The 57,671-nt window shown below is 43.2% G+C and carries 64 protein-coding genes and 4 tRNA genes (1 of these 68 cut by a window edge); 9 read left to right on the forward strand and 59 right to left on the reverse strand.

Translation table 11 applies throughout. The features are described from left to right. From cysM to GL182_RS14285, 55 genes are all read right to left on the reverse strand, one after another. On the reverse strand, positions 1–101 hold the start of the coding sequence (gene cysM, locus GL182_RS14015; protein ID WP_163380308.1) for a cysteine synthase CysM. 778 nt of this gene lie to the left of the window's left edge; the window shows 101 of its 879 coding nt (coding positions 1–101); its start codon is at positions 99–101; its stop codon lies off the left edge, out of view. A gap of 11 nt (positions 102–112) precedes the next feature. Continuing rightward, entirely contained in the window at positions 113–949 is an 837-nt protein-coding gene (gene epsC, locus GL182_RS14020; RefSeq protein WP_163380309.1) for a serine O-acetyltransferase EpsC, read from the reverse strand. A gap of 14 nt (positions 950–963) precedes the next feature. After that, positions 964–1,542, reverse strand: a complete 579-nt coding sequence (locus GL182_RS14025; protein WP_240469840.1) for a hypothetical protein — start codon at positions 1,540–1,542, stop codon at positions 964–966. Continuing rightward, entirely contained in the window at positions 1,523–1,810 is a 288-nt protein-coding gene (locus GL182_RS14030; protein WP_163380310.1) for an FtsB family cell division protein, read from the reverse strand. Before GL182_RS14030 ends, GL182_RS14025 begins: the two co-directional genes overlap by 20 nt. 75 nt (positions 1,811–1,885) lie before the next feature. Continuing rightward, positions 1,886–3,091 carry a carboxypeptidase-like regulatory domain-containing protein gene (locus GL182_RS14035; protein ID WP_163380311.1) on the reverse strand — a complete coding sequence of 402 codons (1,206 nt, stop codon included), beginning with the start codon at positions 3,089–3,091 and terminating at the stop codon, positions 1,886–1,888. A gap of 234 nt (positions 3,092–3,325) precedes the next feature. Next, entirely contained in the window at positions 3,326–4,603 is a 1,278-nt protein-coding gene (gene eno / locus GL182_RS14040; protein WP_163380312.1) for a phosphopyruvate hydratase, read from the reverse strand. Between the two features lie 20 nt (positions 4,604–4,623). Next, the gene (carA, locus tag GL182_RS14045; RefSeq protein WP_163380313.1) at positions 4,624–5,715 is read right to left on the reverse strand and encodes a glutamine-hydrolyzing carbamoyl-phosphate synthase small subunit; all 1,092 of its coding nucleotides are present in this window, start codon (positions 5,713–5,715) and stop codon (positions 4,624–4,626) included. 123 nt (positions 5,716–5,838) lie between these two features. Beyond that, positions 5,839–6,489, reverse strand: coding sequence for a 50S ribosomal protein L17 (gene rplQ, locus GL182_RS14050; protein WP_163380314.1), 651 nt, complete (start codon positions 6,487–6,489; stop codon positions 5,839–5,841). A 5-nt stretch (positions 6,490–6,494) separates the two neighbouring features. Continuing rightward, positions 6,495–7,484: a DNA-directed RNA polymerase subunit alpha gene (locus GL182_RS14055; protein WP_163380315.1), complete on the reverse strand. Its 990-nt coding sequence runs from the start codon at positions 7,482–7,484 to the stop codon at positions 6,495–6,497. A 32-nt stretch (positions 7,485–7,516) separates the two neighbouring features. After that, the gene (rpsD, locus tag GL182_RS14060; protein WP_163380316.1) at positions 7,517–8,122 is read right to left on the reverse strand and encodes a 30S ribosomal protein S4; all 606 of its coding nucleotides are present in this window, start codon (positions 8,120–8,122) and stop codon (positions 7,517–7,519) included. A 17-nt stretch (positions 8,123–8,139) separates the two neighbouring features. Further along, complete coding sequence (rpsK, locus tag GL182_RS14065; protein ID WP_014020645.1) at positions 8,140–8,538, reverse strand: 30S ribosomal protein S11; 399 nt, start codon at positions 8,536–8,538, stop codon at positions 8,140–8,142. A 15-nt stretch (positions 8,539–8,553) separates the two neighbouring features. Continuing rightward, on the reverse strand, positions 8,554–8,931 hold the full coding sequence (gene rpsM / locus GL182_RS14070; RefSeq protein WP_163380317.1) for a 30S ribosomal protein S13: 378 nt from the start codon (positions 8,929–8,931) through the stop codon (positions 8,554–8,556). 5 nt (positions 8,932–8,936) lie between these two features. Beyond that, complete coding sequence (gene rpmJ / locus GL182_RS14075; protein ID WP_009034194.1) at positions 8,937–9,053, reverse strand: 50S ribosomal protein L36; 117 nt, start codon at positions 9,051–9,053, stop codon at positions 8,937–8,939. 51 nt (positions 9,054–9,104) lie between these two features. After that, complete coding sequence (infA, locus tag GL182_RS14080; protein ID WP_073095415.1) at positions 9,105–9,323, reverse strand: translation initiation factor IF-1; 219 nt, start codon at positions 9,321–9,323, stop codon at positions 9,105–9,107. Positions 9,324–9,325: 2 nt separating this feature from the next. Continuing rightward, positions 9,326–10,099: a type I methionyl aminopeptidase gene (map, locus tag GL182_RS14085; protein WP_163380318.1), complete on the reverse strand. Its 774-nt coding sequence runs from the start codon at positions 10,097–10,099 to the stop codon at positions 9,326–9,328. Positions 10,100–10,101: 2 nt separating this feature from the next. After that, complete coding sequence (gene secY, locus GL182_RS14090; protein WP_163380319.1) at positions 10,102–11,418, reverse strand: preprotein translocase subunit SecY; 1,317 nt, start codon at positions 11,416–11,418, stop codon at positions 10,102–10,104. A gap of 3 nt (positions 11,419–11,421) precedes the next feature. After that, on the reverse strand, positions 11,422–11,868 hold the full coding sequence (gene rplO / locus GL182_RS14095) for a 50S ribosomal protein L15 (protein WP_163380320.1): 447 nt from the start codon (positions 11,866–11,868) through the stop codon (positions 11,422–11,424). Between the two features lie 55 nt (positions 11,869–11,923). Beyond that, positions 11,924–12,103 (reverse strand): 50S ribosomal protein L30, encoded by a 180-nt coding sequence (rpmD, locus tag GL182_RS14100; RefSeq protein WP_163380321.1) that lies wholly within the window; start codon positions 12,101–12,103, stop codon positions 11,924–11,926. Positions 12,104–12,107: 4 nt separating this feature from the next. Further along, positions 12,108–12,626, reverse strand: a complete 519-nt coding sequence (rpsE, locus tag GL182_RS14105) for a 30S ribosomal protein S5 (RefSeq protein ID WP_163380322.1) — start codon at positions 12,624–12,626, stop codon at positions 12,108–12,110. A gap of 5 nt (positions 12,627–12,631) precedes the next feature. Then, positions 12,632–12,982, reverse strand: coding sequence for a 50S ribosomal protein L18 (rplR, locus tag GL182_RS14110; RefSeq protein ID WP_163380323.1), 351 nt, complete (start codon positions 12,980–12,982; stop codon positions 12,632–12,634). A 7-nt stretch (positions 12,983–12,989) separates the two neighbouring features. Continuing rightward, the gene (rplF, locus tag GL182_RS14115; protein WP_163380324.1) at positions 12,990–13,547 is read right to left on the reverse strand and encodes a 50S ribosomal protein L6; all 558 of its coding nucleotides are present in this window, start codon (positions 13,545–13,547) and stop codon (positions 12,990–12,992) included. 9 nt (positions 13,548–13,556) lie between these two features. After that, entirely contained in the window at positions 13,557–13,952 is a 396-nt protein-coding gene (rpsH, locus tag GL182_RS14120; protein ID WP_163380325.1) for a 30S ribosomal protein S8, read from the reverse strand. 83 nt (positions 13,953–14,035) lie between these two features. Continuing rightward, positions 14,036–14,305 carry a 30S ribosomal protein S14 gene (gene rpsN / locus GL182_RS14125; RefSeq protein WP_026956459.1) on the reverse strand — a complete coding sequence of 90 codons (270 nt, stop codon included), beginning with the start codon at positions 14,303–14,305 and terminating at the stop codon, positions 14,036–14,038. Between the two features lie 2 nt (positions 14,306–14,307). Beyond that, the gene (gene rplE / locus GL182_RS14130; RefSeq protein ID WP_163380326.1) at positions 14,308–14,868 is read right to left on the reverse strand and encodes a 50S ribosomal protein L5; all 561 of its coding nucleotides are present in this window, start codon (positions 14,866–14,868) and stop codon (positions 14,308–14,310) included. Further along, on the reverse strand, positions 14,861–15,205 hold the full coding sequence (gene rplX, locus GL182_RS14135) for a 50S ribosomal protein L24 (protein WP_163380327.1): 345 nt from the start codon (positions 15,203–15,205) through the stop codon (positions 14,861–14,863). Before rplX ends, rplE begins: the two co-directional genes overlap by 8 nt. A gap of 2 nt (positions 15,206–15,207) precedes the next feature. Then, entirely contained in the window at positions 15,208–15,576 is a 369-nt protein-coding gene (rplN, locus tag GL182_RS14140) for a 50S ribosomal protein L14 (RefSeq protein ID WP_163380328.1), read from the reverse strand. A gap of 3 nt (positions 15,577–15,579) precedes the next feature. After that, positions 15,580–15,843, reverse strand: coding sequence for a 30S ribosomal protein S17 (gene rpsQ, locus GL182_RS14145; RefSeq protein ID WP_163380329.1), 264 nt, complete (start codon positions 15,841–15,843; stop codon positions 15,580–15,582). An 8-nt stretch (positions 15,844–15,851) separates the two neighbouring features. Continuing rightward, complete coding sequence (gene rpmC, locus GL182_RS14150; RefSeq protein WP_163380330.1) at positions 15,852–16,046, reverse strand: 50S ribosomal protein L29; 195 nt, start codon at positions 16,044–16,046, stop codon at positions 15,852–15,854. A 4-nt stretch (positions 16,047–16,050) separates the two neighbouring features. Further along, complete coding sequence (gene rplP / locus GL182_RS14155) at positions 16,051–16,473, reverse strand: 50S ribosomal protein L16 (protein WP_073095403.1); 423 nt, start codon at positions 16,471–16,473, stop codon at positions 16,051–16,053. A 20-nt stretch (positions 16,474–16,493) separates the two neighbouring features. After that, positions 16,494–17,231: a 30S ribosomal protein S3 gene (gene rpsC, locus GL182_RS14160; RefSeq protein ID WP_163380331.1), complete on the reverse strand. Its 738-nt coding sequence runs from the start codon at positions 17,229–17,231 to the stop codon at positions 16,494–16,496. Between the two features lie 3 nt (positions 17,232–17,234). Beyond that, positions 17,235–17,624, reverse strand: a complete 390-nt coding sequence (gene rplV, locus GL182_RS14165; RefSeq protein WP_163380332.1) for a 50S ribosomal protein L22 — start codon at positions 17,622–17,624, stop codon at positions 17,235–17,237. 2 nt (positions 17,625–17,626) lie between these two features. Further along, on the reverse strand, positions 17,627–17,905 hold the full coding sequence (gene rpsS, locus GL182_RS14170; protein ID WP_073095400.1) for a 30S ribosomal protein S19: 279 nt from the start codon (positions 17,903–17,905) through the stop codon (positions 17,627–17,629). A 2-nt stretch (positions 17,906–17,907) separates the two neighbouring features. Next, on the reverse strand, positions 17,908–18,732 hold the full coding sequence (gene rplB / locus GL182_RS14175) for a 50S ribosomal protein L2 (RefSeq protein ID WP_163380333.1): 825 nt from the start codon (positions 18,730–18,732) through the stop codon (positions 17,908–17,910). Between the two features lie 13 nt (positions 18,733–18,745). Further along, positions 18,746–19,033 (reverse strand): 50S ribosomal protein L23, encoded by a 288-nt coding sequence (gene rplW / locus GL182_RS14180; RefSeq protein ID WP_163380334.1) that lies wholly within the window; start codon positions 19,031–19,033, stop codon positions 18,746–18,748. A 4-nt stretch (positions 19,034–19,037) separates the two neighbouring features. Beyond that, the gene (gene rplD, locus GL182_RS14185) at positions 19,038–19,667 is read right to left on the reverse strand and encodes a 50S ribosomal protein L4 (RefSeq protein ID WP_163380335.1); all 630 of its coding nucleotides are present in this window, start codon (positions 19,665–19,667) and stop codon (positions 19,038–19,040) included. 4 nt (positions 19,668–19,671) lie between these two features. Next, positions 19,672–20,304 (reverse strand): 50S ribosomal protein L3, encoded by a 633-nt coding sequence (gene rplC / locus GL182_RS14190; protein ID WP_163380336.1) that lies wholly within the window; start codon positions 20,302–20,304, stop codon positions 19,672–19,674. A 243-nt stretch (positions 20,305–20,547) separates the two neighbouring features. Then, positions 20,548–20,853, reverse strand: coding sequence for a 30S ribosomal protein S10 (gene rpsJ, locus GL182_RS14195; protein WP_073095396.1), 306 nt, complete (start codon positions 20,851–20,853; stop codon positions 20,548–20,550). Positions 20,854–20,864: 11 nt separating this feature from the next. Further along, complete coding sequence (gene fusA, locus GL182_RS14200) at positions 20,865–22,970, reverse strand: elongation factor G (protein ID WP_410266447.1); 2,106 nt, start codon at positions 22,968–22,970, stop codon at positions 20,865–20,867. Between the two features lie 48 nt (positions 22,971–23,018). Beyond that, positions 23,019–23,486, reverse strand: a complete 468-nt coding sequence (rpsG, locus tag GL182_RS14205; RefSeq protein ID WP_163380338.1) for a 30S ribosomal protein S7 — start codon at positions 23,484–23,486, stop codon at positions 23,019–23,021. Between the two features lie 20 nt (positions 23,487–23,506). Next, positions 23,507–23,890: a 30S ribosomal protein S12 gene (gene rpsL, locus GL182_RS14210; RefSeq protein ID WP_009053171.1), complete on the reverse strand. Its 384-nt coding sequence runs from the start codon at positions 23,888–23,890 to the stop codon at positions 23,507–23,509. 162 nt (positions 23,891–24,052) lie between these two features. After that, complete coding sequence (locus tag GL182_RS14215) at positions 24,053–24,382, reverse strand: DUF3467 domain-containing protein (RefSeq protein ID WP_163380339.1); 330 nt, start codon at positions 24,380–24,382, stop codon at positions 24,053–24,055. A gap of 67 nt (positions 24,383–24,449) precedes the next feature. Continuing rightward, positions 24,450–28,760, reverse strand: coding sequence for a DNA-directed RNA polymerase subunit beta' (gene rpoC / locus GL182_RS14220; RefSeq protein ID WP_163380340.1), 4,311 nt, complete (start codon positions 28,758–28,760; stop codon positions 24,450–24,452). A 47-nt stretch (positions 28,761–28,807) separates the two neighbouring features. Beyond that, on the reverse strand, positions 28,808–32,683 hold the full coding sequence (rpoB, locus tag GL182_RS14225) for a DNA-directed RNA polymerase subunit beta (protein ID WP_163380341.1): 3,876 nt from the start codon (positions 32,681–32,683) through the stop codon (positions 28,808–28,810). Positions 32,684–32,840: 157 nt separating this feature from the next. After that, positions 32,841–33,221 carry a 50S ribosomal protein L7/L12 gene (rplL, locus tag GL182_RS14230; protein ID WP_162341762.1) on the reverse strand — a complete coding sequence of 127 codons (381 nt, stop codon included), beginning with the start codon at positions 33,219–33,221 and terminating at the stop codon, positions 32,841–32,843. A gap of 49 nt (positions 33,222–33,270) precedes the next feature. Next, complete coding sequence (rplJ, locus tag GL182_RS14235) at positions 33,271–33,813, reverse strand: 50S ribosomal protein L10 (protein WP_163380342.1); 543 nt, start codon at positions 33,811–33,813, stop codon at positions 33,271–33,273. A 2-nt stretch (positions 33,814–33,815) separates the two neighbouring features. Further along, entirely contained in the window at positions 33,816–34,514 is a 699-nt protein-coding gene (gene rplA / locus GL182_RS14240; RefSeq protein WP_163380343.1) for a 50S ribosomal protein L1, read from the reverse strand. 10 nt (positions 34,515–34,524) lie between these two features. Further along, positions 34,525–34,968, reverse strand: a complete 444-nt coding sequence (gene rplK / locus GL182_RS14245) for a 50S ribosomal protein L11 (protein WP_163380344.1) — start codon at positions 34,966–34,968, stop codon at positions 34,525–34,527. Positions 34,969–34,971: 3 nt separating this feature from the next. Beyond that, entirely contained in the window at positions 34,972–35,529 is a 558-nt protein-coding gene (gene nusG / locus GL182_RS14250) for a transcription termination/antitermination protein NusG (protein ID WP_163380345.1), read from the reverse strand. 18 nt (positions 35,530–35,547) lie between these two features. After that, positions 35,548–35,736, reverse strand: coding sequence for a preprotein translocase subunit SecE (secE, locus tag GL182_RS14255; protein ID WP_163380346.1), 189 nt, complete (start codon positions 35,734–35,736; stop codon positions 35,548–35,550). Positions 35,737–35,868: 132 nt separating this feature from the next. Beyond that, positions 35,869–35,939: transfer RNA gene (locus GL182_RS14260), tRNA-Trp, on the reverse strand. A gap of 115 nt (positions 35,940–36,054) precedes the next feature. Next, positions 36,055–37,242, reverse strand: coding sequence for an elongation factor Tu (gene tuf, locus GL182_RS14265; RefSeq protein WP_163380347.1), 1,188 nt, complete (start codon positions 37,240–37,242; stop codon positions 36,055–36,057). Between the two features lie 59 nt (positions 37,243–37,301). Then, a tRNA-Thr gene (locus tag GL182_RS14270) sits at positions 37,302–37,373 on the reverse strand. A 37-nt stretch (positions 37,374–37,410) separates the two neighbouring features. Next, positions 37,411–37,483: transfer RNA gene (locus GL182_RS14275), tRNA-Gly, on the reverse strand. 157 nt (positions 37,484–37,640) lie between these two features. After that, positions 37,641–37,723, reverse strand: a tRNA-Tyr gene (locus tag GL182_RS14280). 157 nt (positions 37,724–37,880) lie between these two features. Next, positions 37,881–40,493 carry a M1 family metallopeptidase gene (locus tag GL182_RS14285; RefSeq protein WP_163380348.1) on the reverse strand — a complete coding sequence of 871 codons (2,613 nt, stop codon included), beginning with the start codon at positions 40,491–40,493 and terminating at the stop codon, positions 37,881–37,883. Positions 40,494–40,611: 118 nt separating this feature from the next. On the opposite strand from GL182_RS14285, the gene GL182_RS14290 reads away from it, so the two are divergent. The 8 genes from GL182_RS14290 to GL182_RS14325 all read left to right on the forward strand — a co-directional run bounded on the left by GL182_RS14290 (position 40,612) and on the right by GL182_RS14325 (position 54,556). After that, positions 40,612–41,103 carry an acetyl-CoA carboxylase biotin carboxyl carrier protein subunit gene (locus GL182_RS14290; RefSeq protein ID WP_163380349.1) on the forward strand — a complete coding sequence of 164 codons (492 nt, stop codon included), beginning with the start codon at positions 40,612–40,614 and terminating at the stop codon, positions 41,101–41,103. Positions 41,104–41,327: 224 nt separating this feature from the next. Next, on the forward strand, positions 41,328–42,041 hold the full coding sequence (gene pyrH, locus GL182_RS14295; protein WP_163380350.1) for a UMP kinase: 714 nt from the start codon (positions 41,328–41,330) through the stop codon (positions 42,039–42,041). A 6-nt stretch (positions 42,042–42,047) separates the two neighbouring features. Then, positions 42,048–42,608, forward strand: a complete 561-nt coding sequence (frr, locus tag GL182_RS14300; protein ID WP_163380351.1) for a ribosome recycling factor — start codon at positions 42,048–42,050, stop codon at positions 42,606–42,608. A 581-nt stretch (positions 42,609–43,189) separates the two neighbouring features. Continuing rightward, on the forward strand, positions 43,190–46,366 hold the full coding sequence (locus GL182_RS14305; protein WP_163380352.1) for a SusC/RagA family TonB-linked outer membrane protein: 3,177 nt from the start codon (positions 43,190–43,192) through the stop codon (positions 46,364–46,366). Between the two features lie 22 nt (positions 46,367–46,388). Further along, a complete protein-coding gene (locus tag GL182_RS14310) occupies positions 46,389–48,248 on the forward strand; it encodes a RagB/SusD family nutrient uptake outer membrane protein (protein ID WP_205603665.1) in 1,860 nt (619 codons plus the stop codon). A gap of 172 nt (positions 48,249–48,420) precedes the next feature. Then, positions 48,421–51,750: a VCBS repeat-containing protein gene (locus GL182_RS14315; RefSeq protein WP_163380354.1), complete on the forward strand. Its 3,330-nt coding sequence runs from the start codon at positions 48,421–48,423 to the stop codon at positions 51,748–51,750. A 21-nt stretch (positions 51,751–51,771) separates the two neighbouring features. Next, positions 51,772–53,154, forward strand: coding sequence for a vanadium-dependent haloperoxidase (locus tag GL182_RS14320; protein ID WP_163380355.1), 1,383 nt, complete (start codon positions 51,772–51,774; stop codon positions 53,152–53,154). A 19-nt stretch (positions 53,155–53,173) separates the two neighbouring features. Then, positions 53,174–54,556: a vanadium-dependent haloperoxidase gene (locus tag GL182_RS14325; protein WP_163380356.1), complete on the forward strand. Its 1,383-nt coding sequence runs from the start codon at positions 53,174–53,176 to the stop codon at positions 54,554–54,556. On the opposite strand, the gene nadD is transcribed toward GL182_RS14325, so the two are convergent. The 4 genes from nadD to GL182_RS14345 are packed head-to-tail and all read right to left on the reverse strand — an operon-like array spanning position 54,557 to position 56,594. Then, positions 54,557–55,123 carry a nicotinate (nicotinamide) nucleotide adenylyltransferase gene (gene nadD / locus GL182_RS14330; protein WP_163380357.1) on the reverse strand — a complete coding sequence of 189 codons (567 nt, stop codon included), beginning with the start codon at positions 55,121–55,123 and terminating at the stop codon, positions 54,557–54,559. It lies immediately after the preceding gene. Then, positions 55,120–55,701, reverse strand: coding sequence for a guanylate kinase (gene gmk, locus GL182_RS14335; RefSeq protein WP_163380358.1), 582 nt, complete (start codon positions 55,699–55,701; stop codon positions 55,120–55,122). Before gmk ends, nadD begins: the two co-directional genes overlap by 4 nt. A gap of 6 nt (positions 55,702–55,707) precedes the next feature. Then, complete coding sequence (locus GL182_RS14340) at positions 55,708–55,980, reverse strand: anti-sigma factor (RefSeq protein ID WP_163380359.1); 273 nt, start codon at positions 55,978–55,980, stop codon at positions 55,708–55,710. Between the two features lie 23 nt (positions 55,981–56,003). Next, complete coding sequence (locus GL182_RS14345) at positions 56,004–56,594, reverse strand: sigma-70 family RNA polymerase sigma factor (protein ID WP_163380361.1); 591 nt, start codon at positions 56,592–56,594, stop codon at positions 56,004–56,006. 115 nt (positions 56,595–56,709) lie between these two features. Between GL182_RS14345 and GL182_RS14350 the strand changes: the two genes are divergently transcribed. Beyond that, on the forward strand, positions 56,710–57,579 hold the full coding sequence (locus GL182_RS14350) for a lysophospholipid acyltransferase family protein (protein WP_163380362.1): 870 nt from the start codon (positions 56,710–56,712) through the stop codon (positions 57,577–57,579). Positions 57,580–57,671: the final 92 nt, after the last annotated feature.

The following is a 57,671-nucleotide window of genomic DNA, read 5'->3' on the forward strand; positions in this document are numbered from 1 at the left end:
TTTTGCCCTTCCAGCTTGCAGTAAATTTTAACTTTTGGATTTTCCGGAATCTGTTCCAGTTCAATTAAAGGGGTATTCCCAATTAGTTCAAATAATTTCATAGGTGAGAATTTCAGGCATCACTTTTCAGCACATAAAAGTCTGTCAGGTTTGAAGCGCCGTCATAAATTTTAGTCTGGTAATAAATTTTACTTTTTGGAGGAATGCTTTTGGTCAGCCATACATTTCCGCCAACTACACTTCCTTTGCCAATCACCGTATCGCCCCCTAAGATTGTGGCTCCAGCGTAGATCACCACATCATCTTCTATGGTAGGATGTCTTTTTTTATCCGCATCTTCCTTATTGACACTCAAGGCACCCAAGGTTACTCCCTGATATATTTTTACCCGGTCACCCACAACGGTGGTTTCTCCAATGACAATTCCTGTGGCATGGTCGATACAGAAATGGCGGCCGATTTTGGCTCCTGGGTGAATGTCTACTCCGGTTTTGCTATGGGCATATTCAGTAATCATTCTCGGAATCAGCCCTATACCAAGCTTGTGTAACAAATGGGCAATGCGATAGGCGGCGATGGCATAGAAGCCGGGATAACAACGAATGATCTCAGTTTTTGACTTTGCGGCAGGATCGCCTTCAAACATGGCCTGCAAATCCTCGTGTATCCGGTCAAATACCTCCTTTTCCAATCGGTCGAAAAAGGCATCCGCCAGGGCTTCCCCATCCCCTTTGTACAGAACTTCATTCTTTTTAAGTACATGCCGGAGTTGGGACCTCAATTGAAAAAAATTATTCTCCAGGTTTCTTCTATCCCTATGAATTTCATTGGCATGCTCCGGAAACAATATTCCGAGGATATCATCGAAAAATCGATTGATGACCTTTGGAGAAGGGCATTCAGGGCAATGGTTGTGGGCTTTGTGCAATCGGTCTATAAATGAATCCATGCTTTGTAGTAGCTTTAAAATACAAAACCCACTCTAATGACATATGGTTCATTATAAGGAGACCTTCTATTGTCATAGCTAAAGTTATACAAAAGCATAAAGTTCATACCTCCCCGTTCGCCGAAAGGTGTAAAGTAGCCTGCTCCCCCAAATAATCCGGGCACCCATTCTCTGGTAATGAACACATCATTGGAATTGGGTATGGGGTTGGCCACCTTCACATTGAGTGCCTCATATTCAGCATGTAAAAATATCCTGGGCAATAAATTGAACCTGTTAAAAATTCTTCCTCCATAAATATGTCCTGCAGCATCCCGATAAAATCGATTATTGAAATATTGGTAGGTCGCGCCTGCTCCCACAGAATATTTCTCAGTGATCATCACCCCGGCCAGGGGTGATACTTCTACGAAAGTGATGGTCCCAAACTGAACGCTTCCATTCCCCCCAAAGTACAGCCGATCTTTAAGAGGTGGGTTTTCTTCGGGATATATTGCCCGCTGCCCCTGCACCTGAAAACTTTGAAAAATAAAAAAGAGCAGTACCAAGGTACCGGCTGGTGTTTGCCATAAATCATTCTTCCACAATAACATACAGGTCTTCCGTTTTCCTTTTCATCAAATATCGCTCCCGCGCAAACTTTTCCAACAGCTCATAATTGCTCAGCAACTCCTCTCTTTCAGCCTGTATTTTCTCTTTTCGCTCCTGGTAGAATTCCTTTTGATTTTCCAAATCATTCAATTTGGACCGGAGTTTAAAATGGCTGATGATATCATTGCTGTCAATAAAAACCATCCATATGATGAATAAAACGGTAAATACGAAGTAGAAGTTTTTGGTGTACCTGATGTATTTGGCCATTTCTTTACTTTATGATTATCCAAATATAGGAAAACTATTACCAACCTTCCAAAAACGGCTTATCCCATATCAATTTTAATCGGGCAATTCATAATCAATGGGTAAATCATCCCCCATTCTTTGCCAGCTCCAATACCCCTCCAGATACAGGGAAAGGGGATTGGCCTCCAAACCGGTTGGGTATATCGATACAGGGGCCGTTTGCCTTAAAAATGAAACAGGATAGGGGGATCTGGGAGCTTTGCCTGGTACAAATGAATGGATAAACTCCCTGCTGACTTTCCCTCTGGTAAAGGTGATTTGCAAAAAATCATCAAACTCCAAAGTAAGTTCTCCATCAGTGACAGTGCTATATTCCGATTCTTTCAGTGGGTCGGGTTCTACTTTATCAATTATTTTTGGAAGGGACTCCTTGCTAACAATTGCCGATAAAGAGTCCCTGAAAATGCTGTAGGGTAAATCCTTGGTAATTTCAAGTTGCTGTTTTGCCTCAAGAATTGCCCTTTCTGAAGGACGTTCCGGATTTGGTACCTGCTTCATTTTCCTTACCTCGAACCCTTCCTGGTCTGTAACACCTTTTATCAGACTGCGCTTAAAATGCAACCAGGAACCCCGGTATGCCGATGACCGGTTTCTTTTCCACCTGCGTTGTTTTATTTTCCCTCCATCCATTTCGGTATACCTGGGATAGCCCAAAAAGTGAAATATTTTTTTCTCGGTATCCAACTCAAAGGAGTTCAAAAGATAATCTATGCGGTATCCGAGTGCATGATTTTCTATAATTAAAAAGTCGGTGCTGTAAACTTTCAGTAACGATTGATCAAAGTCAATGACCAAAACCTCCGGATTAATAATATTGCAGCTTGTGGCAAAACGGCTGTTACCCAAAAAATGGTATTCAAAGAGCTTCAGGTTTTCGTACCACTCACTGCTCCTTTCTCCATCCACTTGCAATTCCTTCAGGTCGATGGGCTTCTGGGCCATCTCAAAAACAAACCGAGGGAGCTCACCTGAGAAATCTGTCGAATAAACCAGGTTTTCATATCCAACCAAAGACAGGACCAGTTCATAATGGCCTGCTTCCATTTCCAGTTCAAACTTTCCATTTTCATCTGCAATGGTGCCTTCAGCAGTATTGTTTACAAATACTGTGACAAAAGGCAAGGGCAAATTTGTTTCCTCATCCACTACCCTACCTTCTACCTTAATCTTCTGGGCCATTAAAGGAATGCTGAGGAATGATCCCAGCAACAGTAAGCAGAAAGAAATGATTGCCATCATTTTCATTGTTTCCTTGTAATAATCTTAATTATTTGAAAACAAAAATATATTCTTATGTATCAGGAAATAAAGCTGATGCAATTCAAACTATAAACCGAAGATATGAAAATAAACAAATACCCTATCTTTTAAATAGAAAAACCCTTTCAAAGCTCCGGGCCTTAAAAGGGTTTTTTCAATTATGCTTTTTATTTCCCTCATCACCGAAAGAAAATAAAACAGGTTAATACTGCATTAAAACTTCAATCCGGGGAAATAGGCTGAATCGCCCAGCTGCTCTTCAATTCTCAGCAACTGGTTGTACTTGGCCATCCTATCTGAACGGGAGGCGGATCCGGTTTTGATTTGTCCTGTATTCAATGCCACTGCCAGGTCTGCGATGGTGGAATCTTCCGTTTCTCCGGAACGGTGGGACATGACCGATTTGTATTTGTTTCGGTGACACAAATCCACCGCATTGATCGTTTCGGTAAGGGATCCAATCTGGTTTACTTTTACAAGCAAGGCATTGGCAATATTCTCGTCAATTCCCTTTTGCAATCTTTCTACATTGGTCACGAAGAGGTCGTCTCCGACAATCTGGATTTTATCTCCTACAGCCTCAGTCATCATTTTCCAACCCTTCCAATCATCTTCCTGCATGCCGTCTTCGATGGATTTAATGGGATATTTATTTACCCATTCGGTCCAGTAGTTGGCCATTTGTTCGGAAGTAAGTTCATCACCAGTAGATTTCTTAAATACGTACAATCCTTTTTCTTCATCATAGAATTCAGAGGAGGCAGGATCCATGGCTATGAACACATCCTCTCCGGGTCGGAATCCTGCTTTCTCTATGGCCTGCAGGACCACTTCAATGGCTTCCACATTATTTTTGAGGTCCGGAGCAAATCCTCCTTCGTCACCCACATTGGTAGAAAGTCCTTTGCTCTTCAGCACTGCTTTCAACTCATGGAAAATCTGGGCACCCATCCTTAGGGATTCTGAAAAAGAAGAAGCTCCAGCTGGCATCACCATAAACTCCTGAAAATCAATACCATTGTCAGCATGCGAGCCACCATTCAGGATATTCATCATGGGAACAGGCAGGGTGTTGGCATTTACTCCACCGATGTACCTGTACAGGGGCTGGCCGGATTCCATGGCAGCTGCCTTGGCTACTGCCAGGGAAACACCCAATATGGCATTTGCTCCCAACTTGGATTTATTCTTGGTTCCATCAAGACTCAGCATGATCTGGTCGATTTGATTTTGCTCAAAAACATCAAATCCGATCAATTCCGGAGCTATCAGGTCATTTACATTGGCTACGGCCTTCAACACACCTTTACCCATATAAATGTTTTTATCTCCGTCCCTCAATTCTACGGCTTCGTGAACGCCTGTAGAAGCACCACTGGGTACGGCTGCCCTTCCAAAAGCTCCATTTTCGGTAAATACATCTACCTCAACTGTAGGGTTTCCCCTGGAATCTAAAATTTGTCTTGCGTGAATGGATTGTATCAATGTCATAACAATATAAGGTTAATGAATTAGTTCTGTAAGAATGAAATAAATTGTTCGAATAAATACCTGGAATCGTGGGGACCAGGCGAACTTTCCGGATGGTACTGAACCGAAAAGGCGGGCTTGTCTTTCACCCTTATACCTGCTACGGTCCCATCGTTGAGGTGCAAATGGGTAATTTCCAATTGATCGTTCAGGTCAATATCTTCCCGACTTACCACAAAACCATGGTTTTGTGAAGTGATCTCACTTTTTCCGGTAAGCAGGTTTTTAATGGGATGGTTAAGCCCGCGGTGCCCATGATGCATTTTGTAGGTAGACACACCACATGCCCTGGCTAAAAGCTGGTGCCCCAGACAAATCCCAAACAAGGGTTTGTTATTTTCCAGGATCTCTTTGGTAGTATCTACTGCATACTGCATCACAGCTGGGTCACCTGGACCATTTGAAAGAAAATAAGCATCAGGCTTCCATTGTTCCATTTCCGCAAAACTGGTCTTGGCAGGAAATACTTTACAATAAACCCCTCGTTCTTCAAAGCACCTTAAGATGTTCTTTTTAATCCCATAATCTACACAGGCCACCCTTATGGCAGCTTTTTCATCTCCGTGAAAATAGGGCGTTTTGGTAGACACCTGTGAAGACAATTCAAGGCCATTCATATCAGGGACCTTGTCCAATTCCTTTTTCAAGGCATCCAGGTCCTCTATTTCGGAACTGATAATGGCATTCATGGCGCCTTTTGATCTGATATGCCTGACCAGTTTCCGGGTATCCACATCAGCAATGCCCGTGATACCATGTCGTTCCAGGTACTCTTGCAGGGATTCTCTGGCATCCAGACGGCTGTAGATTTCCGAAAAATCATTTACGACAATGCCGGCGATTAATGGCCGATCAGATTCTTCATCCTCTTCTACCACCCCATAGTTTCCTATATGAGCTGTGGTATTTACGATGATTTGTCCTGTGTAGGACGGATCAGTATAGATTTCCTGATAACCGGTCATCCCGGTATTGAAGCAAATCTCTCCGCCATTGGTCCCGTGACTACCCACTAAACTACCGGTAAAAACAGTTCCATCTGCTAAAAGAAGGGTGGCTTTTTTCTTGTTCATGTCAATTTTTGATAGGCAAATTTAAGAAATTTATAAGTAGTAGAAAGCATTCAAAGAAAAGGATACAAAAAAAGGGATTGAACCAAAGCCCAATCCCATTCTTTTCCTACGATAAAGCATAAATCACTCAGATTTTTTATCGTCATCTTTTTTATCTGCGTCTTCATCACCAGCAGACTCCGGTGCATCTTTATCAGCAGCAGCTTCCGGTGCATCGGCTGCACTATCAGCAACATCTTCAGATTTCTCTTCAGCAGCAGGATCCTTGGCCTTTTTCTTTGCCTTGGGCGTTTCCTTCTCTTCCTTGACCTCTTCAGCCACAGGTACGTCAGATGAATCACTGCTTTTGCCGGATCCCCTTCGGCTTCTTCTTCGGCCAGACTTTTTGGTTGGCTGTTCATCTTTCAACAACAATTCGTTGTAATCGACCAGCTCAATGATACACATTTCCGCATTATCACCCAGCCTAAAACCGGTTTTAATGATTCGGGTATAGCCGCCTGGCCTGTTGCCAACTTTTTCTACTACTTCCCCAAAAAGAAGCTTGATGGCTTCTTTATTTTTCAGGTACCCGAATGCAATTCTTCTATTGTGTGTGGTATCTTCTTTGGCCTTGGTGATCAAAGGTTCGATATATTTCCTCAGCTCTTTGGCCTTGGCAAGGGTAGTACTGATCCGCTTGTGTTCCAAAAGAGACTTGGCCATATTTGAAAGCATGGCCTTTCTATGTGAGGCGGTTCTACCTAAATGGTTAAATTTCTTACCGTGTCTCATTTTAATTATTCTTCATCAAGTTTATACTTTGAAAGATCCATGCCGAAAGTCAGGCCTTTTTCCTGGATCAACTGCTCCAATTCCGCCAGGGATTTTTTACCAAAATTCCTGAATTTCATCATGTCTGAAATCTCCAATTTAGCCAGGTCCCCCAATGTCTTCACATCAGCAGCTTTCAGGCAATTGTAAGCCCTGACAGATAAATCCAGATCACTCAGGGAGGTTTTCAACAATTTCCTCATGTGCAGGTATTCCTCATCAATGGGCTCAATTGCGCCACTGCCAGGAGCATCAATGACCATGGTCTGATCTGAAAACAACATGAAATGTTGAATCAGAATTTTGGCAGACTCCTGAAGGGCTTTTTCCGGATGAATAGAACCATCAGTACTGACTTCCATGATAAGTTGCTCATAGTCGGTCTTTTGCTCCACCCGGGTATTCTCTATCCTATATTTCACATTCTTTATGGGTGTAAAAATAGCATCCATAGAGATGGTTCCATAAAGCTGTTCCTTTGGCTTAGATTCTTCTGCTGGAAGATATCCCCTTCCCTTGTCCACACTAAGTTCGATCTCAAGGGTTTTGGAATCATCCAGGTGACATATGACCAATTCAGGATTCAGAATCTCAAAAGAGGTGGTGAATTTAGCAATATCACCTGCAGTAAAAACATCCTTGTTCTTTACTTCGACAGTAATTTTATTGTCGATCGCATCATGGATCTTTTTGAACCTAACCTGCTTCAGGTTAAGAATGATGTCAGTAACGTCTTCAACCACTCCTTCTATACTGGAAAACTCATGCACCACACCGGGTAATTTTACTGCAGTGATGGCATATCCTTCCAGTGAAGACAAAAGAATCCTTCTAAGGGCGTTTCCAATGGTTACCCCGTATCCTTTCTCAAGTGGTTTGAACGTAAACAGACCATGAAAATCATCTGCTTTTTCCATTACCACCTTTTCTGGCATTTGAAATGCTAATATGGACATATCTTTAATTCTTTTTTTAGGAATGTAAATGATTACTTAGAGTACAATTCAACGATCAGTTGTTCTTTGATGTTCTCCGGAATATCCTCCCTTAATGGAACATTAACAAACTTACCGCTTAGGGAACCATTGTCCCATTCCAACCAGCTAAATCGGGTTGTTCCTCTGCCTCTAAGGCTTTCGGTAATCGCTTCCAATGACTTGGATTTTTCTCTTACTCCAACCACGTCGCCGGGTTTCAAAAGGTAAGAAGGGATATTGACAAGGTTACCATTCACAAGTATATGCTTGTGGGAAACCAATTGCCTGGCACCTCTTCTGGTAGGAGCGATACCCAAACGATACACAGTATTGTCCAACCGGGCTTCCAGCAATTGCAACAGGTTTTCACCGGTTACCCCCTTTTTCCTGGAAGCAATGTTAAACATTTTAGCAAATTGTCTTTCCAAAACGCCATAGATGTATTTGGCTTTTTGTTTTTCCATCAACTGGATGGCGAATTCAGATTGCTTTTTCCTTCTACCCCTACCGTGCATCCCAGGAGGATAATTCTTCTTCTGAAGCACTTTGCTTTGCCCTTCAATGGGCTCGCCAAATTTTCTGGCAATTTTTGCTTTTGGACCTCTATATCTAGCCATGCTTATTTTTCTTTAAATTAAACTCTTCTGCGTTTGGGAGGACGACAACCATTGTGAGGTAATGGTGTAACATCGGTAATGGTAGTTACATCCAAACCAACATTTTGGAGGGTTCTGATAGCAGATTCCCTGCCTGCTCCAGGACCTTTAACAAATACCTCGATCTTTCTCAGACCAAGGTCATATGCTACTTGTCCACAATTCTGAGCAGCCATCTGAGCAGCGTAAGGCGTATTCTTTTTAGAACCCCTGAATCCCATTTTACCAGCAGAGGCCCAGGAAATAACCTGACCCGAATTGTTGGTAATAGAGATAATGATATTATTGAATGAAGCTTTGATATGGGCTTGTCCCACCGCTTCAACTTTAACAACCCGCTTTTTAGCTTTTGTCTTTTCGTTTCTTTTCTGAGCCATAATCTATGTCAGGATTTATTTAGTCGCTTTCTTCTTATTGGCAACAGTTTTTCTCTTACCTTTTCTGGTTCTGGCGTTATTCTTTGTTTTCTGACCACGGACAGGCAAACCTTTTCTGTGCCTCAAACCCCTGTAACAGCCAATATCCATTAGCCTTTTAATACTTAACTGTACCTCAGACTTGAGAACACCTTCTGTCTTGTATTCTTCAGCAATAATGTTCCTGATAGCGGTTGATTCATCATCATCCCATTCCCCGGCTTTCTTATCCAAAGAAATACCTGCCTTATTAAGGATGGCCCTGGCCGTACTCCGACCAATACCAAAAATATAAGTAAGGCCTACTTCACCACGTTTATTGTCCGGTATATCGACACCTGCAATTCTAGCCATAGTATTTAACCTTGTCTTTGTTTAAACTTAGGATTCTTTTTGTTGATCACGTAAAGCTTTCCTTTCCTCCGGATTACCTTGCAGTCAACACTTCTCTTTTTAATAGATGCTTTAACTTTCATATCAATACTACTTTTTCTAATTACCGATACTTTTTGATTGCTCCCTTTCGCTTATTTATAGCGGTATACAATCCTTCCCTTGGAAAGGTCATAAGGAGACATTTCTAACTTTACCTTGTCTCCGGGTAAAATCTTGATGTAATTCATCCGCATTTTACCGGAAATATGAGCAATAAGTTGATGACCATTCTCCAGCTCCACTTTAAACATTGCATTGGACAATGCTTCCACAATGGTGCCGTCCTGCTCTATAGATGCCTGTTTAGCCATAATTAAAATTTAAAATTCTCTTCTATATAACGATGCGTTGTCAAGATCTCTGTTTTGTCCTCAAATATGGCAACAGTATGTTCATAATGAGCAGAGGGCTTTCGATCTGCTGTTCTGATGGTCCAACCATCCCTCTCCTGAACGACATTCCTTGTTCCGAGATTTACCATGGGTTCAATTGCCAGCACCATTCCTTCTTTCAATTTCGCTCCACTCCCCCTTTTTCCCCAATTGGGTACCTCGGGAGGTTCGTGAAGCTGTTTGCCCAGCCCATGACCGACCAGCTCTCTTACAACTGTATAACCTTTGGCCTCAACAAACTTTTGAATGCCATTTCCAATATCGCCAACACGATTGCCGAAAACAGCCTTTTCTATCCCCACATAAAGGGATTCCTTGGTAGCCTTTAAAAGCGCAATAACTTTGGGAGAAACTTCACCAACAGGGTAAGTATAAGCGGAATCGCTATGAAAACCTTGGTGAAAGACTCCACAATCTATTGAGATTATATCGCCATCTTTCAATACATACTGACTGGGAAACCCGTGAACAACTACTTCATTCACAGAAATACACAGTGATGCGGGAAACCCATTATATCCCTTGAATGAAGGAACGCCTTGGTGATCCCGGATAAATTCTTCAGCAATTTTATCTAAAGAAGCAGTCTTTACTCCTTCTTTCACATGTTTGGCTACCTCGCCGTGCGCTTTTCCGAGAATCTGCGCACTTTCTTTTATAAGTTCAATCTCTTCTTCTGACTTATACTGTATCATACTTAAGCTACAGCGTAACTAGAAGGATCATTTTTCATGTTACCACTTTTCATCATTCCTTCATAATGCCTCATCAGCAAATAACTTTCTATTTGTCGCAAGGTATCGAGGATAACACCTACCATAATCAGCAGGGACGTTCCTCCATAGAATTGGGCAAATTCACCACTCACTCCTGCTATAATGGCAAAGGCAGGCATGATCGCTACAAGGGCCAACAAAATAGAACCAGGAAGCGTGATTCTTGAAATGATATTATCAATGAATTCAGATGTAGGTGCACCAGGTTTAATACCCGGAACAAACCCCCCATTTCGTTTCATATCTTCCGCTATTTGTTCGGGATTTACGGTAATGGCCGTATAGAAAAAGGTGAATAATATGATCATCAATGCGAAAACCAAATTGTATTGCCAGGAGGTAAAGTCACTGAAAGTGGTTCCGATATAGGCAGCAATATCACTTGACTCTGCCCAAATCTGAGCAATAAGTGCAGGTAGAAACATCAGGGACTGTGCAAAGATGATAGGCATTACCCCGGAAGCATTCACTTTAATAGGAATATACTGGCGTTGACCACCATACACTTTTCCTCCAACTACCTGCTTGGCGTACTGTACCGGAATTCTTCTGACAGCTTCTGTCAAAGCTACCACGCCAACCACTACGAAAAACAAGATAACGGCTTCAAGGATCAACAAGAGGATTCCCCCTCCACCTTTTGACAAACTTTCTGAAATGATGGCACCCGGTAGCGCTGAAATAATACCAATCATAATCAACATGGATATACCATTGCCGATTCCTTTCTCGGTAATCTTTTCACCAATCCACATACAGAACATGGTCCCGGAAGTAAGCAAGATCAAGGCTGATACCATGAAGAGGGTTTTGTCAATCATGATTGCTTCATCAGGGATGGTTGCAGTTATGTATCCTATTCCCTGAGCAAATGTGATCAATATGGTCAATACCCGGGTGATTTGATTGATTCGCTTCCGCCCAGACTCGCCCTCTTTTTGCAACTTTTGAAAATACGGTACCCCAACAGTCAACAATTGCAGTACAATTGAAGCAGAAATATAGGGCATGATACCCAAGCCAAATATGGAAGCCCTACTGAAAGAACCGCCCAAAAAGGTATCTATCAATCCGAAAATACCTGTGGCAGCTTCACCAAGACGACTCGGATCCACTCCGGGAAGGACGACAAAAGATCCAATTCTGAATACAATAAGCAAGCCTATTGTATTCAATATCCGAATTCTTAAATCCTCAATCGAAAAGATGTTCTTTACTGTTGTGATAAACTTTTTCATGAATTAAATCTTATTAGCAGATCCTCCAACCTTTTCAATCGCCGCAATGGCTGTAGCGGAGAAACTGTGGGCACTTACATTTACTTTTGAGGTAAGTTCGCCCCTTCCAAGCACTTTTACAAGATCTTTTTTGGAAACTAAACCATTTTCATGCAAAACATCAAAATCAATGGTGTCTACATTCAATTTAGTGGCCAATTCCTGAATCTTATCCAAATTGACTGCCTGGTAAGCCACCCTATTGTGACTGGTAAAACCAAACTTGGGTACTCTTCGCTGTAAAGGCATTTGACCACCTTCAAAGCCAAGCTTGGTTTTATACCCGGACCTGGATTTTGCACCTTTATGACCTCTGGTCGAGGTACCACCCCTACCGGAACCCTGGCCCCGACCAATTCTCTTTCGGGTCTTGATGGAACCTTCAGCTGGTTTTAATGTATGTAATTTCATCTTCTATATATTTTCTACTGGTTTAAAACAGAGATTGCCTTATAAGCTACTGTTTTTAAACGTCTTGAACCTTAACTAAATGGCTGATTTTTCTGATCATACCTTGCATCTGTGGGGTGTTCTCCACTTCAACAGTCCTATTGATCTTCCCCAATCCGAGGGCAGCGATGGTTGCTTTCTGATTCTTAGGTCGCTTTATAATGCTCCTGATCTGCGTAACTTTAACCTTAGCCATAAATTTAACCGTTAAATACTTTAGATAATTTAACCCTTCTCTGCTGAGAGACCGCAATGGCATCTCTGAGATGAACTAGCGCATCGATGGTTGCTTTAACCACATTATGTGGGTTGGATGATCCCTTGGATTTGGCCAGGATATCGGTATATCCGGCGCTTTCCAACACCGCACGCATGGCTCCACCTGCCAATACTCCCGTACCGGGAGCTGCCGGTTTGATCAAAACCAATCCTCCTCCATATTTACCTAACTGGTCATGGGGAATGGTGCCCTTCAGCATGGGAACTTTAATCAGGTTTTTCTTGGCATCTTCAACACCCTTGGTAATGGCATCGGTTACCTCATTGGCTTTACCTAAACCGAAACCAACCACACCTTTTCCATCTCCTACCACAACAATGGCCGAAAAAGAGAACCTACGTCCACCTTTTACCACTTTAGCTACCCTGTTAATGGCAACTACTTTTTCACTCAATTCTGTATCTGTAGCCCGAATGGGTTTTTTACTTATTTGGGACATAATGATTAAAATTTAAGGCCTCCTTCTCTGGCACCGTCGGCCAAAGCTTTTACATTTCCATGATAAAGATACCCGCTTCTGTCGAAAACAACTTCATTTAAGCCGTTAGCTACCGCTTTTTCAGCAAGCTTTTTCCCAACTTCTTTGGAAACGGATACATTTATGTTTTTACTGGAACCCAATTCCTTAGAGGAAGCGGCTGCTAGCGTTTGACCCTTTAAATCGTCAACCAATTGTGCATAAATCCCGGTATTACTTTTGAATACGGAAAGTCTGGGCCTGGAATCGGTACCGGAAATCTTTCTTCGGATACCCCTTTTAATTCTCAGTCTTCTAGTTTTTTTCTTGAAAGCCATCTTCTAATTATTTTTTAGCAGCAGTTTTACCAGCTTTACGTCTAATATGCTCACCTACAAATCTCACACCTTTACCTTTGAAAGGCTCCACTTTACGCAGAGATTTGATCTTAGCGGCAACCTGACCGATTAGTTCCTTATCAATTCCCTCCAGGGAAATCAGCGGATTTTTACCTTTGGGAGTTTCTGTTTTGATAGCTATTTCCTGGGGAACCAATAAAAATATATTATGTGAGTAACCCAGTGAAAGTTCAAGAATTTGACCTTGATTGGTAGCTTTGTAACCTACACCTACCAGTTCCAGCTCTTTTTTATATCCTTCATGAACACCGATAACCATATTGTTTACCAGGGAACGGAAAAGTCCATGCAGAGATTTATGACGCTTTGAATCAGTGGGTCTTTCCAATACCACCTGATTGTCCGCAATTTTTACTGATATATCAGGATTTACTTCCTGTACCAGAGTACCTTTGGGACCTTTAACAGTTACCTGATTGTGATCAGAAACGTCTACAGTCACACCCGCCGGTATATTTATCGGTTTTTTACCTATTCTAGACATATCAATTGATTAATAAACGTAACAAAGTACTTCTCCACCCACGCCTTCAACACGGGCTTCTTTGTCAGTCATCACCCCTTTAGAGGTGGAAATAATTGCGATTCCCAAACCATTAATAACTCTGGGGAGGGTATCTTTATTTACATATTTTCTTAAACCTGGCTTACTGATACGCGAAAGGTTAACAATCGCATTTTCCTTTGTTTGGGGATTGTACTTCAGGGCAATTTTAATCGTTCCCTGAGGACCATCTTCAACAAATTTGTAATTTTGTATGTAACCTTTGTCAAAAAGAACCTTGGTCAGTTCTTTTTTCATGTTCGAAGCAGGTATTTCTACTATCCGGTGAGAAGCCTTGATGGCATTCCTCAACCTGGTTAGATAATCAGCTATTGGATCAGTCATATTTGTATTAGTCTAACTGCAAAACCCTAACGGGCCTGCAAAGTTACACAATGAAATTTAGAATAAAAACTATTATATAATTTTTACCAGCTAGACTTGGTTACACCCGGAATTTTACCTGCTGAAGCCATCTCTCTGAAAGTCACCCTGTTGATACCAAATTTTCTCATGTATCCCTTGGGCCTGCCGGTAAGTTTGCATCGGTTATGAAGTCTTACTGGAGAAGCATTCTTGGGAAGCTTATCCAAGGCTTCATAATCACCAGCAGCTTTAAGTTCAGCTCGTTTTTTAGCATATTTTGCTACCAAACGCTCCCTCTTTCTCTCGCGGGCTTTTATCGATTCTCTTGCCATTATTATTCTTCTTTATTTTTATTTACAAAAGGCATTCCCAGAGATTTGAGCAGCGCATAAGCCTCTTCATCACTATTGGTACTTGTCACCAGGGTAATGTCCATTCCGGAGATCCTGTTTACTTTATCAATACTGATTTCAGGGAATATGATTTGCTCTGTTACTCCTAGGGTGTAATTTCCGCGGCCGTCAAAACCTTTATCAGAAATCCCTTTAAAATCCCTTACCCTTGGTAAAGCAATGCTTACCAACCTGTCAAGAAATTCATACATGCGGTCTCCCCTTAAAGTTACTTTTGCTCCAATCGGCATGCCATCCCTTAACTTAAAGTTGGATATGGAATTCTTGGCCTTGGTAGCCACAGCTCTCTGCCCGGTGATCAGTGATAATTCTTCTACCCCCTGATCTACCAGTTTCTTATCTGCTACAGCAGCACCAATACCTTTGTTTAAAACAATTTTGGTAAGTTTAGGTACCTGCATCACACTTGAAAACTGAAATTTATCCTTCAGCTCTGAAGTGATTTCTTTATCGAACTTTTCTTTTAATCTAGGTTTAGCCATTGATCACCTCCCCGGTTTTCTTAGAGTACCTTACTAATTTTCCGTCTTCATTTTTCTTTCTTCCAATCCTGGTAGCTTCGCCTGTTTTAGGATCTACCAATTTCAGATTGCTGATATGAATGGGAGCTTCCTTCTTCTCAATGCCACCCTGGGGTGAATTCGCTGTTGGTTTGATATGTTTGGTTACCATATTCAAACCCTCCACGATCGCCCTTCTTTTGGCTTGATCAACAGAAAGGATTTTCCCTTTTTTGCCTTTGTCGTCACCTGAAATTACCAAAACGGTATCCCCGGATTTGATGTGCAATTTAGGTTGCTTGTTAAATTTTCTTTCCATGTTTACAATACTTCAGGGGCCAGTGATACAATTTTCATAAACTGCCGCTCCCTCAGTTCCCTGGCCACAGGGCCAAAAATACGGGTACCTCTGGGTTCGTCGTTGTTATTCAAAAGTACGGCCGCATTATCTTCAAACCGGATATAGGAGCCGTCTTTTCTACGGACTTCTTTTCTGGTCCTTACTATTACCGCTTTGGAAACAGTGCCTTTTTTCATGTTGCTGGACGAAATGGCTGATTTGACAGTCACGACAACCTTGTCTCCAATGGAGGCATACCTTCTTTTGGTTCCTCCCAAAACTCGGATTACAAGCACTTCTTTGGCGCCTGAATTGTCCGCTACGCTTAATCTGGATTCTTGCTGTATCATGATTTATAAAGCCCTCTCTATTATTTCGACCAATCTCCAACGTTTACTTTTGCTCAGCGGACGCGTTTCGCTGATTTTAACCAGGTCTCCCGGGTTACAATCATTGTTTTCGTCATGAGCCATGAATTTGGTAGTTTTACCAACAAACTTACCGTACATGGGGTGTTTTACCCTTCTTTCCACAGCTACGGTAATGGATTTATCCATTTTGTTGCTAACTACCTTACCTATTCTTTCTTTACGAAGGTTTCTTTCTATAGTAGCCATTTTATTTGTTATTTAGCTAGTTGTTTGGCTCGTAAAAAAGTATTCAACCTTGCGACCAAACGCCTTGATTCTTTGATTCTATTTGGATTCTCTATAGGAGAGATCGCATGAGCAAAACGCAGTTTTGTCAGGTTCTCCTTTTCCGCAGCTATGCGTGATATGATTTCGCTCTCCGTAAGAGCATTGATTTCAGAATTTTTCATTGCTTTATGATCCAACGTAATCTCTACGTACGACAAATTTGGTACTTACAGGAAGCTTTTGCTGAGCCAATCTCAGCGCTTCCTGGGCTACTTCTACAGGTACACCTGTAGCTTCAAAAAGGATTGTTCCCGGCTTGATCACCGCAACCCAATATTCGGGAGCTCCTTTACCTTTACCCATCCTTACCTCTGCAGGCTTTTTGGTAATGGGTTTATCTGGGAAAATCCGGATCCAAACCTGACCCTCTCTTTTCATTGCTCTTGTCATGGCAATACGGGCAGCTTCTATTTGTCTAGAGGTGATCCATCCAGGCTCAAGGGATTTGATTCCAAAATTGCCAAAGGCCAGGGTATGACCCCTTTGGGCAATTCCTTTGATCCTCCCCTTGTGCATTTTTCTAAATTTCGTTCTTCTTGGCTGTAACATGATTGCTCAGTTAAAGATGTTTAGTTGTTTCTTTTTCTTCTCTTGGGTCCACCTTCTCTCCTTCTCCTGTTTCCAGCCGGAGCATTGCCTTTGGCATCGCTTCCTGTGCTTAGATTAGGTGAAAGATCTCTCTTCCCGTAAACTTCACCCTTGAAGATCCAAACCTTAATACCAATCTTACCATATACCGTCTGTGCTTCCGACAGGGCATAGTCCACATCGGCACGGATGGTATGCAAAGGTATTCTGCCTTCCTTATACATCTCAGACCTGGCCATCTCAGCACCGCCCAGCCTTCCGGAAAGCTTTACTTTTATTCCTTCTGCACCTACCCTCATAGTAGCTGCAATGGATTGTTTCATGGCTCTTCTGAAAGATATCCTTGCTTCCAATTGCTGGGCAATAGATTCTCCCACCAATTTAGCATCCAATTCAGGTCGTTTGATCTCAAAAATATTGATCTGAACATCCTTATTGGTCAGCTTTTTTAATTCTTCCCTAAGCTTATCTACCTCGGAACCTCCTTTACCAATTACCACACCCGGACGTGCCGTCTGTATGGTTAGGGTAATTCTCTTGAGGGTTCGTTCAATGATTACCTTGGATATGCCTCCTTTAGGAATCCTGGCAAATACATACTTCCTGATATTCTGGTCTTCATAAAGCTTTTCAGCGAAATCACGTCCACCATACCAGTTAGAGTCCCAACCCTTGATGATACCAAGCCTTAAACCAATTGGGTTAACTTTTTGTCCCATATTTTAATCTTCATTTTCATTTGATTCAACAATATCAGCGGTAACGTCTCCACCCAGGGAGTCTACGATTAGCGTTACATGATTTGATCTTTTACGGATCCTATGGGCCCTGCCCTGAGGTGCAGGTCGAAGCCTTTTCAACATCCTGCCACCATCTACAGCGATGGTCTTGACATATAATTCAGCATCTTCCAGTTTCTCTTCAGGATTTTTTGCCTGCCAGTTGGCAATGGCTGATAATAACAGCTTTTCTAACCTGATCGCCCCATGATTAGGGGTGAATTTCAGGATACTCAATGCCTGACCAACTTTCTTTCCCCTTACCAGATCCGCAACCAGACGCATTTTTCTGGGAGAGGTAGGAACGTTTTTTAATTTTGCTATTGCTTCCATGATTATCTCTTTCCTTTATCTTTTTTGGCAATGTGTCCACGGAAATTTCTGGTAGGAGCAAATTCACCCAGTTTATGGCCGACCATATTGTCTGTCACAAACACAGGGATAAATTTGTTTCCATTATGCACTGCAAAGGTATGTCCCACGAAGTCCGGAGAGATCATAGACCTTCTTGACCAGGTCTTGATTACGGATTTTTTCCCGGAATCGTTCATGACATCCACTTTCTTTGCCAAATGATGTTCTATATAAGGGCCTTTTTTTAATGAACGTGCCATGTTTATTTAGATCTTCTGCTAATGATGAATTTATTGGAATACTTCTTAACGGAACGGGTTTTCTTACCTTTAGCCAATAAACCGGTTCTGGAACGTGGGTGCCCTCCGGATGAACGGCCTTCTCCACCACCCATTGGGTGATCGACAGGGTTCATGGCCACACCTCTGGTTCTGGGTCTTCTTCCCAACCATCGCTTACGGCCGGCTTTTCCAAGGACTACGTTCATGTGCTCCCCATTGGATACTGTACCAATGGTTGCTTTACAAGTCCCCAATACCATCCTCATTTCACCAGAAGGCAATTTGACGGTCACATATTTTCCTTCTCTGGCCAGCAATTGAGCATAGCCACCTGCACTACGTGCCATGGCACCACCCTTTCCAGGTTTTAACTCAATGTTGTGGATAATGGTACCCAAAGGAATGTCCTTCAAAAATAAGGTGTTGCCTACCTCAGGACTGGCATTCTCCCCACAAAGTACGGTTTGCCCAACCTGCAGCCCTTCCGGAGCCAGCATGTAAGTCTTGGTACCATCCTTGTAAAACAACAAGGCAATCCTGGCTGTCCTGTTGGGATCGTATTCTATACTTTTTACTACTGCAGGTACGCCCTCTTTAAGTCTTTTAAAGTCGACAATCCTGAGTCTTTTTTTATGTCCGCCTCCGATATACCTGGAGGTCATTTTTCCAGTATGGTTCCTGCCTCCGGTTTTTCTCAAAGGAGCCAATAGGCTCTTCTCCGGTTTGGAAGTGGTGATCTCATCAAAAGATGGAGCCACTCTAAATCGGGTACCGGGGGTTACAGGTTTTAATTTTTTAACTGCCATTGGTTTGATTCAATTAAATTTCACCGTAAAAATCAATAATTTCACCTTCCGCCACCTGTACTATCGCCTTCTTAAATGTGTTGGTATAGCCGGATACTATCTTGGCTTTGGTGTACCTGGTTTTCTTTTTTGCCGCATAACGCATGGTACGTACCCCAACCACTTTGACACCGTACATTTTCTCTACAGCTTGCTTGATCTGAGGCTTCTTTGCAGTTTTTTCTACCACAAAACCGTAGACCCCACGTTCGTTCATGGCTGAGATCTTTTCTGTAATCAAAGGTCTTTTTAATATCTCCATGATTTTATTTCGATAAAAGGGTTTCTAATTTACTCAATGCACCTTCACAAAAAACCAGGCTATCGGCATCCAAAAGCTCATACGTATTCAAATCATCTACCATTCGTACTTTTGCTTTTTGCAAATTTCTGGAAGACAAGTATACATTTGGATTGTTTTCAGCTACTACCAACAGGGTCTTTTTATCTGTAAGCGACAAATTGGAAAGCAGCTTGATGTAATCTTTTGTCCGGGGTGCATCGAAAACCAGATCTTCCAATATTACCAAACCATTGTCCTTTGCCTTGTATGACAAAGCCGACTTTCTGGCAACCTGCTTTAATTTTTTATTCAATTTAAAAGAATAATCCCTTGGCTTGGGTCCAAATACCCTACCGCCACCCCTGAAAATCGGGGATTTGATAGAGCCTGCACGAGCACCTCCGGTACCTTTTTGCTTCTTAATCTTCTTGGTAGAACCGGAAATTTCGGCCCTTTCCTTTGATTTATGTGTACCCTGTCGCCTGTTAGCCAAATATTGTTTGACATCAAGGTAAATGGCGTGATCGTTAGGCTCAACCGCGAAAATATCCTCGGAAAGCGTCACTTTTCTTCCGGTGTCTTCACCGGTCTGTTTTAATATTGCTAATTCCATCTTCTTACTTCTCTAGAATCACAAAAGAATTTTTGGCTCCCGGTATAGAACCACTTACCAGAAGCAGGTTCTTTTCAGGATAAATTTTAAGTACTTTTAAATTAAGTACTTTGACCCTGTTACCTCCGGTCCTTCCAGCCATTCTCATGCCTTTAAAGACCCTGGAAGGCCAGGAGCAAGCACCGATGGAACCAGGATGACGTTGCCTGTTGTGCTGCCCGTGGGTAGCTCCTCCGACACCACCAAAGCCATGTCGTTTTACCACGCCTTGAAAACCCTTTCCTTTGGATGTTCCGATGGCATCGACAAAGTCACCTTCAACAAAAATCTGATCAGATATGACGGTTTTACCCATGTCTACCTGTCCTTCGAATTCCACTCTGAAATCCCTGAATTCAACAACTTTCTGCTTTGGCGTTGTACCGGCCTTTTTGAAATGACCGATCAATGGCTTGGGCGTATTTTTCTCCTTACGCTCACCATAAGCCAACTGTACAGCGTTGTACCCGTCTGTTTCTACATTTTTTACTTGCGTCACTACGCAAGGACCAGCTTCTACTAACGTGCATGCGACATTACGTCCATCGGCACTAAAAATACTAGTCATTCCGATTTTCTTACCTATAATTCCAGACATCTATGGATATATAATATACAATGATTCACAAGGCTTTACACACCTGTGCCCTTTTAAAGGATTGCAAAGTTAGTAATTTAATTTCAGCTTGCAAATCGCAACCTGAATATTTTCAAACAATTAGCTACTTAAAAAGCCATTCGCAGGAGAATATTTCAAAACTACCATCCGGATCGTATTTTCTTAACCGAAAAAGCCCATGCCAAAACTGGCACGGGCTTTTAATCGTTTCAATGGAGCAGGTCAGACTTTGATCTCTACATCCACTCCGCTTGGGAGTTCAATTTTCATCAGGGCATCTACAGTTTTGGAACTACCTGAATAGATGTCCACCAGCCTTTTATAGGTGCAAAGTTGAAATTGCTCTCTGGCCTTTTTATTGACGTGGGGAGATTTCAAAACGGTAAATTTTTCCTTCTTGGTTGGCAAAGGAATAGGCCCTACCACAATGGCACCTGTAGATTTTACAGCTTTAACGATTTTCTCTGACGACTTATCCACCAGGCTATAATCGTATGACTTTAATTTTATTCTGATTTTCTGATTCATTTTCGATTTTTTTAAGCCTTTTCTCCTTTTACTTTGGCAATGATACCTTCAGCAATATTGTTAGGAACTGGGTCATAATGTGAAAAGGTTAGTGAGGCAGAAGCCCTACCTGAAGAAATTGTTCTCAGGTCAGTCACATAACCAAACAGCTCAGACAAAGGAACCGAAGCCTTAATGACTGTGGCGGCACCCTTGGTATCCATCCCTTTCATCAGACCTCTTCTACGGTTTAGGTCTCCTGTTACCGGTCCGGTGTATTCATCCGGGGAAACTACCTCTACTGCCATTATAGGCTCCAACAATTGTGGCTTACACTTTTTGGCTGCCTCCTTGAAACCAATCCTGGCTGCCATTTCAAAAGAAAGGGAATCGGAATCCACGTCATGGAAGGATCCATGAAACAACCTGACTTTCATCGCCTCAATGGGATATCCTGCCAAAGGTCCGTTTTTCATGGCATCAGCAAAACCTTTTTGAATAGCGGGGATAAATTCCTTTGGAATTACTCCACCTACAATGCCGTTCACAAAGTCCAATCCCGGCTTGATTTCATTGGTTTCCGGATCTGCTTCTCTCGGTCCGATTTCAAAGACGATGTCTGCAAATTTACCCTTACCACCGGTTTGCTTCTTGTAAACCTCTTTGTGCTCTACACTGGAAAAAAGGGCTTCTTTATAGGCAACCTGGGGAGCTCCCTGGTTGATTTCTACCTTGAATTCCCGCCTGAGGCGATCAATAATGATTTCCAGGTGAAGTTCTCCCATACCTCTTAGAATCACCTGACCAGTTTCATGGTCGGTGTTCACGTGTAGTGTAGGATCTTCTTCCACCAATTTGGAAATCGCCATCCCCAGTTTATCTACATCCGCCTGTGTTTTGGCTTCAATCGCATAACCGATTACTGGTTCAGGGAAAGTCATTTCTTCCAAAACCACTTTATGCTTCTCATCACAAAGGGTATCTCCAGTCTTAATGTCTTTAAAACCTACTCCTGCACAAATATCACCAGCTTCTACCCTGTCTATAGGGTTTTGCTTATTGGAGTGCATTTGAAGAAGTCTGGAAATACGCTCTTTTTTATCTGTCCTTGTGTTGAACACATAAGAGCCTGCTTCCAGCTTGCCAGAATAAACCCTCATGAAAGCCAGGCGGCCTACGAAGGGATCAGTGGCAATTTTAAAAGCCAGCGCAGCAAAGTGATCATCACTATCGGGATGCCTGAGCACCGCTTCCTCAGTGTCTGGATTGGTGCCTTTTACCGGTGGCAAATCCAGTGGACAAGGAAGGTAGGCTATTACCGCATCCAATAGGGCCTGTACGCCTTTGTTTTTAAAAGCAGAACCACAAAGTACAGGAGAGAAATCCATATTGATCACCGCCTTACGGATAGCAGCCATCATTTCATCTTTGGTGATGGAGTTTTCATCCTCAAAGAACTTTTCCATCAAAGCCTCATCATAAGAAGCCACTTGCTCTACCAGACTTTGTCTGTATTCTGCAACGGTTTCCTTCAGGTCTTCGGGAATATCAATTACCTTATAAGTCATCCCCTGATCCTCTTCATTCCAGACAACAGCCTGGTTGGTGATCAGGTCTACCACTCCCTTAAAGGTGTCTTCAGCACCTATCGGAATCTGAAGTGGCACAGGATTGGCTCCCAGTTTTTCTTTTATTTCAGCTACTGCATTGAAAAAATCAGCTCCTGCCCTATCCATTTTATTGACAAAACAGATTCTGGGAACGTGGTATTTATCCGCTTGTCTCCAAACGGTCTCAGATTGAGGTTCTACACCCGATACCGCACAAAACAAAGCCACTGCACCATCGAGTACCCTGAGAGACCTTTCCACTTCCACGGTAAAGTCTACGTGACCGGGAGTATCAATCAGGTTGATTTGATAATCTTTGGTATCATCATTGGCCAGCCCCTGAATAGTGGGGTACTTCCATTTTGTCGTAGTTGCAGCAGAGGTAATGGTAATACCCCTCTCCTGCTCCTGCTCCATCCAGTCCATGGTAGCTGCACCATCGTGAACTTCTCCAATTTTGTGAGAAATTCCGGTATAATACAGGATACGTTCAGAGGTGGTTGTTTTTCCGGCGTCAATATGCGCCATGATACCTATGTTTCTGAGATATTTTAAGTCTTTCTTAGCCATTATTCATTAAAATCTAAAATGCGAGAATGCTTTATTGGCTTCTGCCATTCTATGCGTGTCGTCTTTTTTCTTCACAGCAGCGCCTTCTCCTTTAGATGCGGAGATTATTTCTCCTGCCAGCCTGTCCATCATCGTCTTTTCTCCTCTTTTTCTGGCGAAAGTAATCATCCACTTGATCCCCAGGGAAATTTTACGCTCTGGTCTTACTTCCAAAGGTACCTGGAAAGTTGCTCCACCAACCCTACGACTCTTCACCTCAACAGCGGGAGTGATATTGTTCAGCGCTTTTTTCCAAACCTCAAGACCATTCTCACCTACTTTATCTTCTACCTTTTCTATGGCATCGTAGAAAATTCTGTAAGCAATACTTTTCTTACCATCCACCATCAGACAATTGACGAACCTGGTGACCAAAGTGTCATTGAATTTGGGGTCAGGAAGAATATACCTCTTTTTTGGTTTTGCTTTTCTCATTTTAATCTATATTAATTACATTATTTTTTTGCGGCCTTGGGACGCTTGGCTCCATATTTGGAACGGCCCTGCTTACGGTCCTTCACTCCGGCTGTATCCAGGGCTCCCCGGATAATGTGGTACCTCACTCCCGGCAGGTCTTTTACCCTACCACCACGGATCAACACAATAGAGTGCTCCTGGAGGTTGTGACCTTCTCCCGGAATGTAAGCATTCACTTCTTTTCCGTTGGTCAATCTAACCCTGGCCACTTTTCTCATGGCAGAGTTAGGCTTCTTTGGTGTGGTGGTGTACACCCTGGTACATACACCTCTCCTTTGGGGGCAGGCATCCAAAGCCCTTGACTTGGATTTACTCTCAAGAGTGGTTCTACCTTTTCTAACTAACTGTTGTATAGTAGGCATTAATAGATAAATTAAATATTCTGCTTTTAAACTTATAAAATTCGGATTGCAAAGGTAAACAAATCAATAAAACAAACAAAATTAAGGAGTTATATTTTATGACCTGTCTGGTGACCAACATTTAACTGTTGCTTTTTGAAACTGGGGAAGATTCATCCGCTGCTAAGCCTCTCCAGGGGTACCGCCAAAATTCAAAGGAAATTGGGGCGCTTCCATTCCTCCTTCAATCTTTCCGAATGCCTTTTCATATTTTTCAATATTGTCTTTCAATGCCAGTAGCAAGCGTTTGGCATGATCAGGAGTCATGATGATCCTGGATTTGACTTTGGCTTTCGGAATACCTGGCATCAACCGGATAAAATCAATCACAAACTCGGAATTGGAGTGAGCAATCATCGCCAAATTGGAATAGATCCCTTCAGCAATTTCATCCGAAAGCTCAACATTGATTTGTTGTTTTTGATCTTTTTCTGTCTTGTTGTCTTCTTCCATGTTGAAGTTTTTAAGAAAAAAAGGCCTGCATCAATCAGCAGGCCCTTTTTTTCATAAGAGCAATTCTCTATTTGATGGTTTCCCTTACTTTTCTGCTGCTGCTTTCCTTTTCGGCAGTCAACAATTCGTATTCTTCCTGAGAACCAACAATCAGTTTACCAAATTTACGCTGACCGGTACCGGCAGGTATCAGGTGACCTACAATCACATTTTCTTTCAGTCCCAGCAACTCATCCCGCTTTCCTCTGATAGCTGCTTCACTCAGTACCTTGGTGGTCTCCTGGAAGGAGGCAGCCGAAATAAAGCTCTCGGTTCCCAAAGAAGAGGCGGTAATTCCCTGCAGGGTAGGCTGAGAAACAGCAGTTTGTGCGTCCCGAACCTGAACCAATTTCATGTCTTTACGCTTCAGGCTGGAATTTTCATCCCTCAACCTTCTGGCGGTAATGATCATACCAGGCTTCAGGGTGGCAGAATCTCCTGCATCCATCACTACCTTCTTGTCCAGTATCACATCATTCTCCTCGCGGAAAGCCCATTTATCTACAATCTGGTTTTGCAAAAATCCTGTATCACCGGCATCTAGGATCTCAACTTTTTGCATCATCTGGCTCACAATTACCTCGATGTGCTTGTCGTTGATTTTCACCCCTTGTAGTCGGTAAACTTCCTGAATTTCGTTCACCAGGTATTCCTGAACAGCTGTCGGTCCTTTGATAGAAAGGATATCGTTGGGTGTAATGGCTCCATCTGAAAGGGGTTCTCCCGCTCGGATAAAATCATTTTCCTGAACCAGAATATGTTTGGATAGGGACACCATATAACGTTTCCTGACACCATCCCTGGACTCTATAAATATCTCCCGATTTCCTCGTTTGATTCCGCCATAAATGACTACACCGTCAATTTCTGATACTACCGCCGGATTAGATGGGTTTCTGGCTTCAAACAATTCGGTTACCCTTGGCAAACCACCGGTAATATCCCGGGTTTTACCAACAGAACGCGGTATTTTTACCAATATTTGCCCGGATTTGACCTCTTCTCCTTTTTCTACGGATAAGTGCGCCCCAACAGGAATATTGTAGGATTTTGACTCGTCTCCATGCTCAACGATTACAGCAGGGTTTTTGGTCTTATCCTTGGTATCAATGATCACCTTTTCCCTGTATCCTGTCTGATCATCTGCCACCTCTTTGTAGGTGACCCCTTCGATTATGGCTTCAAAATCAACTTTTCCATCAAACTCAGACAAAATCACGGCGTTGTATGGATCCCAGGTGCACAAGGATTCTCCCTTGGCTATCTTCTGTCCATCAGTGACATTCAATATCGCACCATATGGCACATGATTGGAAACCAAAGTTTTACCAGATTTGACATCATTAACTTTAATCTCGCCGGATCTTCCCATCACGATGGCCACTTCATCACCATCCTTATTGGTAGTTTTGATCCAACGCAATTCTTCTTCAAACTCAACAATTCCATCAAACTTGGAGTTGATACTTGCTTCCACCGAAATATTGGAGGCTGTACCCCCTACGTGGAAGGTTCTCAATGTCAGCTGGGTACCAGGTTCTCCGATGGATTGGGCGGCAATTACTCCAACAGACTCGCCTACCTGAACTTGTTTTCCAGTGGCCAGGTTCCTACCGTAGCATTTGGAACAAACCCCTCTGCGGGTTTCACAGGTAAGGACGGATCTGATCTCAATTTCTTCAACTGCTGAATCATCGATAGCCTTGGCTACCACATCAGTGATTTCTTCTCCTGAAGAGATGATCAGTTCGTCTGAGATGGGATCTATTACATCATGAACAGCGATCCTGCCCACTACCCTTTCGGATAAAGGTTCTACGATCTCATCATTGTCCTTCAAAGCCTGAACAACCAATCCCCTCAATGTGCCACAATCTTCCTCAGAGATGATCATGTCCTGTGCCACATCCACTAACCTTCTGGTCAGGTAACCGGCATCAGCAGTTTTCAAGGCTGTATCGGCAAGACCTTTACGGGCACCGTGAGTAGAGATAAAGTACTCCAATACATCCAGTCCTTCTTTAAAGTTGGACAGAATAGGATTTTCAATGATCTCCCCTACAGAGCCCTGCAGGTTCTTTTGAGGCTTCGCCATCAGCCCTCTCATACCACCCAGCTGTCTGATTTGCTCTCTGGAACCTCTGGCTCCGGAGTGCATCATCATGTAGATGGCATTGAAGCCCTGGTTATCCTCTTCCATCTGACGCATCAGTATATTGGTCAGGTTGGAATTGGTTCGGGTCCAGATATCGATGACCTGATTGTACCGCTCATTATCGGTAATCAATCCCATCAGGTAATTGTTCCATACCTGATCCACTTCCGTTTTGGCTTTTTCTATCAAAGGCTCCTTGTCTTCCGGAATGATCACATCATCCAGACCCATGGACAGGCCACCCTGATAAGCCATTTGGAAACCAAGGTGTTTGATGTCATCCAGGAACTGGGCTGAACGGGCTATACCACATATCTTTACCACCTCTGCAATAATCTGCTGCAGTTTTTTCTTGGTCAAGAGTTCATTCACGTAACCTACCTGAAGCGGCACAAATTGATTGAAAATCAACCGGCCTGCAACGGTATCTACAATTTCATCGGCCAGGGATCCGTCTTCTTTTCTAACCTTCACCTTACATTTAATATGGGCATGCTTGGATATGGCTCCCTCATTAAGGGCTATCAATACTTCCTCCTGTCCATAGAATGTCATGCCTTCTCCCTCTACCGGATTTTCATCCGTAGACTTCATGCCCTTGGTCACATAGTAAAGTCCCAAAACCATGTCCTGAGAAGGAACCGTAATCGGCGCACCATTGGCAGGGTTGAGGATATTATGCGAAGAGAGCATCAGGGTTGATGCTTCCAAAATGGCTTCATGCCCCAGGGGAACGTGTACGGCCATCTGGTCACCATCAAAGTCAGCGTTAAACGCAGTACAGACCAAGGGGTGAAGCTGTATGGCTTTTCCCTCGATCAACTTTGGCTGGAAAGCCTGTATACCCAGCCTGTGCAGGGTTGGAGCCCTGTTCAACAGAACAGGATGTCCTTTAAGAACATTTTCCAGTATATCCCAGACTACCGGATCCTTTCGGTCGACTATCTTCTTGGCAGATTTTACAGTTTTTACTATCCCCCTTTCAATCAATTTTCTGATGATAAAAGGTTTGAATAGCTCAGCAGCCATGTTTTTAGGCAAGCCACATTCATGCAGTTTTAACTCAGGACCTACTACAATCACCGAACGGCCGGAATAATCCACCCTTTTTCCCAACAGGTTTTGTCTGAATCGACCCTGCTTCCCTTTCAACATATCAGAAAGGGATTTTAGCGCACGGTTACCATCAGATCTTACCGCATTTACTTTTCGGGAATTATCGAATAAGGAATCTACTGCTTCCTGAAGCATCCTTTTTTCATTTCTAAGGATTACTTCCGGTGCTTTGATATCAATAAGTCTTTTCAGCCTGTTATTTCGGATAATAACCCTCCTGTACAGGTCGTTCAGATCGGAAGTAGCAAACCTACCCCCATCCAATGGCACCAATGGTCGTAGTTCAGGTGGAATAACAGGCACCATGCGCACAACCATCCATTCCGGTCGGTTTTCTATTCTGGTCCTGGCATCCCTGAAGGCTTCTACGACTTTCAGGCGCTTTAAAGCCTCTCCTTTTCGCTGCTGCGAGGTATCTGTAGCCGCCTGATGCCTCAAGCTATAGGAAAGGTCGTCCAGGTCAAGCCTGGCGAGCAGCATTTCCAGTGCTTCAGCACCCATCTTGGCTATAAATTTATTGGGATCATCATCGTCAAGCATCTGGTTCTCTTTGGGAAGCTTGTCCATGATGTCCAGGTATTCGTCTTCTGTCAGGAAGTCCAGGTACTGCAAGCCATCATCTGCCTTGGCACCAGCCTGAATGACCACGTATCTTTCATAATAGACGATCTGATCCAGCTTCTTGGTGGGCAAGCCTAAAAGATAACCAATCTTGTTGGGAAGAGATTTGAAATACCATATATGAGCTACGGGTACTACCAGTTCGATATGGCCCATTCTTTCCCGTCTTACCTTCTTTTCGGTAACTTCCACTCCACAGCGGTCACATATGATCCCCTTATACCTGATGCGTTTGTATTTTCCACAATGACATTCCCAGTCTTTTACCGGCCCAAATATCCGCTCACAGAACAAACCACCCATTTCAGGCTTGTAAGTCCTGTAGTTGATCGTTTCAGGTTGTGTAACTTCCCCGTGTGAACTGTCCAAAATGGACTCGGGTGAAGCCAAACTAATGGTGACTCTGGAAAAGTCGTTGTTTAGTTTTTTATTTTTTCTGAACGCCATAGTTTTTTTTGTATTTGAAGGCCCCAAAAGGCCTAATGGTTTCTAAGTTAGTCAAGCGTAATTTCCAAGGCAAGTCCCCTGAGCTCATGTACCAAAACGTTAAACGATTCGGGGATGTTTGCTTTTGGAAGGTTCTCACCTTTGACAATGGATTCATAGGCCTTGGCCCTGCCGATAACATCATCAGATTTTACGGTCAGAATTTCCCGCAATACATGAGATGCGCCGAAGGCCTCCAACGCCCACACTTCCATCTCTCCAAATCGCTGACCACCAAACTGAGCTTTACCACCCAAAGGCTGTTGGGTAATCAATGAGTATGGTCCAATGGATCTGGCATGCATTTTATCATCTACCAGGTGCCCCAGTTTCAACATGTAGGAAATACCTACCGTTACGGGTTGATCAAACTTCTTCCCTGTTAATCCATCGAACAAATACGTCCTGCCAAATGAAGGCAGTCCCGCCTTGGTCAACTCTGCCGCTACCTCTTCCGTGGTTGCACCGTCAAAAATTGGTGTGGCGTATGTTTTTCCAAGCTCCCTGCCAGCCCAGGCAAGTACTGTTTCGAAAATCTGTCCGATATTCATCCTCGAAGGCACACCCAATGGGTTAAGTACTATATCCATAGGAGAACCGTCTTCCAGGAAGGGCATGTCCTCGTCTCTTACGATCCGGGCCACAATACCTTTGTTTCCGTGTCTACCAGCCATTTTATCTCCCACTTTTAGCTTACGCTTCTTGGCGACATATACTTTGGCCAATTGAACGATACCAGCTGGCAACTCATCTCCTACTTCCAGCGTAAATTTATCCCGCTTAAAGATACCGGAAATTTCATTTCGGGTATTGGTATAATTTTTAACCAGTTTCTGAACCAAAGAATTGACATGTTCATCATCTGTCCAGTCATCCAATATGATATCAGAAATCAGGTTTACTTCTTCCGCTACATTATAATTGCTTTCATCTCTGTAAGGGTTCTTCTCGGGGAATAGGTTGTTTTCAATGTTCTGCGCATTGAACTTCATTCCTTTACTGATGATTTCATCACCGAATTTATGCCTTACACCATTGGAAACTTTTCCTTCCAGGATCTGAACCAGCTTCTGGATCATTTTAGCCCTTACGACAAGCAGGTCCTTGCTGTATTTTTGCTTCAGTTGTTCTACTTCTGCTTTTGCCTTTACCCGAAGATCCTTGTCTTTCTTGGGTCTGGAAAAGAGTTTGGTTTCTATCACCACACCATTCAATGAAGGGGAGGCTTTCAGAGAGGCGTCCTTTACATCTCCTGCCTTGTCTCCAAATATGGCACGAAGCAGTTTCTCTTCCGGGGTAGGATCGGTCTCACCTTTTGGGGTAATCTTACCAATGATGATGTCCCCCTCTTTAATTTCAGAACCTACCCTGATAATTCCATTTTCATCCAGATTCTTAACAGCATCTTCTGATACGTTCGGAATTTCTGAAGTCAATTCTTCCTCTCCACGCTTGGTATCCCTGACTTCCAATTGGAATTCTTCGATATGGATAGAAGTAAAAACATCTTCCCGAACTACCCTTTCAGATATGACAATGGCATCCTCAAAGTTATACCCCTGCCAGGGCATGTAAGCTACCAGCAGGTTTTTACCCAGAGCCAACTCACCTTTATTGGTGGAATAACCTTCCACCAGCACCTGACCTTTGTGCACCTTTTGTCCTTTCAAGACTATAGGTGTCAGGTTAATGGTAGTGTCCTGATTGGTTCTTCTGAATTTGATCAGATCGTATGTTTTGTATTCGTCACTGAAGTTTACAAGCAACTCATCACTGGAAAGCTCATATTTGATGACGATTTTTTCAGCATCTACATAATCAATGACCCCGTCCGCTTCAGCCAAAATCAAAGATCTTGAGTCGATGGCCGCCTTGCCTTCCAGACCTGTACCCACAATCGGGGCTTCGGCCTTGAGCAGAGGAACTGCCTGGCGCTGCATGTTGGATCCCATCAGTGCCCTGTTCGCATCATCATGTTCCAAAAAGGGAATCAATGAAGCCGCTACAGAAACAATTTGATTGGGAGCAACGTCCATGTAGGATATTTCCTTAGGCTCCAATACCGGGAAATCACCTTCAAACCTGGCTTTAACTTTATCATTGACAAAATTACCCTTGTCATCCAGGGGAGCATTTGCCTGGGCAATGTTGTTATCGTCTTCTTCTTCGGCAGTTAGGAAAACAATGTCCTCCACATTCATGCTTACCTTACCCGCATTGACCTTTCTGTAAGGTGTCTCCAGGAAGCCCATGCTATTAACTTTGGCATGCACGCACAAAGAAGAAATCAACCCAATATTCGGGCCTTCCGGGGTTTCGATGGTACATAGCCTGCCATAATGCGTATAGTGTACATCCCGAACCTCGAATCCTGCTCTTTCTCTGGAAAGACCTCCGGGACCCAGTGCAGAAAGTCTCCTTTTATGTGTCAACTCTGCCAATGGATTGGTTTGATCCATAAACTGGCTCAATTGGTTGGTGCCAAAGAAAGAATTGATTACAGAAGACAATGTCCGTGCATTGATCAGGTCTACTGGTTTGAAATCTTCATTGTCCCTCACATTCATCCTTTCACGGATCGTTCGGGCCATCCGGGCCAGACCTACGCCAAACTGACTGTAAAGTTGCTCGCCTACCGTTCTAACTCTCCGATTACTCAGGTGGTCAATATCATCTACCACCGCCTTGGAATTGATCAGACCGATCAGGTATTTCACGATAGAAATGATATCCTCCGTGGTCAGGACAATTTTGTCCGCATCGATATTCAGTCCCAGCTTTTTATTGATCCGGTACCGACCTACTTCTCCCAGGTCATAACGCTTGTCAGAAAAGAACAAGCCATGGATGACCTCTCTTGCAGTGGCTTCATCCGGAGCTTCTGTATTTCTTAATTGCCGATAGATAACTTCAACAGCTTCTTTTTCAGAGTTGGAGTTATCCTTTTGAAGGGTATTGTAAATAATGGAATAGTCAGCAATATTTACATCTTCCCTATGCAGAATGACGCTTTTGGTTCCTGATTCAAGGATAAGATCAATGTCTTCATCCGTCAGAATACTGTCCCTTTCCAATAAAACTTCGTTTCGGTCTATGGATACCACTTCTCCAGTATCTTCATCCACAAAATCCTCCACCCAGGTTCTCAGCACCCTTGCTGCCAGCTTCCGGCCAATGATTTTCTTTAATGTTGATTTATTGGACTCCACTTCTTCGGACAGGCCAAAAAGGTCTAGAATCTGCTTATCTGAGCCATATCCTATCGCCCTTAATAAGGTGGTTACAGGAAACTTCTTTTTTCTGTCGATATAGGCATACATGACATTGTTAATGTCTGTAGCAAATTCTATCCAGGAACCTTTAAAAGGGATGATCCTTGCAGAATAAAGCTTCGTACCGTTGGTATGCTTACTTTGGGCAAAGAAAACACCGGGAGACCGATGCAGCTGGGAGACGATAACCCTTTCTGCGCCATTGATCACAAAGGATCCCTTTTCGGTCATGTAGGGAAGGTTTCCCAGAAAAACTTCCTGTTCGATGGTTTCAAAGTCTTCATTGTCCTCATCGGAACAAAGCAACCTTAATTTGGCTTTTAGGGGAACAGAATAAGTCAGACCTCGGTCTATACTTTCTGACACATTGTATTTGGGGGGATCTACGGTATAGTCGATAAATTCAAGGGTGAAATTTTCCCTGGAGTCACTGATAGGGAAATTTTCAGAGAAAACCTTGAAAAGACCATCCTGCCTTCTTTTTTCTGCAGGAGTATCCAACTGGAAGAAATCTTTAAAAGATTGCAGTTGAATATCTAAGAAATCCGGATAGTCTTTGACTACCTTAATGGATGAGAAACTTTTCCTTTCGGTTTGATTCTGGATAGCCAAGGCAGTATATAGTTTTAGTGAAAGTTATTATTATTAAAGGACTATTTACACTTAAAAAAGTGCAATTATTTTCATGTCCATAAACAGGAAAAGACCTGACTGATAAGTCAGGTCTGATGCTGGTAAACCAAATCCAATTGGAGTTGGTTATTCAATTTTATTTAAGCTCAACTTCAGCTCCAGCTTCTTCAAGTTGCTTTTTAAGTGCTTCAGCTTCTTCTTTGCTTACTCCTTCCTTAACGGCTTTAGGAGCGCTGTCCACCACTTCTTTGGCTTCTTTTAGTCCCAAACCTGTCAATTCTTTAACAAGTTTAACGACTGCCAATTTTTGTCCACCTGCAGCTTTTAAGACAACATCAAAAGAAGATTTCTCTTCTTCAGCAGCACCTTCGCCAGCGGCTCCACCTCCAGCTACTACAGTAGCGGCAGCAGCGGCAGGTTCGATACCATATTCATCTTTTAAAATTGCGGCTAACTCATTTACCTCTTTTACAGTCAAGTTAACTAACTGCTCAGCGAATGCTTTAAGATCTGCCATTGTATTAAATATTTAAATTGATTGTTATTTACTAATTTGAATGATTTTATTAAGCTTCTTCCTTCTCGGACAATGTTTTTACCAAGCCGGCAAGAATAGATTTTCCACTCTGAAGTGCCGACACCACATTTTTGGATGGAGATTGTAGCAAAGAAATTACTTCACCTATCAATTCTTCTTTGGATTTCAGTTCGGAAAGGACTTTTAAATTGTCTTCTCCTATGAATTGGTCACCATCGACAGAGGCACCCTTAAAAAGCGGCCGCTTTTCTTTGCTTCCCAATTTTTTCCTGTAATCCAAAATCACTTTAGCCGGCAGGTTCCCCACTTCTGGTGAGAACAGGATACCTGAAAAACCTTTTAAAGTACTATCTGCAAAGTCAGCATAATCGGCTTCAAGGTTTTCAAGGGCCTTTTTGATCAAGGTATTTTTGTATACCCTATATTCCAGCCCTTTATCGAAACACAATTTTCTGAAACCATTTATCTGCGCCACGCTAAACCCGGAGGCATCAGCGATGTAGAAATGCGGAGTAGTCTTCAGTTTATCGGTAAGTTCTTCAATTATGGTTTTTTTATCTTCTCTCGTCATAATTATATACCTTGAATACTACTTTTATCAATCACAATGCCCGGAGACATGGTACTGGATAAATGTATACTTTGGAAATAAGTACCCTTCGCGGCAGATGGTTTCAGCTTAGATATGGTCAGGATCAATTCCCTTGCATTTTCCTGAATTTTTTCAGCAGTGAAGGAAGCTTTTCCAACGCTTGCATGAATAATACCGAACTTATCTACTTTGAAATCAATTTTACCAGCTTTAACTTCTTTAACTGCTTTCCCAACATCGAGGGTAACAGTACCGGACTTGGGATTAGGCATCAAGCCTCTGGGTCCAAGGACCCTACCCAGTCTACCTACTTTAGCCATTACATTTGGTGTGGTAATGATGACATCTATGTCTGTCCAACCACCTTCAATCTTTGCAATGTACTCATCCAGTCCAACATAATCAGCTCCTGCTTCTTTGGCTTCCTCTTCTTTGTCAGGGCTGCAAAGCACCAAAACCTTCAATTCTTTCCCTGTACCGTGCGGTAAGGCCACTACTCCCCTGACCATTTGGTCAGCTTTTCGCGGATCAACACCCAAACGGATGTCCAGATCAATAGAAGAATCAAATTTGGTGTTTGAAATTTCCTTAACAATAGAAGAAGCCTCAGCCAAGGAATAGTGTTGGCTAGGGTCGTATTTAGAAAGAGCTTCTTTTTTCTTTTTTGTTAACTTAGCCATTTTTTGCTTGTTATTCCTCCCAAGGAGCTTTCCCTGAAACTGTGATACCCATACTTCTGGCCGTACCGGCAACCATTCTCATGGCTGAGGCAATTTCAAAAGCATTTAAATCAGGCATTTTTACCTCTGCAATTTCTTTAACCTGATCCCAGGATACTGCACCAACTTTTTTCCTGTTTGGTTCGGAAGAACCACTCTTTAATTTCGCAGCTTCCAGCAACATAACCGCTGCAGGAGGCGTTTTTACGACAAAATCAAAGGACTTGTCCGAATAAATCGTGACAAGCACAGGAAGAACCTGGCCCATTTTATCCTGAGTCCTGGCATTAAACTGCTTACAGAACTCCATGATGTTCAACCCTTTTGAACCAAGGGCCGGACCAACTGGAGGAGATGGGTTAGCCTGGCCACCCTTCACCTGTAGTTTCAGATAACCAGAGATTTCTTTAGCCATTTCCTAATCTAGTTTTTCTACTTGTATAAAGTTTAACTCTACGGGAGTATTCCGACCGAAAATCTTAACCATAACATTAAGTTTTTTCTTGTCTTCAAACACTTCCTCAATCACACCCGAGAACCCACTGAAGGGACCGTCCATTACTTTAACGCTCTCTCCAACTATAAATGGGGTATCCAGTTTTTCTGCAAACTCATCAATCTCTTCTACACGACCTAAGATCCTGTTGATTTCTGATTGACGTAATGGCTCAGGGGTTTTGGAAGCCCCCCCTTGGTTTGACCCTAAAAAACCGATAACTCCCGGTATGCTTGTAATCACGTGATTGGCTTCTCCATGACTGAGATCCGCATTGACTAAAACGTATCCTGGGAAAAAATTCCTTTCCCTAACCCGCTTTTTACCATTACGCATCTCATATACTTTCTCAGAAGGTATCAAAACTTCCGGGATATACTCCAGAAGCTTTTGACGGGCAATTTCATTGTCTAAATAAGTCTTTGCTTTTTTTTCCTGACCTGCCACTACTCTGAGCACGTACCATTTGTGATCTGCCATCCCGTTATTTAATATTCTTTAGAATAAATCATAAAACCATGTCATGATATTTTCGAAGGTCAAATCGATCAGTCCGATCACCAAAGCGAAAATCAATGAAGCCACCAATACCAGTACGGCACTGTTTTGAAGAGACGCATACTTCGGCCAGGTGACCTTGTTCTTCATCTCATCAATGGACTCAATTACAAAATTTTTAACATTCATCCTTGTAAAATTGGTTACCAAAGAACCTCTGTTATCACCGCCACAATAGCGGTGAGGGGTCCTCATTCAAAACATGACCGGCAAAAGCTACATTGCATATCTTTTACCCATGATTTTATCTTCCTTAGATTGCACGGGCGGAGAGATTCGAACTCCCATCAACGGTTTTGGAGACCGCTATTCTGCCATTGAACTACGCCCGTATTTTTCCGATCCCCGAATAAGGAACGCAAAATTAGTGAATTGAGGCCAAAGAAACAAATGCGATCCCGAATAATTTCAGGATCGCATTTTTTAATATGATTTCTTAAATCAAAATCAGTCAAGAATTTCGGTTACCTGTCCGGCACCTACTGTTCTACCACCTTCTCTGATCGCAAATCGAAGTCCTTTTTCAAGGGCTACCGGGTTGATCAGGGTAACTTCAATGGTGATGTTATCTCCTGGCATTACCATTTCTACATTCTCAGGAAGCTTGATCTCTCCCGTTACATCTGTAGTCCTTAAGTAGAACTGAGGACGGTACTTATTAAAGAATGGGGTATGTCTACCTCCTTCTTCTTTTGAAAGTACGTAAACCTCGGCTTTGAAATGGGCGTGAGGTGTAACAGAACCAGGCTTACAGATAATCATACCTCTTTTGATCTGGCTCTTTTCAATACCTCTCAGCAACAAACCAACGTTGTCACCTGCTTCACCTCTGTCTAGTATCTTACGGAACATTTCCACTCCGGTAACAGTAGACTTCAGTCCTTCTGCTCCCATACCGATGATGTCTACAGCTTCACCTGAATTGACAACACCTCTTTCAATCCTTCCGGTAGCCACAGTTCCCCTACCAGTAATAGAGAATACATCCTCTACAGGCATTAGGAAATCTTTGTCTATCGCTCTTTCAGGAAGCGGAATGTGATCATCTACGGCTTGCATCAATTCCATTACCGTATCTTCCCACTTGGCTTCACCGTTAAGTGCACCAAGGGCAGAACCTGCGATAACAGGAATGTTGTCTCCGTCAAATTCATAGAAAGAAAGTAACTCTCTTACCTCCATTTCTACCAACTCAAGTAATTCGGGGTCGTCCACCAAATCTACTTTGTTCATGAATACCACCAAAGCCGGTACACCTACCTGACGTGCAAGAAGGATGTGCTCTCTGGTTTGTGGCATTGGACCATCAGTGGCTGCAACTACAAGAATTGCACCGTCCATCTGAGCAGCACCAGTAACCATGTTTTTTACGTAGTCAGCGTGACCTGGACAGTCAACGTGCGCATAATGCCTGGACTCCGTTTGATACTCTACGTGTGAGGTATTGATCGTAATACCTCTCTCCTTTTCTTCCGGCGCGTTGTCGATGGAAGCAAAGTCTCTTAATTCAGAAAGACCCTTTCTGGCCAATACAGTGGTAATGGCAGCAGTCAAAGTAGTCTTACCATGATCGACGTGACCAATCGTACCTATGTTTACGTGTGGTTTGGAACGGTCAAAGGTTGCTTTTGCCATGCGTGAAAATCCTCTGTTTAGTTAAAGATTAAATTTCAGTAAATGTTTGAAATGTTCAGAGCCAACGACGGGATTTGAACCCGTGACCTCTTCCTTACCAAGGAAGCACTCTACCCCTGAGCTACGTCGGCTTTTTACATTCAGTTTTATGCCCTATGAAAAGCATAGAGCGGGAGACGAGGCTCGAACCCGCGACCTGCAGCTTGGAAGGCTGCCGCTCTACCAACTGAGCTACTCCCGCTTATTATTTTAACAATGAAAACTGGTCAAAACCAGCGTTCAAATTCATTATTTATTTCAAGAATCCAAAAATAGCCGGATATTATAAGAAAACAATATAAATGGTACCGGAATATTCAGATTATTGTTCAGAGAGTGAAATCTTCCCTGATATTCAGTGGGGGAAACAGGATTCGAACCTGTGAAGACATAAGTCAACGGATTTACAGTCCGTCCCAGTTGGCCGCTTTGGTATTCCCCCATATGACTTCAAATCACCAAGACAATGCAATGTCTTAACTTCTTTGTTGTCATAACGGATGGCAAAATTATACCCTTTTACCAAACATTCAAAATATTATAAAAAAAATTCTCCTGTTTTTTCACAAATCCAAATTATACCATTCATGGTCAGTATTTTACTCTTCCTCCAGATAGGGTTCCAAATAATAAGATTCATACCTGCGTACCATTTCATCCTTTTCAGCTAAAAGCATAGACTTGACCAATTCCAACACCCCCGGATCATCGATAAAACCAAAAAGTGACTGAAAGGCCGCCAACCTGACGTAGGGTTGGGGGTGGCGCCTTCCTAGCTCACTCAGGTTGTTAATGGCCTGCTCTACGACTACATCCTCCACACTGGCAAAGTAATCTCCATAGTACCCAATGAAATAATAAAGCGATTGCCCATCTAATGCTGCTAACTTGTCATGCATCCAGTCCGCATAGGTTCCTTGCCCGGTTTGTGTAAGGTAATCTGCAAGAGGAGCCAGGATCCGGATATTTTCTTCGGATTCCAAGCGCTCGAACAACTCCCTCTTTTTGGGTAAATTACCTTCCCCATCCATATAGGCCATTAAAGCAGTCCCGGAGACCTGGTAAGATTCATCGTTGATCATGCGATAGATCAATGACTCGTATTTGGCCGGATCTATTCCTGCCAGTACCTCAATGGCGGCAGCTTTCACTGTATTGCTTTCATCCTGCTCTGCCATTTCCACTATTTTAGCTTCCAATGAATAAAGCCCACTTTGCTCCGCAGCTATCCCTGGAAACCTTTGAAGGGCTAGCTCCCTGACTACCTGAAAAGGGTCATCTAACGCCTTTGCCAGTACTTCTCCTAAACCTGCCCAATCCTCAGACAAACGTGTAAGGCTGTCCAATGCCTCTACCCTTGCCAGGCCAGACCTGGCATGCTGAAACTGCTTTTCCAGGATCCCGGCCCCCTTTTGGGTTTTCCTTTCTGCTAAAATGGTCTGATATTCATCAAATAAAATCAAATCCGTCCTGGCACCATTCTCTAACGAAAATTTCTGAACGGCCTGGTCCAGTATAAATTCCTTCTCCACTACCTTTCCCTGCTTGTACATCTGAACCTTAAAGGGGATTTTGAAAAGTGGTGTCACCGATAAATCCTGCTGTTGTTCGATGGTCAAGACGGTGTTTTCCGGATCAGAATGATCCCAGTCAATGGATAGTTCGGGGTGGCCGGAAGAAAGAAACCATTGATTAAAAAACCAGTGCAGGTCCCTGCCGGAAACCTTTTCCAGGGCCAGTCTGAGGTGATGGATCTCTACGGCCTGGAAAGCGTTGTCCTGTAAATAGACCTTTAGCCCCTCGAAGAAAGCCTCATCTCCCAGGAAACTCCTCAACATATGCAGTACCCTACCCCCTTTGGCATAGGTATGGCTGTCAAACATTTCCTCGCTGTCTGAATAATAGAACCTGATCAGGTCATTCTGCTTCTCCGCCGCCTCATCCAAATATTCCTCCATGGCATTAAAATGGTGCATGTCTGCCTGATCCTTGCCTTCCTTGTATTCAAACCAGAGGTACTCCGAATAGTCTGCAAATGCTTCATTTAATGTTAAATTGGCCCAGGATTCGGTGGTGACATAATTGCCAAACCACTGATGAAACAATTCATGAGCGATGATATAATCCCATTCACTGTCCAGTGCCTCCCTTTCATTCAGGTTCAGTGCTTCCATAAATATAGAAACCGTAGTGTTCTCCATGGCTCCGGAAACAAAGTCCCTGACTACTACCTGATCGTATTTTCCCCAGGGAAAAGGCACCTGTAGTAATTCGGAAAAGAAACTGATCATTTCCGGGGTATGTTCAAAAACCTTCCTGGCACCCGATTCAAACTTTGGCTCTACGAAATACCGTAACGGTATACCTGTTTCACTTTGATCTTCTATGATGGCAAATTCCCCCACCACCACAGCTGACAAATAGGGAGCATGGGGTTGATCCATTTGCCAGTGATCAGTTTTTGTCCCATCATCGTGGTTTTCAGTCCGTACCAGTTTACCATTGCTGATACTGGTATACTTGTCTGGCAGCCTGAGGAAAAAATCATGCGTTTGCCGCTCATTAGGGCTATCAATTGTCGGGTACCATTTGGAAGTGTATGTTGTCTCGCCCTGAGTCCAGATCTGAACAGGCTTGCCTGACTCGCTGGAGTCCGGATTGATAAAATACAGGCCCTTGGTATCGGTTATGGCCGTATTGCCGGGGGCATTGCCCTCTTCGGGAAATGCGGTGTAGGCGATATGCAGGGCAAGGGTATCCCCTTTACCATATTTTTGAGGAAGTTGGATTTCTATTTGCTTTTGATTGTAGCTGTAGGTAAGCTCCTGCCTATTCCCTTTCAGATCCAGGTACAAGTTATGAATATCAAAATCCTTGGCATCCAATACCAGCATTTCCTGTTCGTAAAAATAAGGTGTAAGCTTCAAATCTGCTTCTCCCCTGACAGTGCGAAGGCCATAGTCAAAGGACAGGCGAAGATCTGTATGAATCAAATCAAAATTACGGGTTTGACTGGCTCTATAATTTTTGATTTCATGTTCCTTCTTCCGGATTAATTTATCCCGTTCATTAGCTGTTGTTGCAGTATTTTCCGGGACTGTGGCCGATTCGTTTTCTGTATCCTCCACCAAATTAGATGTAGGCTTACAGGATAGCGAAAAAATAAAAAGCAGTAACAAAAATACAGAAGCTTGATTTCCCTTGTGGTGCATGGATAATTTGAGTTTTCAGTCAACAAAAAAAGTAAATAACTACAATATTTAGTACCTTGAGCAGGCAAGAAACGTCAAAAGATTGCTTTCCGCCTGATATCAGTTTAAAATTAAGAAAATGGCCATAATAAAACTAAACAACCAATCATTTAATTTTGTCAGGGAGGGTGAAACCTTTAGGATAGGCGAAAAAACAATAACGCCAATAGTGCACCAAAAAGGAGTCAATGAGTACCTGATCGCATTCAACAACCGCATGCATCACCTGATACTTTTGGAAAAATTCAATGAGAAAGAATATGCTGTATCGGTAAACGGAAAAACCTGTACCACCTCCTTTAAGGATGCCAAGACGCTTTTACTTGAAAAGCTGGGCATGCAGGAAAGTACTGCCTTAAAGGTCTCATCGGTGAAAGCGCCCATGCCTGGAATGGTACTGGAAGTAAAAGTAAAAGTCGGGGATAAGGTGAAAAAAAACGATGTTTTGATGGTTTTGGAAGCAATGAAAATGGAGAATACCATCAAATCTCCTTCCTCGGGCACCATAAGTTCTGTAGATATCAAAGAAGGCGAAGGAGTAGAAAAAAACCAGGTCTTGCTCCAATTTTAAGCATAAGATTTAGTATTCTTAAAACAAGGATTTATATTTGTCGGGCTTTTAAGTTTTATTTACAGCTGAATGATCGCAAATGCCTATCCATTCATCAATTGATAAAGAACTCCGAATGAAATCGAGCCAGACGAGATCGTCGCATAAAGGGATGATTATAGTGGCGAGATTCCCTGTCTGGACGACAGGCAGGCATATACCCACTAAAAAACAATTATAATCTTATGAAATATAAACGAATTCTCCTGAAACTAAGTGGGGAAGCCTTAATGGGTGAGAACAGTTATGGTATTGACTCGAAAAAACTTCAGGAATATGCCACTGAAATCAAGAATGTACATGATTTAGGGGTAGAGATTGCCATTGTTATAGGAGGAGGAAACATTTTCAGAGGGGTACAAGCTGGAAATGTGGGGATAGACCGGGTACAAGGTGATTACATGGGTATGCTGGCTACCCTGATTAATGCCATGGCCCTGCAGAGTTCACTGGAACAAAATGGCATGTTTACCCGCCTGATGTCTGGCATTAAGGTAGAAAGTGTGTGTGAACCATTTATTCGCAGGAGAGCCATCAGACACCTGGAAAAAGGCAGAATAGTCATTTTTGGAGCTGGAATCGGCAATCCGTATTTTACCACAGACTCTACAGCAAGTCTTCGGGCCATAGAAATTGAAGCAGAAGTGGTATTAAAAGGGACCCGGGTGGACGGGGTATACACGGCAGATCCTGAAAAAGACAAAAACGCTACCCGGTATTCCAGCATCACCTTTCAGGAAGTCTACGAAAAAAACCTGAATGTCATGGACATGACCGCCTTTACCCTTTGCCAGGAAAACAACCTCCCAATCATAGTCTTTGACATGAACAAGACAGACAATCTTTTAGATTTGGTCAAAGGCAATGAAGTAGGAACATTGATCACATCAAAACAATAAAATCCCATGGAAGAGATCCAATTGTATTTAGAGGAAGCAAAATCATTAATGGAAAAAGCCGTTCAGCACACTACTGCCGAATTGGTAAAAATAAGGGCAGGAAAGGCCATGCCCAATTTTCTAGATGGTGTAATGGTGACCTACTACGGCAATCCGACACCCATTCAGCAAGTGGCCTCCATCACTACTCCCGATGCCCGGACCTTGGCTATCAAACCCTGGGAAAAAAACCTGATCCCTGAAATAGAAAAAGCAATTATCAATTCTGATCTCGGCTTGAATCCCCAAAATAACGGAGAAATGGTCATGCTAACCATTCCCCCATTAACGGAAGAACGAAGGAAAAACCTCGTCAAGCAGGTGAAAAATGAATGCGAAAATGGAAAGATCAGTATCCGGACTGTCAGGAAAGACACCAATGATGCCCTCAAGAAATTACTGAAAGATGGTGCTGCAGAAGATGAGGTAAAAAGAGCTGAGGATACCGTACAAAAATACACAGATACCTATGCCGGAAAAATAGACGATTTGTTTGACAAGAAAGAAGCCGAAATCATGAAAGTGTAAGCGCAGCTGACAGAAAGGAAACTTCAAAAAAAATAAAGAACAGACAGCTAATAGCTGACCATTCTTTTCTGTATTAAACCTTACCCTTCAAAAGTAAGTATTTCTCCTGAATAAAAAAATGGGGGTTTTCTCCGATTAAGATTTTTACAGTTATTGGGCTGGTTTAATTAGTGTTATAAAAACATTTTATAAATGCCGCCTTTGGTCCCGCTATTTTTTAATAACCCCCATTTAAACTACTGGGAATACACATGTGTGATCTTCTCCTTTATTGAAATATATCATCGCAAATTAAGTTGATATTACATGAATTATGATTTTTTTTATTGAATTCTGAAGAAATTCTGAAGAAACCATCTCTTACCTTTCTGTTAAATAATTCGTTTTTTATTAACGATTATTTAGTTTTAAAGGCTTAATTTTACGGTTTTTATTACAAATGAATTGTTTTTTACAAAGACAAATCCGTCTGATATAACCATTTTTAAACACCCTATTGCATATGATAAAAATTACCTTCAAATTTAAAGTGTTATTTTAACAATAACATCAATAATTATTAACCTAATTAATTAAAAAGAATGCAAAACTATTTACCCAAAACAAAATTGTTTTTGTTGGGATTGGCCTTGCTTTTGGCAAGCAGCCTGACATTACATGCGCAGTCCAGGGATGTGACGGGAACAGTCATATCAGCAGAGGACGATTTGCCACTACCGGGAGTTTCTGTATTGGTTAAGGGTACCACGCGTGGTGCAGTTACCGATATAGACGGAAACTACCAGATTACCCTGCAGTCAGGGGACGAGACTTTGGTCTTTTCTTTCGTGGGGTTTGTCAGTCAGGAGGTTGTGGTCGGCAACCAGACTAATATTGATATTACTTTAGGTCCCGACATGCAATCCCTGAACGAAGTCATTGTAGTAGGTTATGGTGAACAGAAAAAGGAAACCATCACCGGATCAGTAGCCACTGTGAAGGGGGGAGACCTTGTTAAATCTCCAGCCATGAACCTGACCAACTCTATCGCCGGAAGGATGTCTGGTGTGATCGCCGTAAACAGAAGCGGTGAGCCTGGATATGATGGAGCAGGTATTCGTATTAGGGGTTCAAATACCTTGGGGAACAACGATGCCCTGATTGTGATTGATGGTATCCCTGCCAGAGCAGGAGGTATTGACCGACTTAATCCCAATGATATCGAAACCATCTCCGTACTGAAAGATGCTTCTGCGGCCATTTATGGTGCACGGGCAGCTAACGGAGTAATACTGGTCACCACCAAAAGAGGTAAAGAAGGCAAGCCGGAGTTGACTTATCAGTTTAACCAGGGTTTTGCTCAACCCACTGTGATTCCTGATCTGGCAGATGCTGCCCAGTATGGAGAAATGCTGAATGACCTGAGTGTATATGAACTTCCTGTTGGAGAGTGGAGAGCAGCTACAGATGCCTACCGCGCCACTGGAACCTACACCCGTCCGGACGGACAGGTAAGAACGGCTCCTTTCAGCCCTGAAGCACTAGACCTTCACAGGGCAGGAACCGATCCCTGGAACTATCCCAATACTGACTGGTACGGAGAAACCTTGAAAACTTGGTCTCCTCAGGTAAGACACAACCTGCAATTGAATGGTGGAGCAGAAAACCTACGGTACATGGCTTCTTTGGGATACCAAAACCAGGATGCCTATTACAAAAACTCTGCAACCGGGTACAAGCAGTATGACATGAGGATCAACCTGGATGCCAAAATCAACGAATATGTTGATTTGCAGCTGGGCGTTTTGGCCCGTCAGGAATACCGCTTTTTCCCAACCAGAGGAGCCGGAGCTATCTTTAGAATGCAAATGAGGGGTAAGCCCCATGAGCCGGCCTTCTGGCCTGATGGCAGACCAGGACCGGATATCGAAAACGGTGAAAATCCGGTAGTAATCACCACTAATGCTACCGGTTATGACAGAGACACCAGAAACTATTTCCAGACCAATGGTGCCTTGAATGTCAAAATACCAGGTGTAGAAGGATTGAAATTTCAGGGAACAGCTGCTATTGATAACCTGAGCAGGTTCCAGAAAAGATGGGAAACCCCCTGGACACTCTATCAAAGAGGTAGCGGATTTGAAGACGACGGAGTCACTCCAGTGCTGGTACCCAGCTTGAGGGGTCCAGCCGAACCAAGGTTAAGACAAACCAACATCAACCAGTTAAACATCTTATTGGGTGGTGTATTTACATACGAAAAACAATTTGGTGACCATCAGTTTACTGCATTGGCAGGTGTGAATCAGGAAACCGTAGAGGGTGACGATTTCTTTGCCTACAGAAGGTTTTTCATCTCTCCTGCCATCGATCAGATGTTTGCCGGGGGTGACGCAGAGAAAGACAATGGCGGCGGTGCCTTTGAAAGAGCACGACTAAACTATTTTGGTAGGGTAGCCTATAACTACCAGGAAAAATACCTATTCGAGTTTCTTTGGAGATTTGATGGTTCCTACATTTTCCCTGAAGCCACCCGATTTGGTTTCTTCCCAGGTGTGATGGCAGGATGGGTAGTTTCAGAAGAAGGTTTCTGGAAAAACAATATTTCAGTCATGGACTTCTTTAAAGTAAGAGGTTCCTGGGGACAAATGGGTAACGACCAGATTTTCTACGACGGATCACTTCAGGAATACCAATTTTTGTCTACTTATGGTTTCCGAAGCCATATTCTGGAAAATACCGAAGCGAAAACCTTGTTTGAAACCAGGGTGCCCAATACAGGCATCACCTGGGAAGTGGCCAACAACTCCAATATTGGGGTAGAGGGTCAGTTGCTACAAGGACAGATTTTCTTTGAACTGGATTATTTTTACAACCTCAGGACCAATATCCTTTGGAGAAAAAATGCATCAGTACCCCAGTCCAGTGGACTTGCCAACCTTCTTCCTGCTGAGAATATAGGCGAGGTAGAAAATCAGGGATTTGACTTTAACATCGGCTACAGGGGACAAAAAGGAGACCTTTCCTACAGCATCAGTGCCAATGGTGGATACGCCAAAAACAAAATCCTTTTCTGGGATGAGCCTCCGGGAGCACCTGACTGGCAGTTGTCTACCGGTAAGCCCATGAACACTCCTAACCCTGTTTACTTGTATGACGGTGTTTTTCCTAATCAGGCCGCCATCGATGCAGAAAACCTGGATTATTCAGACATCACCAACCAGTTACGTCCTGGTGACATGCGTTTCAAAGACTATGACGGCGATGGAGCCATCACCCCTCTGGACAGGGTCAGGTTGGACAGAAACAATATTCCAAGGTTCCAGGGAGGTGTGAACATGAATGCTACCTTCAGAAACTGGGATATGACTGTATTGTTCCAGGGAGCTGCCGGTGCCATTGCACTGGTAAGTTTGGGTGAATCTGGTAACATTGGAAATTACCTGTTGGAATTTTATGAAAACAGGTGGACCATAGATAATGAAAGTAGCGAATACCCCAGAATCGCTAACAGGAGTGACCAATACTTCTCCGGAGGAAATGATTTCTGGTACAGGAGCTCGGATTATCTCCGCCTGAAAAACCTTGAAATTGGTTACACTGTTCCCCAGCAAATTGGAGAAAGATTTGGTATCAGCAACCTGAGATTCTATACCAATGGACTGAACCTGCTGACCTGGGACAAATTGAAAGTGTACGATCCTGAGTCAGACAATGCTACAGGCCAGTATTATCCTCAGGCAAGGGTTATCAACGCCGGTTTGTCCGTAACATTCTAAATCCAAAAAAACATTGAATATGATGAAAAATATAAAATATCTAGGGTTGGGCCTGGCAATCTCTTTTCTCCATTTATCTTGTGATGAAGAGTTTTTGAATACCCAACCTCTTGGAGAAGTATCTGAATCTGCCGTATGGGCAGATGCAGGACTTGCAGAAGCCTTTGTCACCGACCTGTATACAGGATTGGGACAAGGAGGATTCAGCGAACAGGCACTGGCCTCATTGACTGACGAAGCCATCTTTACCCATCCGGGTAGAGATATCACCACGGTAACCGAGGCAAGGTCCAACCCGCAAAGCCCGGGTTGGCTGGATGGCACCAGAAACTGGCCCAATATGTACAACAGCCTGCGGGCTACCAACATTGCCATTTCCAATCTGAGTGATCCTCAATTTCCGAATGACGGTGGAATAGTGGACAGGTTATTGGGCGAAGCATTATTTATGCGCGCCTATTACCACCACCAGCTACTGAGGAATTTTGGTGGAATCCCCATAGCTGACCGGGTTTTTGAACTGGGAGAAGATACTTATGCTATTCCGAGAAATTCCTTTGAAGAGGTAGTGGATTTTATCATTGAGGACCTGGACCGTTCCGCACAATTGCTGGAAGGGCTGAACCTTACCAGAGGCCGGGCCAATGAAATTGCTGCTTTGGCCTTAAAGTCAAGGATACTGATCTATGCAGCATCAGACCTTCACGACATGTCCACTGCTTCTGCTAATTCTGATGTGATCTCGGGTTTCCAAAACAAGGAACTCCTGGGATATACTTCAGGTAGTCAGGCTGACCGCTACCAGAGAGCTGAAGCAGCTGCCAAAGCAGTACTGGACAAAACCAGTGGAAACATGCTTGATCTGACTGAGCCCTTGTCTCAGGAAGAGGCCGTCCAGGTTTACATCAATAATTCCCTTTCCAGAGATGGAGGAGAGAATGAAATGATCTTTGGAAGGTATTTCTTATCCCAAAAACCTGAAACCGGAGGCCGCCACGGACTACACAATGGCCCCAATGGCTATAATAACTGGGCTGGAAATACTCCGGTTCAATTGTTGATCGATGACTACCAAATGATGGATGGTTCTGATTTTGACTGGGACGATGAGGAACATGCCAGTGCTCCCTATGAAGGACGTGAGCCCAGGTTTTATGCAACTTTCCTTTTTGAGGGAGCCCAATGGAAACCCCGCTCCTCTGCCAATCAATCCCGGGATCCCCGGGGTCAAATCCAGACTGGTACGTATGAGGTAGTCAATTCTGAAGGACAGAAAGTAACCCATTTTGGTCTGGATACCAGAAACAGCCCCATTGAAGATTGGAATGGCAGCTACACCGGATATTATATCCGCAAGTTCGTTGAGCCAGATCCTAATTTTGTAGACCAGAATACCTGGCAGGAAATCCCATGGCCTCATATCCGCTTTACCGAAGTGGTATTCAACTATGCTGAAGCCAATATAGCCCTGGGAGATGATGAAGAAGCCAGAACATGGCTGAACAAAATCCGATTCAGGGCAGGATTACCTGCAATTACTGCTTCTGGTGAAGAATTGTGGGATATTTTCATCAATGAAAAACGAAAAGAAATGGTGCATGAAGAGCAACGATACTACGATGCCAGAAGATGGATGATTGCCCCCGAAACATTGGGCAGGCAGCCAAATGGGATCAGTATTGTCGGTACTCTGAAGCCCGGACAGGAAGTGGAGATTTACAGGTACGATACAGACTTATATGATTATTCCTATGAGGTTATTGAGATCGACCCTGGAAAAGAAAACAGGCTCTGGCTGGATAAAATGTACTGGATGCCCATCAATTTCGATGAAATGCAACGAAACGAAAATCTGGTTCAGAATCCAGGATATTCAGACTAATCAAAGAATTTTAATATCAAACAAGGGGACGGTCATTGGGCCGTCCCTTTTTTTTGGTCCTTCTTCACACCTGCGATTACCTGCCTGGATGTTTCCAATGAGCTCCCGACTGATTACCTGCTGATAAGCTGCTCAATTCTTCCTATATTTGCAGGAATATCACTTCATCCCTATGTTCAATTTTCCGCTTCGTAAAGTACAGTTAATTTTTCTGGTCCTCATTGCCTCTGCCCAGCAATCTTGCCAACAGGAGAGTAATAAAGAACCTGAAATCAAGCAATTTACCCTATTGTCTGCTGAAAGGACAGGTGTAGCCTTCGAAAACACCCTTACCGAGGGATTGAATACCAATATACTGATGTATGAATATTTTTACAATGGCGGAGGAGTAGCCGTTGGAGACCTGAACGGTGACGGATTAGATGACCTTTACTTTTCAGGAAACATGGTCGCCAATAAACTATACCTCAACCGGGGCAATATGGAATTTGAGGACATTACCCAAATTGCCGGTGTAGCCACCAGGTCCAGTCCCTGGAAAACGGGGGTAAGCATGGCCGATGTCAATGGAGACGGGCTATTGGATATTTACGTTTGTTATTCAGGAAGCCTGCCGCCGGAAAAAAGGAAAAACGAGCTTTATATCAACCAGGGTAATAACGAACAAGGCATTCCTCTGTTTACTGAAATGGCGTCGCAATATGGCATTGACAGTGAAGCTACCAGTACACAGGCCAGCTTCTTTGATTTTGACAATGATGGGGACTTGGACCTTTTTCTCCTCAATCACAATCCAAAATCCCTCCCGGTCCTGGATGAATCCAGTACGGCAGCCATCATGAAAAATACAGATCAGGCCGGACCTCAACTTTTCAGGAATGATGGGGAGGTTTTTACAGAGGTAACGGAGGAAGCCGGAATCCTCCGGGTCGCCCTTTCCTATGGGCTTGGTGCCGGAATCTCAGATATCAATGGGGACGGGTGGATGGACATCTACATTTGCAATGATTATACGGTACCTGACTACCTGTACCTCAATAATGGGGATGGTACATTTACAGATGTGATTGCTGATGCCATGGGGCATACATCCCATTTTTCCATGGGTAATGATATTGCCGATATCAACAATGATGGCTATCCTGATATCTTTACACTGGACATGCTGCCAGAAGGCAATAAAAGGCAAAAGTTGCTGATGGCCCCTGATAATTATGAGAAATTCGAATTTAACCTGAATGTAGGTTTCCATCACCAGTACATGCGGAACATGCTACACCTCAATCACGGTAATGGGACTTTTAGTGAAGTGGGCCAACTGGCAGGCATCTCCAATACCGATTGGAGTTGGGCGGCCCTATTTGCGGATTTTGACAATGACGGTTTAAAAGACCTGTACATTACCAATGGGTATTTCAGGGATTATACCAACCAGGATTTTTTAAAGTACATGGCTGACTACCTGAAAAATAATGAAAACGGACTAAGAAGAGAAAACATCCTGGAACTTGTCTACCAAATGCCATCCTCCAACCTGGTGAATTATATTTTTCAAAATTCCGATGGCTTGACTTTCGAAAAGAAAACGGATCACTGGGGGATGAACCATCAGGCCAATAGTAATGGAGCGGCCTATGCAGACCTGGACAATGATGGGGACCTGGATCTGATCGTCAATAACATCAATCTCCCCGCTTTTATTTATCAAAACAATGCCGATTCTCTTTCAGGCAATCATTTTTTGAAAATAAAATTAAAAGGAAATACCGCCAATACCCATGGCATCGGAGCAAAAGTGACCCTTTATCAGCAAGGTAAAATGCAATCCCTTCAGCAAATGCCCGCCAGAGGCTATCAATCCAGTGTTTCACCGGTACTCCATTTTGGCCTCGGGGATGACAGCCAGATTGATTCCCTTCAGGTGATTTGGCCCGGAGGCGCACAGCAAAAATTGCAACAGGTTGAAAACAACCAAACATTGGTGCTTTCTCAGGAAAATGCTTCCAACCAACCATTATACAGCCCTGAAATCAAACCATTGATGACTGAGGCCCCCTCTCCTATCCCCCATGAATCACCTCAAAACACCACCAATGATTTCAAAAGGCAGCCACTGATGGTCAATCCCATTTCCTTTTCCGGACCTGTGATGTTAGAAGGAGATGTAAACGGAGATGGCTTGCCGGATCTTTTTGTCGGTGGCGCACAAGGTCAAGCCGGTAGTTTGTACCTGCAGCAGTCTGGAGGGCAATATATCAAAAAGCCGATCCCCGATTTAGAAGCAGACCGTGACTTCCAGGATACGGATGCCTTGTTTGATGACTTCAACGGTGATGGATACCCAGATTTATATGTAGCCAGCGGTGGTTATGGAGATTTTCTTCCCGAAGATCCCCTCTTGCAGGACAGGCTCTACTTCAACGATGGCCAGGGTAATTTTACCCGGAAGATAGACGCACTACCTCAAATGCTTACCAGTACAGGTGCCATAGCTTCACAGGACATCAACAATGATGGGCTTCCAGACTTGTTTATTGGAGGACGCATCATACCGGGAAGGTATCCTGAAATGCCCAAAAGCTACCTGCTGATCAATGATGGGAGTGGGAAATTGGCAGACCGAACAGCAAGCTGGAATCCCGATCTGGCCTCCCTGGGTTTGGTAACCGATGCGACCTGGGCAGATCTCAATGGAAATGGTACAGCGGAGCTGATAGTGACTGGAGAATGGATGCCGATAACCGTATTTGAACTATCCGGCCAAAAGCTGGTCGACAATAGTTCCAAATATTTTGAAGAGCCTTACCATGGCTGGTGGAATACCCTTCACATTGCAGATGTGAATGGGGACAATTTGCCGGATTTAATTGTTGGTAATCACGGTTTAAACAGCCAGGTAAAAGCAAGCAAAGAAGCGCCTGCTGAAATGCATTATAAGGATTTTGACAACAACGGAGCCATCGACCCTATACTGAGTTTTTATATTGAAGGTGTTTCTTACCCTTATTTGACCAGAGATGAGCTGTTGGATCAAATATCTATGATGAGAAACCGTTTTAATGATTATGCTGGTTTTGCAGAAGCCAGGTTAGAAAATATTTTTTCCGATAAAGAGCTGGAAGGGGCAGGTTACCTAAAAGCAGATATGCTGGAAACGAGTCTTTTTATCAACAAAAAAGATCAGGTATTTGAACGAATGTCCTTGCCCATAGAAGCTCAGGCATCACCGGTTTTTGCCATTGAAAGCTTAGACCTCAATGCAGACGGGCATGTGGATTTGATTGTTGGCGGGAACATTGAAAGGGCCAGATTACGTTTTGGTAAATACGATGCCAATTTCGGTACCTTACTCCTGGGAGATGGAACAGGTGCTTTTTCCTATGTCCCGCAGAAGGCATCCGGATTAAAGGTAAAAGGCGATGTAAGGAGCATCATCCACCTGGAAAACAAAGTTTTGTTTGGCATCAATCAGGGAAAAATACAAGCTTACGGCTTGCAATGAATGGAATCTTACTTAAATGAAATGAAATTGATACCTATAAGGCAAACTATATCAGCCGGTCTGTTACCTTCGGTTTTGGCCCTGGTGTTTCTGGTTTCCTGCCAGGCTCCTTCAGAAAAAAAACCAATAGGGGCTGAAACCATAGGCTGGATCACAGAAAAGATGACCGACCTGATGGTCCATGACATCACCAATCCTCCATTGGCTGCCAGATTTTATGCCTATGCCTGCTTATCCGGATATGAGGTAATCGCTTTGGAAAATGAGGATTATCCTTCCTTTTCAGGATTTGTCAATAACTTTTCCCCTATTGAGGCACCCAATGAAAAAAGTCCTTCTTACCCTTTAAGTGCGGCCTTTGCCATGATTCATACCGCTGCAAGTATGCAACCTTCAGGAATGGAAATGAAGGACTTTAAACTGGCTTTGATGGATTCTGCTGAAGCACGGGGATATTCGGATGAAGAAATCAACGCTGCAGCAGCTCTTGGTGAGGGTATCAGCGAACAAATCCTCGCTTACGCCCAGGCAGACAAATACCGGGAAATAAGCAACTTCCCCCGATATCAGGCCTCTTCAGAAGAGGGAAAATGGTACCCAACTCCGCCCGGGTACTTTGCTCCTGTAGAGCCCTATTTCAACACCATCAGGCCTTTTCTGCTCCAATCATCAGATCAGTTTAAACCTTTACCGCCAGAGCCATTTTCTACAGATCCCCAGTCCCCCTTCTTTAATTTAATGGAAGAGGTTTACCAATTGGAAATGAATAAAGAACAAAGGGAAATAGCTGCCTTTTGGGATTGCAATCCCTTTGCGCTGGAAGAAACAGGGCACCTGATGGTAGGAATCAAGCAAATCTCCCCGGGAGGGCATTGGATGGGCATCACCGATATTGCCTGCCAAAAGGCCAACCTTGATTTTGAAGAATCCATGAAAATCAATACTTTGGTGGCTGTAGGTCTTATGGATGGGTTTATCAGTTGCTGGGACGAAAAATACAGAAGTGATCGGATCAGGCCAGAAACGGCAATACGGAAATACCTGGACCCAAATTATCAGCCCATGTTGCAAACTCCGCCTTTTCCGGAGTACCTGAGTGGACACTCCACCATATCCACTGCATCTGCGGTTATTCTCAGTCATTTCTTCGGAAATGATTTCGCCTACACCGATACAGTCGAAGAAAAATATGGCCTGGGCACCCGGGATTTCGATTCCTTCCTGCAAGCCTCCGAGGAAGCAAGTATTTCCAGGCTCTACGGCGGCATTCACTTTATGGATGCCATTACCAGAGGTCAGGACCAGGGAAAAAGGGTCGCCGATTGGATACTCAAGCAATATGAGCAGCACCTGGTAAGTTCCGGAAAGCGTCTAACTGAAAATCAAAGCGAGCCAATCCAATAGTTTTACAAAAACTACAATAATGAATATCCATTCCAAAAAACATCGGTTCAGGATCCCTTTCATACCCTTATTACTACTGCTTTTCATTTCATCCTGCAAAGAAAATGAAGCTTACAAGGGCTTGCTGAAAGAACACTATTTTTTAGTGGATGCCAATGAAGCTTTAACGGAAGTCATTGTGCACGATATTTTTTCTCCGCCGGTGGCCAGTAGAATTTATGCCTACCCTGCCATTGCCGCTTATGAGGTGGCAGTATTGGCAGCGCCTGATCAATTGAACTCCCTTATGGGGCAGTTAAATGATTCAGAACCTCTTTCTGTGACCATTGACGACAAAGAGAAAGTTAATTTTCATTTATCTGCGCTGGCCGCCTACTACAAGGTAGCCACCAAAATGATTTTTTCAGAACAGGATATGGAGACCTCTAAAGCGGCCGCTTTTGAGAAAATCAAAAAAGCAGGAATGCCGCAAGCCAATTTTGATGCTTCTGTAAATTTAGGAGAGAAAGTAGCCGATGAAATTTTGGCCTATGCTTCCCGGGACAATTACCATCAGAGCAGGTCCTTTGAAAAATACACCATCAATAATGATCCGGGATCGTGGAAACCCACTCCTCCGGCTTATATAGAGGGGATAGAACCCCATTGGAATAAGATCAGAACCTTTTTCCTGGATTCAGCCGACCAATTTATTCCACCTCCACCTCCACCCTTTGACACCATCCCGGAAAGCAGGTTCTATCAGGATGCCAGGGAGGTCATGGATGCAGGGAATCAGATGACTGAAGAGCAGGAAGAGATTGCCTTTTTCTGGGACTGCAATCCCTATAAAATGAATGTAAAGGGGCATGTGATGTATGCAGAAAAGAAAATCACTCCAGGTGGACACTGGATGGGCATTGCAGGTATTGCCTCCAAGGCCGATAGTCTGGATTGGAAACAAACGGCTGAAACCATGGCCGTAACTTCCATTTATCTTTTCGATGCGTTTATTTCCTGCTGGGATGAAAAATACAGAAGTGTTTTGATCCGACCAGAAACTTATATCAACCAATACATGGATCAGGATTGGCTACCCCTGCTTCAAACGCCTCCTTTTCCGGAATACACCAGTGGTCATAGCGTAATCTCCACTGCAGCATCCATTGCTTTAACCGGGCTTCTTGGTGAGCCCTTCCCTATTGTGGATTCTACCGAAGTGAAATATGGCTTAGGCATCAGGGAATTTGACTCTTTTAGGGAAGCAGCGGAAGAAGCAGCCATCAGCCGGTTTTATGGGGGAATTCACTACCTCCCTGCAATTGAATATGGGGTTGACCAGGGAAAGGCGGTGGCAGCCCGGATCAATTCAAAACTACGTACCCGGAAGGATAACCCGATAAATACGGCACTCAGGGACTGACTAGAGAAAAAATTTCTTGTCCCTGATATAATCCAATACATGGGGGTGGAGCAGGTACCTGACCGAGCCACCTCTTTTTAAAGTCTTTCGGATAAATGTGGCCGATATATCCAGCAAAGGAGCTTCAACGTAGCGAACACGCTCATGGTCTATTGTTTTGTTTTTGCCAGGTCTGGGATAAACATAGAGCCCATAGTGATTCAAAATCTCCTGACTGTTTTTCCATTTGTGAAAATGGGTCAGGTTGTCCCCTCCAAGTATCAGGTAAAATTCATTCTCCGGATGCTTTTCTGAGAGATAGGTCAGGGTATCTATGGTATAACTGGGCCTGGGCATATGAAACTCCACATCCTTTACCCTGAATTTAAAATGATCTGCTGTGGCTAACTCCACCATCTTCAGCCTGTCAAATTCATGCAGAAGAGATCTGCTGGTCTTGAGGGGGTTTTGTGGGGAAACTATAAACCAAACTTCTTCCAGGTCTGTCTGGTCCTGCAGGGTGTCTGCAATGATCAGGTGTCCCACATGAATGGGATTAAAGGAGCCGAAAAATAAACCTACTTTCAACGCTGATTATCTTCAATAAAATTTCTGACAAGATCTTCTGCATTTTTAAAGGAGACATCCAGATCCTGATTGACTAAAGTCACATCAAATTGGCTTTCAAATCCCATTTCAAATTTGGCTTTATAAATTCTCCTCGAAAGACTTTCTTCGGAATCAGTACCCCTATCGCGTAGCCTTTGAGCAAGGTCTTCCATGGAGGGTACTTTTACAAAAACAGCGAGGGCTTTCTCACCAAAATACTTTTTAAGGTTCAGCCCGCCTTTGACGTCCACATCAAAAATCACATGCTTGCCCTGATCCCAGATCCTTTGTATTTCTTCTTTTAATGTCCCGTAAAAGTTGCCCTCATAAACTTCTTCCCATTCAATAAAGGCATTTTGATTTATTTTTTTTCGAAATTCTTCGGGGCTGAGGAAATAGTAATCCTTACCGTCTTCTTCCTCTCTGCCCCTTTTATCCCGTGTGCAGGCAGATATGGAGAACCCCAATTGTGGCATTTGCTGAAGCAGGTGCTTCACGATAGTAGTTTTGCCCGAACCGGAAGGGGCAGAAAAAATAATGGCTTTGCCTTGAAACATAAAAATCTATTTGATTTCCTGAATTTTTTGTCGGATACTGTCCTTCAATTCAGCCGGCACCATATGCTTGGTGCATTTACTTTTCAAAACTTCCCGAATCACTTTTTCGAGGTGATAGTGTTCAAAACAAGGTTGGCATTTGGCCAGCTTTTCATCTAGAACCTCCTTAGAACCGGAGGATTCTTCCCCATCCAGTATGCTTTCCAACAGTTCGAAACATTTACTTTCGTCGCTACAGTTCAATTTTCTCTTGCTGGATGTGTTTAGATCTTTGTCCATTTCAAGTTATTTCTATTCAAATATTAATCTTCTTCTGTATCATAGCCCATGTTTTCGGCGTAAGAACGAAGTTTGTCCTTCAAAAGGTTCCGGGCCCGGTGAAGCCTGGAACGAACCGTGCCAATTGGAATATCGAGAATTTTGGCCATTTCTTCATAAGTGAAACCTTCCAGGTCACAAAGAATAATTACCGTCCTGAAATCAACCGCCAAACTGTTAAGGGCATTGGAGATCTCATCACCCAACATGTCTTTGACCGCATCCACCCTCAAATCAGAGGTCATATTATAATCAACATTATCAGAGTTATAATAAGTTTCAACTTCCTGATAATCTACCTTGGATGGTTGCTTGCTTTTTTTCCGATACTCATTGATAAAGCTGTTTTTCAATATCCTGAAAAGCCAGGCCTTTGCGTTGGTGCCTTTCTCAAAAGAATTGATAAAACGGTAGGCTTTCAGGTAAGTATCCTGCACCAGATCTTTGGCATCATCTTCATCAAATGTCAACCTGAATGCAAAATTGTACATGGAGTCAATATGAGGCAAGAACTCATGATCAAAAATGCTGTTTTTCTCTTTATCTGAATATTTTTTTCGCTGTACTTCGGACATAGGGCTTAAAATTACAAATTGGCTTTATTTATAACTAATTTTCGCCAAGAAAGTCATCATTATTTCATTATTTTGCTTTTATTTTCTGGTACCCAATAATGCGGCTGACAAACACATGATCCTTGTACGTCTGATTTCCAAACTTCCCCTGCATGTGTTATATATTTTTTCAGACTTCTTATACCTGCTTGCCTATTACCTGATCGGCTACAGGAAAAAAGTCGTTCAGGACAACCTAAAACATGCCTTTCCTGAAAAAAGCCATGCAGAAAGAAGGGAAATTGAAAAGAAATTTTATCGCAACTTTACCGATTCCCTCGCAGAAACCATCAAATTGCTTACCATGGACGAAAACGAAATGAGCAAAAGGTTTCTTACAAAAAATCCCGCCCTGATTTTTGACCTGGTGGATAAAGGTGAAATCGTTATTGGCATGTGTGGGCATTTTTTCAATTGGGAAGGACATCTTTTAACGGTTTCTTCCAAGGTGCAGGAAAAATGCGAAACCATCTATACCAGAATCAACCAACCTTTCTTTGAAAAACTGATGCAAACCATCCGGGGAAGAATGGGAGCCAAAATTACTGAAAAAAAATCCTTTCAACGGAATTTCCTGAAAAACAGAAAAATCCCCAGATTAATCGTTCTGGCCGCCGATCAAAGGCCCAATCTCCTGGACATCAGGTACCGGACATCCTTCATGAACCGCCAAACAGCATTTTTTGAGGGAGGAGAAAAACTTGCCAAAAGATTTAATTTAACGGTTATTTATGCTTTTACCAGTAAACCAAAAAGAGGCCATTACGAATTTGAATACCGCATGCTGGCAGCTCCCCCCTATACAAGCCATGAGCCGCATTCCATTACTGAAAAATTTATAAGTCTGCTAGCGGATAATATCAGGGAACATCCCGACTTGTACCTTTGGTCTCATAACCGGTGGAAAAATCAAACCAACCCAACAACAGAGGCCTCCCAACCCTAAAGCCGGCCATGGCCAAACCGGATTAGGTATTAGGTTCCGTTATGAAGCCTGAAAATGCAAGAAAATCAGGCAGTTTGGAAACTAGCCCCGCT

Source organism: Cyclobacterium sp. SYSU L10401 (assembly GCF_010993705.1).
Lineage (GTDB): Bacteria > Bacteroidota > Bacteroidia > Cytophagales > Cyclobacteriaceae > Cyclobacterium.

Coding starts and splice junctions, on each gene's coding strand:
- eno (WP_163380312.1), bottom strand. CDS start 4,603: ATGACATTGATACAATCCATTCACGCAAGACAAATTTTAGATTCCAGG.
- rplB (WP_163380333.1), bottom strand. CDS start 18,732: ATGGCAGTTAAAAAATTAAAACCTGTAACCCCCGGTACCCGATTTAGA.
- GL182_RS14345 (WP_163380361.1), bottom strand. CDS start 56,594: ATGTCCGAAGTACAGCGAAAAAAATATTCAGATAAAGAGAAAAACAGC.
- rpsC (WP_163380331.1), bottom strand. CDS start 17,231: ATGGGACAAAAAGTTAACCCAATTGGTTTAAGGCTTGGTATCATCAAG.
- rpsH (WP_163380325.1), bottom strand. CDS start 13,952: ATGACTGATCCAATAGCTGATTATCTAACCAGGTTGAGGAATGCCATC.
- GL182_RS14290 (WP_163380349.1), top strand. CDS start 40,612: ATGGCCATAATAAAACTAAACAACCAATCATTTAATTTTGTCAGGGAG.
- rplW (WP_163380334.1), bottom strand. CDS start 19,033: ATGGAGATATTAAAAAGACCTTTGATTACAGAAAAGATCTCAGCCATG.
- rpsJ (WP_073095396.1), bottom strand. CDS start 20,853: ATGAATCAGAAAATCAGAATAAAATTAAAGTCATACGATTATAGCCTG.
- GL182_RS14030 (WP_163380310.1), bottom strand. CDS start 1,810: ATGGCCAAATACATCAGGTACACCAAAAACTTCTACTTCGTATTTACC.
- GL182_RS14310 (WP_205603665.1), top strand. CDS start 46,389: ATGAAAAATATAAAATATCTAGGGTTGGGCCTGGCAATCTCTTTTCTC.
- rplF (WP_163380324.1), bottom strand. CDS start 13,547: ATGTCTAGAATAGGTAAAAAACCGATAAATATACCGGCGGGTGTGACT.
- rplE (WP_163380326.1), bottom strand. CDS start 14,868: ATGGCTAAACCTAGATTAAAAGAAAAGTTCGATAAAGAAATCACTTCA.
- GL182_RS14325 (WP_163380356.1), top strand. CDS start 53,174: ATGAATATCCATTCCAAAAAACATCGGTTCAGGATCCCTTTCATACCC.
- carA (WP_163380313.1), bottom strand. CDS start 5,715: ATGAACAAGAAAAAAGCCACCCTTCTTTTAGCAGATGGAACTGTTTTT.
- rpsG (WP_163380338.1), bottom strand. CDS start 23,486: ATGAGAAAAGCAAAACCAAAAAAGAGGTATATTCTTCCTGACCCCAAA.
- GL182_RS14305 (WP_163380352.1), top strand. CDS start 43,190: ATGCAAAACTATTTACCCAAAACAAAATTGTTTTTGTTGGGATTGGCC.
- GL182_RS14025 (WP_240469840.1), bottom strand. CDS start 1,542: ATGTTATTGTGGAAGAATGATTTATGGCAAACACCAGCCGGTACCTTG.
- rplC (WP_163380336.1), bottom strand. CDS start 20,304: ATGTCTGGAATTATAGGTAAGAAAATCGGAATGACTAGTATTTTTAGT.
- rplL (WP_162341762.1), bottom strand. CDS start 33,221: ATGGCAGATCTTAAAGCATTCGCTGAGCAGTTAGTTAACTTGACTGTA.
- pyrH (WP_163380350.1), top strand. CDS start 41,328: ATGAAATATAAACGAATTCTCCTGAAACTAAGTGGGGAAGCCTTAATG.
- rplD (WP_163380335.1), bottom strand. CDS start 19,667: ATGGAATTAGCAATATTAAAACAGACCGGTGAAGACACCGGAAGAAAA.
- rpmD (WP_163380321.1), bottom strand. CDS start 12,103: ATGGCTAAGGTTAAAGTTACGCAGATCAGGAGCATTATAAAGCGACCT.
- rplQ (WP_163380314.1), bottom strand. CDS start 6,489: ATGAGACACGGTAAGAAATTTAACCATTTAGGTAGAACCGCCTCACAT.
- rpmJ (WP_009034194.1), bottom strand. CDS start 9,053: ATGAAAGTTAAAGCATCTATTAAAAAGAGAAGTGTTGACTGCAAGGTA.
- rpsL (WP_009053171.1), bottom strand. CDS start 23,890: ATGCCTACTATACAACAGTTAGTTAGAAAAGGTAGAACCACTCTTGAG.
- rpsQ (WP_163380329.1), bottom strand. CDS start 15,843: ATGGCTACTATAGAAAGAAACCTTCGTAAAGAAAGAATAGGTAAGGTA.
- infA (WP_073095415.1), bottom strand. CDS start 9,323: ATGGCTAAACAGGCATCTATAGAGCAGGACGGCACCATTGTGGAAGCA.
- GL182_RS14055 (WP_163380315.1), bottom strand. CDS start 7,484: ATGTCCATATTAGCATTTCAAATGCCAGAAAAGGTGGTAATGGAAAAA.
- GL182_RS14285 (WP_163380348.1), bottom strand. CDS start 40,493: ATGCACCACAAGGGAAATCAAGCTTCTGTATTTTTGTTACTGCTTTTT.
- GL182_RS14350 (WP_163380362.1), top strand. CDS start 56,710: ATGATCCTTGTACGTCTGATTTCCAAACTTCCCCTGCATGTGTTATAT.
- GL182_RS14320 (WP_163380355.1), top strand. CDS start 51,772: ATGAAATTGATACCTATAAGGCAAACTATATCAGCCGGTCTGTTACCT.
- rpsD (WP_163380316.1), bottom strand. CDS start 8,122: ATGGCTAGATATAGAGGTCCAAAAGCAAAAATTGCCAGAAAATTTGGC.
- rplK (WP_163380344.1), bottom strand. CDS start 34,968: ATGGCTAAAGAAATCTCTGGTTATCTGAAACTACAGGTGAAGGGTGGC.
- GL182_RS14035 (WP_163380311.1), bottom strand. CDS start 3,091: ATGATGGCAATCATTTCTTTCTGCTTACTGTTGCTGGGATCATTCCTC.
- rplA (WP_163380343.1), bottom strand. CDS start 34,514: ATGGCTAAGTTAACAAAAAAGAAAAAAGAAGCTCTTTCTAAATACGAC.
- rpsN (WP_026956459.1), bottom strand. CDS start 14,305: ATGGCAAGAGAATCGATAAAAGCCCGCGAGAGAAAGAGGGAGCGTTTG.
- secY (WP_163380319.1), bottom strand. CDS start 11,418: ATGAAAAAGTTTATCACAACAGTAAAGAACATCTTTTCGATTGAGGAT.
- fusA (WP_410266447.1), bottom strand. CDS start 22,970: ATGGCGCATATTGACGCCGGAAAAACAACCACCTCTGAACGTATCCTG.
- gmk (WP_163380358.1), bottom strand. CDS start 55,701: ATGTTTCAAGGCAAAGCCATTATTTTTTCTGCCCCTTCCGGTTCGGGC.
- rplO (WP_163380320.1), bottom strand. CDS start 11,868: ATGAAATTACATACATTAAAACCAGCTGAAGGTTCCATCAAGACCCGA.
- rpmC (WP_163380330.1), bottom strand. CDS start 16,046: ATGAAAAATTCTGAAATCAATGCTCTTACGGAGAGCGAAATCATATCA.
- rplJ (WP_163380342.1), bottom strand. CDS start 33,813: ATGACGAGAGAAGATAAAAAAACCATAATTGAAGAACTTACCGATAAA.
- rplN (WP_163380328.1), bottom strand. CDS start 15,576: ATGATACAGCAAGAATCCAGATTAAGCGTAGCGGACAATTCAGGCGCC.
- rpsS (WP_073095400.1), bottom strand. CDS start 17,905: ATGGCACGTTCATTAAAAAAAGGCCCTTATATAGAACATCATTTGGCA.
- frr (WP_163380351.1), top strand. CDS start 42,048: ATGGAAGAGATCCAATTGTATTTAGAGGAAGCAAAATCATTAATGGAA.
- epsC (WP_163380309.1), bottom strand. CDS start 949: ATGGATTCATTTATAGACCGATTGCACAAAGCCCACAACCATTGCCCT.
- rplX (WP_163380327.1), bottom strand. CDS start 15,205: ATGGAAAGAAAATTTAACAAGCAACCTAAATTGCACATCAAATCCGGG.
- nusG (WP_163380345.1), bottom strand. CDS start 35,529: ATGGCAGATCACAAATGGTACGTGCTCAGAGTAGTGGCAGGTCAGGAA.
- rplR (WP_163380323.1), bottom strand. CDS start 12,982: ATGGCTTTCAAGAAAAAAACTAGAAGACTGAGAATTAAAAGGGGTATC.
- GL182_RS14340 (WP_163380359.1), bottom strand. CDS start 55,980: ATGGACAAAGATCTAAACACATCCAGCAAGAGAAAATTGAACTGTAGC.
- rplV (WP_163380332.1), bottom strand. CDS start 17,624: ATGGAAGCAATAGCAAAATTAAAAAACGTTCCTACCTCTCCCAGAAAA.
- GL182_RS14315 (WP_163380354.1), top strand. CDS start 48,421: ATGTTCAATTTTCCGCTTCGTAAAGTACAGTTAATTTTTCTGGTCCTC.
- secE (WP_163380346.1), bottom strand. CDS start 35,736: ATGAATGTTAAAAATTTTGTAATTGAGTCCATTGATGAGATGAAGAAC.
- map (WP_163380318.1), bottom strand. CDS start 10,099: ATGATACAGTATAAGTCAGAAGAAGAGATTGAACTTATAAAAGAAAGT.
- rpoC (WP_163380340.1), bottom strand. CDS start 28,760: ATGGCGTTCAGAAAAAATAAAAAACTAAACAACGACTTTTCCAGAGTC.
- rpsK (WP_014020645.1), bottom strand. CDS start 8,538: ATGGCTCAGAAAAGAAACGAAAAGACAAAAGCTAAAAAGCGGGTTGTT.
- tuf (WP_163380347.1), bottom strand. CDS start 37,242: ATGGCAAAAGCAACCTTTGACCGTTCCAAACCACACGTAAACATAGGT.
- rpsM (WP_163380317.1), bottom strand. CDS start 8,931: ATGGCTAGAATTGCAGGTGTCGATATACCGGACAATAAACGTGGTGAA.
- rplP (WP_073095403.1), bottom strand. CDS start 16,473: ATGTTACAGCCAAGAAGAACGAAATTTAGAAAAATGCACAAGGGGAGG.
- rpsE (WP_163380322.1), bottom strand. CDS start 12,626: ATGTCCCAAATAAGTAAAAAACCCATTCGGGCTACAGATACAGAATTG.
- GL182_RS14215 (WP_163380339.1), bottom strand. CDS start 24,382: ATGGAAGAAGACAACAAGACAGAAAAAGATCAAAAACAACAAATCAAT.